Annotated in this window: 47 protein-coding genes and 1 riboswitch; of the genes, 23 read left to right on the top strand and 24 right to left on the bottom strand. The window is 67.5% G+C overall.

The window, feature by feature from the left end; genetic code table 11:
- Positions 1–50: 50 nt before the first annotated feature.
- Positions 51–1,934 carry a phosphomethylpyrimidine synthase ThiC gene (thiC, locus tag FFS09_RS21515; protein WP_137920958.1) on the bottom strand — a complete coding sequence of 628 codons (1,884 nt, stop codon included), beginning with the start codon at positions 1,932–1,934 and terminating at the stop codon, positions 51–53.
- Positions 1,935–2,062: 128 nt separating this feature from the next.
- A riboswitch (TPP riboswitch) is annotated at positions 2,063–2,177 on the bottom strand.
- A 126-nt stretch (positions 2,178–2,303) separates the two neighbouring features.
- Here thiC and FFS09_RS21520 point away from each other — a divergent pair.
- Positions 2,304–2,855, top strand: coding sequence for a glycine zipper 2TM domain-containing protein (locus FFS09_RS21520; protein ID WP_137920959.1), 552 nt, complete (start codon positions 2,304–2,306; stop codon positions 2,853–2,855).
- Positions 2,856–2,906: 51 nt separating this feature from the next.
- Here FFS09_RS21520 and FFS09_RS21525 read toward each other — a convergent pair whose 3' ends face one another.
- Both FFS09_RS21525 and FFS09_RS21530 read right to left on the bottom strand, forming a co-directional pair.
- On the bottom strand, positions 2,907–4,934 hold the full coding sequence (locus tag FFS09_RS21525; protein WP_137920960.1) for a spermidine synthase: 2,028 nt from the start codon (positions 4,932–4,934) through the stop codon (positions 2,907–2,909).
- Between the two features lie 127 nt (positions 4,935–5,061).
- Positions 5,062–5,361 (bottom strand): hypothetical protein, encoded by a 300-nt coding sequence (locus FFS09_RS21530; RefSeq protein WP_137920961.1) that lies wholly within the window; start codon positions 5,359–5,361, stop codon positions 5,062–5,064.
- Positions 5,362–5,472: 111 nt separating this feature from the next.
- On the opposite strand from FFS09_RS21530, the gene FFS09_RS21535 reads away from it, so the two are divergent.
- The gene (locus tag FFS09_RS21535; protein ID WP_137920962.1) at positions 5,473–6,594 is read left to right on the top strand and encodes an MBL fold metallo-hydrolase; all 1,122 of its coding nucleotides are present in this window, start codon (positions 5,473–5,475) and stop codon (positions 6,592–6,594) included.
- A 6-nt stretch (positions 6,595–6,600) separates the two neighbouring features.
- On the opposite strand, the gene FFS09_RS21540 is transcribed toward FFS09_RS21535, so the two are convergent.
- Entirely contained in the window at positions 6,601–7,176 is a 576-nt protein-coding gene (locus tag FFS09_RS21540; protein ID WP_137920963.1) for a mechanosensitive ion channel family protein, read from the bottom strand.
- A gap of 210 nt (positions 7,177–7,386) precedes the next feature.
- On the opposite strand from FFS09_RS21540, the gene FFS09_RS31600 reads away from it, so the two are divergent.
- Together FFS09_RS31600 and FFS09_RS21555 are read left to right on the top strand one after the other, a co-directional pair.
- A complete protein-coding gene (locus FFS09_RS31600) occupies positions 7,387–9,615 on the top strand; it encodes an amino acid permease (protein ID WP_354595887.1) in 2,229 nt (742 codons plus the stop codon).
- A 39-nt stretch (positions 9,616–9,654) separates the two neighbouring features.
- Positions 9,655–10,470: a DUF72 domain-containing protein gene (locus FFS09_RS21555; protein ID WP_137920965.1), complete on the top strand. Its 816-nt coding sequence runs from the start codon at positions 9,655–9,657 to the stop codon at positions 10,468–10,470.
- Here FFS09_RS21555 and FFS09_RS21560 read toward each other — a convergent pair.
- The 8 genes from FFS09_RS21560 to xdhA all read right to left on the bottom strand — a co-directional run bounded on the left by FFS09_RS21560 (position 10,467) and on the right by xdhA (position 21,389).
- Positions 10,467–11,606 (bottom strand): Gfo/Idh/MocA family protein, encoded by a 1,140-nt coding sequence (locus FFS09_RS21560; protein WP_137920966.1) that lies wholly within the window; start codon positions 11,604–11,606, stop codon positions 10,467–10,469. The two genes, FFS09_RS21555 and FFS09_RS21560, sit on opposite strands and share 4 nt — an antisense overlap.
- Positions 11,603–12,670, bottom strand: a complete 1,068-nt coding sequence (locus tag FFS09_RS21565; protein WP_137920967.1) for a sugar phosphate isomerase/epimerase family protein — start codon at positions 12,668–12,670, stop codon at positions 11,603–11,605. Before FFS09_RS21565 ends, FFS09_RS21560 begins: the two co-directional genes overlap by 4 nt.
- Positions 12,671–12,692: 22 nt before the next feature.
- Entirely contained in the window at positions 12,693–13,655 is a 963-nt protein-coding gene (locus FFS09_RS21570; protein ID WP_137920968.1) for a substrate-binding domain-containing protein, read from the bottom strand.
- Between the two features lie 56 nt (positions 13,656–13,711).
- Positions 13,712–14,722 (bottom strand): ABC transporter permease, encoded by a 1,011-nt coding sequence (locus tag FFS09_RS21575; RefSeq protein WP_137920969.1) that lies wholly within the window; start codon positions 14,720–14,722, stop codon positions 13,712–13,714.
- Entirely contained in the window at positions 14,703–16,199 is a 1,497-nt protein-coding gene (locus FFS09_RS21580) for a sugar ABC transporter ATP-binding protein (RefSeq protein ID WP_137920970.1), read from the bottom strand. Before FFS09_RS21580 ends, FFS09_RS21575 begins: the two co-directional genes overlap by 20 nt.
- A complete protein-coding gene (locus FFS09_RS21585) occupies positions 16,199–17,329 on the bottom strand; it encodes an ROK family protein (protein WP_252374469.1) in 1,131 nt (376 codons plus the stop codon). The genes FFS09_RS21580 and FFS09_RS21585 overlap by 1 nt, the downstream gene beginning before the upstream one ends.
- A gap of 167 nt (positions 17,330–17,496) precedes the next feature.
- On the bottom strand, positions 17,497–19,884 hold the full coding sequence (gene xdhB / locus FFS09_RS21590) for a xanthine dehydrogenase molybdopterin binding subunit (protein ID WP_137920972.1): 2,388 nt from the start codon (positions 19,882–19,884) through the stop codon (positions 17,497–17,499).
- On the bottom strand, positions 19,881–21,389 hold the full coding sequence (xdhA, locus tag FFS09_RS21595) for a xanthine dehydrogenase small subunit (RefSeq protein WP_137920973.1): 1,509 nt from the start codon (positions 21,387–21,389) through the stop codon (positions 19,881–19,883). Before xdhA ends, xdhB begins: the two co-directional genes overlap by 4 nt.
- A 94-nt stretch (positions 21,390–21,483) precedes the next feature.
- Between xdhA and FFS09_RS21600 the strand changes: the two genes are divergently transcribed.
- The 10 genes from FFS09_RS21600 to FFS09_RS21645 all read left to right on the top strand — a co-directional run bounded on the left by FFS09_RS21600 (position 21,484) and on the right by FFS09_RS21645 (position 33,434).
- A complete protein-coding gene (locus tag FFS09_RS21600) occupies positions 21,484–22,428 on the top strand; it encodes a LysR family transcriptional regulator (protein ID WP_137920974.1) in 945 nt (314 codons plus the stop codon).
- 23 nt (positions 22,429–22,451) lie between these two features.
- The gene (locus tag FFS09_RS21605) at positions 22,452–23,993 is read left to right on the top strand and encodes an ABC transporter ATP-binding protein (RefSeq protein ID WP_137920975.1); all 1,542 of its coding nucleotides are present in this window, start codon (positions 22,452–22,454) and stop codon (positions 23,991–23,993) included.
- The gene (locus FFS09_RS21610) at positions 23,980–25,161 is read left to right on the top strand and encodes an ABC transporter permease (RefSeq protein ID WP_137920976.1); all 1,182 of its coding nucleotides are present in this window, start codon (positions 23,980–23,982) and stop codon (positions 25,159–25,161) included. The genes FFS09_RS21605 and FFS09_RS21610 overlap by 14 nt, the downstream gene beginning before the upstream one ends.
- Complete coding sequence (locus tag FFS09_RS21615) at positions 25,161–26,081, top strand: ABC transporter permease (RefSeq protein ID WP_137920977.1); 921 nt, start codon at positions 25,161–25,163, stop codon at positions 26,079–26,081. The genes FFS09_RS21610 and FFS09_RS21615 overlap by 1 nt, the downstream gene beginning before the upstream one ends.
- 52 nt (positions 26,082–26,133) lie before the next feature.
- Entirely contained in the window at positions 26,134–27,282 is a 1,149-nt protein-coding gene (locus FFS09_RS21620) for a BMP family ABC transporter substrate-binding protein (protein WP_137920978.1), read from the top strand.
- Between the two features lie 201 nt (positions 27,283–27,483).
- Complete coding sequence (locus FFS09_RS21625; RefSeq protein ID WP_137920979.1) at positions 27,484–28,509, top strand: Rieske 2Fe-2S domain-containing protein; 1,026 nt, start codon at positions 27,484–27,486, stop codon at positions 28,507–28,509.
- Between the two features lie 83 nt (positions 28,510–28,592).
- A complete protein-coding gene (locus FFS09_RS21630) occupies positions 28,593–29,600 on the top strand; it encodes an adenosine deaminase (protein WP_137921003.1) in 1,008 nt (335 codons plus the stop codon).
- Between the two features lie 502 nt (positions 29,601–30,102).
- A complete protein-coding gene (locus FFS09_RS21635) occupies positions 30,103–31,194 on the top strand; it encodes a BMP family ABC transporter substrate-binding protein (protein ID WP_137920980.1) in 1,092 nt (363 codons plus the stop codon).
- 76 nt (positions 31,195–31,270) lie between these two features.
- Entirely contained in the window at positions 31,271–32,551 is a 1,281-nt protein-coding gene (gene guaD / locus FFS09_RS21640) for a guanine deaminase (RefSeq protein WP_137920981.1), read from the top strand.
- 151 nt (positions 32,552–32,702) lie between these two features.
- Positions 32,703–33,434: a GNAT family N-acetyltransferase gene (locus FFS09_RS21645; protein ID WP_137920982.1), complete on the top strand. Its 732-nt coding sequence runs from the start codon at positions 32,703–32,705 to the stop codon at positions 33,432–33,434.
- Here FFS09_RS21645 and FFS09_RS21650 read toward each other — a convergent pair.
- The 3 genes from FFS09_RS21650 to FFS09_RS21660 are packed head-to-tail and all read right to left on the bottom strand — an operon-like array spanning position 33,374 to position 36,392.
- Positions 33,374–34,375: a cytochrome d ubiquinol oxidase subunit II gene (locus tag FFS09_RS21650; RefSeq protein ID WP_137920983.1), complete on the bottom strand. Its 1,002-nt coding sequence runs from the start codon at positions 34,373–34,375 to the stop codon at positions 33,374–33,376. The two genes, FFS09_RS21645 and FFS09_RS21650, sit on opposite strands and share 61 nt — an antisense overlap.
- Before the next feature lie 22 nt (positions 34,376–34,397).
- Entirely contained in the window at positions 34,398–35,765 is a 1,368-nt protein-coding gene (locus FFS09_RS21655; RefSeq protein WP_137920984.1) for a cytochrome ubiquinol oxidase subunit I, read from the bottom strand.
- Positions 35,766–35,798: 33 nt separating this feature from the next.
- Positions 35,799–36,392 carry a GbsR/MarR family transcriptional regulator gene (locus FFS09_RS21660; protein WP_137920985.1) on the bottom strand — a complete coding sequence of 198 codons (594 nt, stop codon included), beginning with the start codon at positions 36,390–36,392 and terminating at the stop codon, positions 35,799–35,801.
- Between the two features lie 115 nt (positions 36,393–36,507).
- On the opposite strand from FFS09_RS21660, the gene dcd reads away from it, so the two are divergent.
- Both dcd and ypfJ read left to right on the top strand, forming a co-directional pair.
- Positions 36,508–37,074: a dCTP deaminase gene (gene dcd / locus FFS09_RS21665; RefSeq protein WP_137920986.1), complete on the top strand. Its 567-nt coding sequence runs from the start codon at positions 36,508–36,510 to the stop codon at positions 37,072–37,074.
- Positions 37,075–37,126: 52 nt separating this feature from the next.
- Entirely contained in the window at positions 37,127–38,035 is a 909-nt protein-coding gene (gene ypfJ, locus FFS09_RS21670; RefSeq protein ID WP_137920987.1) for a KPN_02809 family neutral zinc metallopeptidase, read from the top strand.
- A gap of 33 nt (positions 38,036–38,068) precedes the next feature.
- On the opposite strand, the gene FFS09_RS21675 is transcribed toward ypfJ, so the two are convergent.
- The 5 genes from FFS09_RS21675 to FFS09_RS21695 all read right to left on the bottom strand — a co-directional run bounded on the left by FFS09_RS21675 (position 38,069) and on the right by FFS09_RS21695 (position 42,951).
- Complete coding sequence (locus tag FFS09_RS21675; protein WP_137920988.1) at positions 38,069–38,845, bottom strand: cyclase family protein; 777 nt, start codon at positions 38,843–38,845, stop codon at positions 38,069–38,071.
- 22 nt (positions 38,846–38,867) lie between these two features.
- Positions 38,868–40,190, bottom strand: coding sequence for a fumarylacetoacetase (gene fahA, locus FFS09_RS21680; protein ID WP_137920989.1), 1,323 nt, complete (start codon positions 40,188–40,190; stop codon positions 38,868–38,870).
- A 17-nt stretch (positions 40,191–40,207) separates the two neighbouring features.
- Positions 40,208–41,221, bottom strand: a complete 1,014-nt coding sequence (locus tag FFS09_RS21685) for a Bug family tripartite tricarboxylate transporter substrate binding protein (protein ID WP_137920990.1) — start codon at positions 41,219–41,221, stop codon at positions 40,208–40,210.
- A 36-nt stretch (positions 41,222–41,257) separates the two neighbouring features.
- The gene (locus tag FFS09_RS21690) at positions 41,258–42,160 is read right to left on the bottom strand and encodes an alpha/beta fold hydrolase (RefSeq protein WP_252374466.1); all 903 of its coding nucleotides are present in this window, start codon (positions 42,158–42,160) and stop codon (positions 41,258–41,260) included.
- 65 nt (positions 42,161–42,225) lie between these two features.
- On the bottom strand, positions 42,226–42,951 hold the full coding sequence (locus FFS09_RS21695; protein WP_137920992.1) for a GntR family transcriptional regulator: 726 nt from the start codon (positions 42,949–42,951) through the stop codon (positions 42,226–42,228).
- Between the two features lie 282 nt (positions 42,952–43,233).
- Between FFS09_RS21695 and FFS09_RS21700 the strand changes: the two genes are divergently transcribed.
- Complete coding sequence (locus FFS09_RS21700) at positions 43,234–44,736, top strand: DEAD/DEAH box helicase (RefSeq protein WP_137920993.1); 1,503 nt, start codon at positions 43,234–43,236, stop codon at positions 44,734–44,736.
- Between the two features lie 55 nt (positions 44,737–44,791).
- On the opposite strand, the gene FFS09_RS21705 is transcribed toward FFS09_RS21700, so the two are convergent.
- Positions 44,792–45,628, bottom strand: a complete 837-nt coding sequence (locus FFS09_RS21705; RefSeq protein ID WP_137920994.1) for a symmetrical bis(5'-nucleosyl)-tetraphosphatase — start codon at positions 45,626–45,628, stop codon at positions 44,792–44,794.
- Between the two features lie 9 nt (positions 45,629–45,637).
- Here FFS09_RS21705 and FFS09_RS21710 point away from each other — a divergent pair, with 9 nt between their 5' ends.
- A complete protein-coding gene (locus FFS09_RS21710; protein WP_137920995.1) occupies positions 45,638–46,960 on the top strand; it encodes a hemolysin family protein in 1,323 nt (440 codons plus the stop codon).
- A 6-nt stretch (positions 46,961–46,966) separates the two neighbouring features.
- On the opposite strand, the gene FFS09_RS21715 is transcribed toward FFS09_RS21710, so the two are convergent.
- The gene (locus FFS09_RS21715; protein WP_137920996.1) at positions 46,967–49,246 is read right to left on the bottom strand and encodes an ATP-dependent DNA helicase; all 2,280 of its coding nucleotides are present in this window, start codon (positions 49,244–49,246) and stop codon (positions 46,967–46,969) included.
- Positions 49,247–49,279: 33 nt separating this feature from the next.
- Between FFS09_RS21715 and FFS09_RS21720 the strand changes: the two genes are divergently transcribed.
- From FFS09_RS21720 to FFS09_RS21740, 5 genes are all read left to right on the top strand, one after another.
- Positions 49,280–50,074, top strand: coding sequence for a hypothetical protein (locus tag FFS09_RS21720; protein WP_137920997.1), 795 nt, complete (start codon positions 49,280–49,282; stop codon positions 50,072–50,074).
- An 86-nt stretch (positions 50,075–50,160) separates the two neighbouring features.
- Positions 50,161–50,682: an Mpo1 family 2-hydroxy fatty acid dioxygenase gene (locus tag FFS09_RS21725; protein ID WP_137920998.1), complete on the top strand. Its 522-nt coding sequence runs from the start codon at positions 50,161–50,163 to the stop codon at positions 50,680–50,682.
- Positions 50,679–51,212, top strand: a complete 534-nt coding sequence (locus FFS09_RS21730) for a GNAT family N-acetyltransferase (RefSeq protein ID WP_137920999.1) — start codon at positions 50,679–50,681, stop codon at positions 51,210–51,212. The genes FFS09_RS21725 and FFS09_RS21730 overlap by 4 nt, the downstream gene beginning before the upstream one ends.
- A 50-nt stretch (positions 51,213–51,262) precedes the next feature.
- Entirely contained in the window at positions 51,263–51,745 is a 483-nt protein-coding gene (locus tag FFS09_RS21735) for an Rrf2 family transcriptional regulator (RefSeq protein WP_137921000.1), read from the top strand.
- Positions 51,714–52,619 (top strand): NAD(P)/FAD-dependent oxidoreductase, encoded by a 906-nt coding sequence (locus tag FFS09_RS21740; RefSeq protein WP_137921001.1) that lies wholly within the window; start codon positions 51,714–51,716, stop codon positions 52,617–52,619. Before FFS09_RS21735 ends, FFS09_RS21740 begins: the two co-directional genes overlap by 32 nt.
- A 56-nt stretch (positions 52,620–52,675) precedes the next feature.
- Here the strand turns inward: FFS09_RS21740 and FFS09_RS21745 are convergent, their stop codons facing one another.
- Positions 52,676–53,467, bottom strand: coding sequence for a metallophosphoesterase family protein (locus tag FFS09_RS21745; protein ID WP_137921004.1), 792 nt, complete (start codon positions 53,465–53,467; stop codon positions 52,676–52,678).
- Positions 53,468–53,529: 62 nt separating this feature from the next.
- Positions 53,530–54,509 (bottom strand): diacylglycerol/lipid kinase family protein (locus tag FFS09_RS21750; RefSeq protein WP_354595888.1); only part of this gene is annotated, 980 nt, incomplete at its 5' end.

The raw sequence follows: 54,509 nt of genomic DNA on the forward strand, positions 1-54,509 counted from the left end.
GGGCGGGGTGCAGCGGGGGCAGGTCGTCGTCGTCGGTCATGCCCGGGAGTTTAGGCGCCGGCCTTGATCGGGATGGCGGGTCGCGGCACGTAGAACTCGCCACCCGCGGCCTTGAACTCGGCCGACTTCTCGGCCATGCCGCGCTCGGCGTAGTCGCGCACGTCCTGCGTGATCTTCATCGAGCAGAACTTCGGCCCGCACATGCTGCAGAAATGCGCTTCCTTGCTGCTGTCCTTGGGCAGGGTTTCGTCGTGGAAATCGCGCGCGGTGTCCGGGTCCAGGCCGAGGTTGAACTGGTCGTGCCAGCGGAACTCGAAACGCGCCTGGCTCATGGCGTCGTCGCGCGCGCGGGCACCGGGGTGGCCCTTGGCGATGTCGGCCGCGTGCGCGGCGATCTTGTAGGCGATCAGGCCTTGCTTCACGTCGTCGCGGTCGGGCAGACCCAGGTGTTCCTTGGGCGTCACGTAGCAGAGCATGGCCGTGCCCATCCAGCCGATCATGGCCGCGCCGATGGCCGAGGCGATGTGGTCGTAGCCCGGGGCGATGTCGATGGTGAGCGGGCCGAGTGTGTAGAACGGCGCTTCGTGGCAGTGCTTCAGCTGCTCGTCCATGTTGGCCTGGATCAGGTGCATGGGCACGTGGCCGGGGCCTTCGATCATGGTCTGCACGTCGTGCTTCCACGCGGTCTGCGTGAGCTCGCCCAGCGTCTTCAACTCGGCGAACTGGGCCTCGTCGTTCGCGTCGGCCGCGCTGCCGGGGCGCAGTCCGTCACCGAGCGAGAAGCTCACGTCGTACGCCTTCATGATCTCGCAGATCTCGTCGAAGTGCGTGTACAGAAAACTCTCCTGGTGGTGCGTGATGCACCACTTCGCCATGATCGAGCCGCCGCGCGAGACGATGCCCGTGCGCCGGTTCGCCGTGAGGTGGATGAAGGGCAGGCGCACGCCAGCGTGGATGGTGAAGTAGTCCACGCCCTGTTCGGCCTGCTCGATCAGCGTGTCGCGGTAGATCGCCCAGGTAAGGTCTTCGGCCACGCCGCCCACCTTCTCCAGCGCCTGGTAGATCGGCACCGTGCCGATGGGCACCGGCGAGTTGCGCACGATCCAGTCGCGCGTGGTGTGGATGTTGCGGCCGGTGGAGAGGTCCATCACGTTGTCCGCGCCCCAGCGGATCGCCCACACCAGCTTGTCCACTTCCTCCTCGATGCTCGAGGTGACGGCCGAGTTGCCGATGTTGGCGTTGACCTTGACGAGGAAGTTGCGCCCGATCGCCATGGGCTCGACCTCGGGGTGGTTGATGTTGGCCGGGATGATGGCGCGGCCGCGTGCCACCTCGTCGCGCACGAACTCGGGCGTGATCAGCTCGGGAATGCGCGCGCCCATGGGGTTGCCGCGCAGGCGTTGTTCGCGGTTCGCATCGCCCAGGTAAGCGGCCATCCACTCGCGCTTGCCGTTCTCGCGCACGGCCACGTATTCCATCTCGGGTGTGACGATGCCGCGGCGTGCGTAGTGCATCTGCGTCACGTTCATGCCACTGCGCGCGCGGCGCGGCGTGCGTTGCAAGCCAGCGGCCTGGGCTCGCAGTGCTTCGATGCGTTCGATGGTGGTGTCGTTCTGGCGAGCCTCGTTCTTCACGCCGTCGTCCAGCGCCTGGCGGGCGCGTCCTTCGTAGGCTTCGGTGTCGCCGCGCGCTGTGATCCACGCGCCGCGCACGTCGGGCAGGCCGCGTGTCACGTCGATGGCGGCCGATGGTTCGGAGTAGGGGCCCGAGGTGTCGTACACCACGACGCGTTCGCCGTTGGTGAGTGCGATCTCGCGCATGGGCACGTTCACGCCGGGCAACTGGCCGGGCACGTGGATCTTGCGGGAAGCGGGGAAGGGTTCGCGGCTGAGCGCGAGGGATGGGGCGGCGGGAAGTTTCTCGGGGGCATTCATGGTGGCGGTCTCCGGTTCCGGTGGATGGACATCGATCAAACAATGCTCCGGAGGACCGCCCCAATGACTGCGATGGCGGACGCAAACCTTCAACCGTCAGACGGATTCAGGGCCACGCCCGCATGCCGCCGTGGGGCATGCGCTCTTCTTTCGCCGGTACTAACCGGATCAAGTTCACGGGTTCGGCGGTAAAGCCGTCTCAGCGCCGGACCTGGGAAGGTCCGTGCACCCCGGAGCAGAGGAGAGTGTATGCGCTGTGCCGCTTTCAATGCCTTTCGGGTTGTCACGTCTTGTCACACCGAGACACGGGAGCGCAGTGATCAAGGGGTAGATTGGCCCGCGAATGCCCAAACTGGAAAGGAACAACACATGGACAAGTCAATGGTGAAAGGACTGGTCGTCGGCGGACTCGCCACGGTCGTCATCGGCGCGAGTGGCGTGACGGGATACCAGACGCTGATGAAGCCCAAGGAGGCCGACGTGATCGCCGTCAAGGACGTCATGGAAACCGTGGTGACCCCGCGCGAGCGCTGCGAAGACGTTGCTGTGCAGCGGCAGGCACCGGTGAAGGACCAGCATCGCATCGCCGGCTCCGTGATCGGTGGCGTGGCCGGCGGCCTGCTGGGCAGCACCATCGGCGGCGGCAATGGCAAGACGCTGGCGACCGTGGCCGGCGCAGCGGCCGGCGGCTACGCCGGCAACCAGGTACAGAAAAACATGCAGCAGAAGGACGTCGTGAACACCACCGAGCGACGCTGCAAGACGGTGAACGAAAAATCGCAGAAGCACAGTGGCTACAACGTGACCTACCGCCTCGATGGCAAGGACGACACGGTGCGCATGTCCTTCAAACCGGGCGCCACGCTGCCGGTGAAGGACGGGAAGGTGGTGACGGCGCCGCCGCCCGGAGCGCAGCTGTGAAGGCGGCGTCGACAGATTGAAAGAAAGTGCAACGTCTGAGCGCCGCTGGGCTCACTTCAGGATATCGAACAGGTTCGAGAACGTGTCCGTCCAGGGCCGAAAGCCGGGTCGGGGCTGCAGCACCTGAGCACCCTGCAGTGCCGGTGGCAGCGCGGCAGCCTGCGCCGCGTTGACGAACACCACCCACGACGAGCGCCGGCAGAACGGGTCGCCGTGGCCCGAGGGCAACTCCAGCAGCAGCGCGGTCTTGCCGATGTGTTGCGCGGCCGACGCCATGACCGGGCGCAGATCGAGGTAGGTGTTGGTGATGTGCACGGCCAGCAGGCCATCCGGTCGCATGTGGCGCTGGTAGGCGTCGAAGGCCTCGAGCGTGAGCAGGTGTGTCGGGATCGAGTCGCCAGAAAACGCGTCGATGGCCAGCAGATCGAAAGCCTGTGGGGGCTCGCGCTCCAGGACCAGGCGGCCATCGCCCAGCAGAGACACGATGCGGGCGGCGCTGTCCGAGAGGAAGGTGAAGTGGCGGCGCGCGAGATCGAGCACCTGGTCGTTGATCTCGACCATGCGCATCTCATCGCCCGCGCGACCGTACACCGCGAGCGTTCCCGCGCCCAGACCCACCACGCCGATCTGGCGAGGCCGGTCGGTGGGCAAGCTTTGCAACGCACGGCCGATGCCGGTGCGCTCGCAGTAGTACGCCGTGGCACGCTTCGGGTGGTTCAGGACCTGTTCGCCGTGGGTGATGCTGCCGTGCACCATGCTGCGCACGGGGCCCAGGCCGTCCGGGTCCATGCTTTCTTCAATGCGGGTCTGGCTGTAGAAGTTGCGCACGACCTCGGTGTAGCCCAGCACGTAGTCCCGTGAAATGCTGGCCAGGCGCGCGCCATACAGCAGCAGCGCCAGCAGCAGCGCGCCACGCAGCCAGCGGCGCCATGTGCCGCGCACCTCGGGCCAGAGCACCAGCACCACCAGCAGCGCGCACAGGAACAGGCCCAGTGGCAGTTCGAAGTACGCGTTGAAGGCCACCGGCGCCACCAGCCCGACGAACAGGCCGCCGAGCGCGCCGCCCACCGAGAGCATGAGGTAGAACAGTGTGAGGTGGCGCAACGGTGGCCGCCGCCGCACCAGTTCGCCGTGGCAGACCATGCAGAACACGAACACCGCTGCGCACAGCAAGGCCACCAGCACCGGCACCTCCAGTCCCTCGTTCATCGCGAAGTCCAGCGCGACGAAGGCCAGCGGCAGCAGGCCCAGGAAGAGCGGGCGCACGTAGTAGCGTGGCGCGTCGAAGCACAGGATGAAGCTGAGCAGGTAGAGCGCGAGCGGCAGCACCCACAGAAAGGGCACCGGCGCCACGTCCTGCGTCAGGTGGCGCGTGATCGCCAGCAACAGCATGGAGGCGGTGGCGGCCAGGCCGACCCACATCAGGCACGCGCGCCAGCCGGGGTGGGGCGCGTCGTCCAATGGCGTCGCGTGCGCGGCCAGACTGCCGTTCTGCCGCCGCAGGGTGTAGGCGGCGGTGGCCACGCAGGCCAGCACGAACAGCCCATACCCCACCGACCACACCCATGCTTGCGGCTTCACCGCCAGAACCGGCTCGACCAGCACCGGGTAGGTCAACAGCGCGAGCATGGACGCCAGGTTGGAGAGCGCATACAGGCGGTAGGGCTGCACGCCCTGGGCCACGAAGGCGCGCGCGTACCAGGCCTGCATCAGCGGGCCGGTGGTGGACAGCAGCAGGTAGGGCACGCCCACGGTGGTGGCCAGCACGCCGAGCACGCTCCAGGTCGGGTGGGCCTGCGCGTCGAGCTTCCAGGACGGATCGGCCACCACCGGCAGGGTGGCCAGGCTGAGCAGCAGCAGCGCGCCGTGCACCCAGGGCTGGCGCCGTGCGCCGAGCTTTTCGTGCACGAGGTGCACGTAGGCATAGCCCAGCAGCAGCTCAACCTGGAAGAACACCATGCACAGCGTCCACACCGAGGACGAGCCGCCGAACCACGGCAGGATCATCTTGGCCACGATGGGCTGGATCTGGAACAGCAGGAATGCCGAGAGGAAGACGGTGACGGCAAAAAGGGGCATGGTGGCTTGCGCTCCGGACCTGGGGTGCCGAAGTATGTGGGCGCAAGCCGGCATTCGGGCGCCTGGCTCCGTGCTTGCCAGGCCGTGTTGACACTATTTTTTCAACCCGTTCCCTTCGGGCTGCGGATCAGAGCGGGTCGGCCAGCAGCTTGGAGATGGCGGCGATGTTGGCCGCGCTGGGCACCTGCGGCTTCATTTCGTCTTCTTCGGCGGTGGCGTTCTCGTGCGCCTGGATGGCGGCGACCATGGCGTACTGGTTCTCCCAGGACAGGGTTTTCCCTTCCGGGCACAGGTCGCGCAGGGTGCCGTACCAGTAGTACCCGTCCTTGCCGCCAAAGAGTTGGTCGATGCCGCCGGCATCGCCGGTCTTGAGGCCCTGAGCGGCCAGGATGAGCTTGAGCTTGTGGTGCGAGAGGGAATACTGCATGGGGTTTGATAAGACCGTGGGTCGGCGATTGTACTGACGGTGCGCACGGCGGCGGCGCACTGGTAGAGTGTTTTCGTCACACCGTCGTCGGTCACCATCGGGAGCCCTTCCATGAACAGTTTCGGCAAACGCGCACAGGGTGAACGGCTGGAGCGCATGCAAGCGTCTCCGCGGTGGGATGGCATGGGCTTTCGCAACATGCACCCGGTGCTGCAGGGGCTGCGCGACACCACCGTGGCCAGACCGACGCTCAAGGACTTCTTCAGCTCGGGCGGCCGCCGCACACCCGGCGGGCCCTTGCCGGTGGTGGACCCGCGCGAAGCCTGGAGCCGGCCGATCCACAGCGGCCTGCGCGCGACCTGGCTGGGGCATTCCACGGTGTTGATCGAAATCGACGGCCACCGCGTGTTGACCGACCCGGTGTGGGGCGCGCGCGCTTCGCCGTTCCGGCTGGTGGGTCCCAAACGTTTTCATCCCGTGCCGCTGCGCTTGCGGCAGATGCCCGAGGTGGACGTGGTGGTGATCTCGCACGACCACTACGACCACCTGGACTACCCGACGATCCGCGCCCTGGCGCGGCACAGCGCGGTGCCGTTCGTGACCTCGCTCGGCGTCGGCGCGCACCTGGAAGCCTGGGGTGTGGCGCCCGAGCGCATCACCGAACTCGACTGGTGGGAAAGCCACCGTGTGCCGGGCACGGGGCTGACCATCACGGCCGCGCCGTCGCAGCATTTTTCCGGGCGCGGTCTGAAGGACCGCAACGGCACGCTGTGGTCGTCGATGGTGGTGAGCACCGACCGCCACCGCGTGTTCTTCAGCGGCGACACGGGCCTGACCACCGAGTACAGCCTGATCCGCGAGCGGCTGGGGCCGTTTGATCTCGTGATGCTCGAGGTGGGTGCCTTCCATCCTTCGTGGGGCGATATCCACCTGGGCCCCGTCAACGCGCTGCAGGCACACGCGTTGCTGGGCGGCGGCGCGTTCCTGCCGGTGCATTGGGGCACCTTCGGCCTGGCCATGCACGACTGGGACGATCCAGCGGAAACCCTGCTGGAACTCGCGGGCTCGCAGAACACGCCCTTGCTCATGCCGCGTCTGGGCGAGGCGGTGGAGCCCGCGGCGCAGATGCCGGTGACGCCGTGGTGGCGCTCGGTGGGGCAGGGCGCGCAAGCGCCCGAACGCGCCGCGACAGCGCCGGGGGTGGCGCGCGAGCTGCCTTGGCCGCTGGATTGAGCGGCGTCAGTCCAGCAACGACCGCACCGCCGGACCCCGCGTGCGCAGGCGCGTGGTGCGCTGGAAAAACAGGCTGTTGGGCACGCGCAGGTAAGACGGCACGTCGCCATCGGCCGTGTTTTCCTTGAGCGTGGTGTAGATGAGGTTGATGTCCATCACCTCGCCGCCCAGGCCGGGTTTGTCGCCGCTTTCCAGAATCTCGATGCGGTCGTGCAGGCCAAACGGGCGCGAGGTGAAGATCAGCACCGCGCAGAAGATGTTGGAGAGGACGCTCCACGCCGCAAAGAACGCAATGGCGCCTACCGCGACAAAACCGGTGAAGCCGGTCCAGATCACCGCGCCCGAGATGCCCACCCGGTCCAGCACCAGCAACAGCGCCGCGCCAAACAGCAGGAACGTGACCACGCGCCGCCCGCCCACCACGAACTCCAGCGGCAGTTGCTTGTCTTCCCCGATCCGGCCAATGAGGCGGTGCAACACGGAGCGCAACAGCAGCGCCACAAAGACGATCAGCGCGATCTGCAGGGCGATCGTGATGACGTCGATGAAGGGGTGGGCGGCGTCGGGGAGATAGTCTTTCATGTCGAGAACAGGCTGGCTTTGCAAAAGGCCTTAGCTTAGCCCGCATGGCATGGCCGCGAGGGCGGCGTGCGATACGATCCGCCGTCGGTCCGGGCCGACGCGATCCGAGACCGATGCCGGGAACTCTGCGCGGCGAGCAGGTTCCATGAGCAATAGAAAAAAACGACCGGAGACATGACGTGAAGAACGCAGGCAAGAACAAGGCGCCGCATGGCCGATCACGATCGGCCTGAACCGCAAGCCCATCTGTCGGTGTGGGATGCCGTGGCCATCGTGGTGGGCCTGGTCATCGGCATCGGCATCTTCCGCGCGCCGTCCTTCGTGGCCGCTGGTGTGAGCTCCGAGTGGATGTTCATGCTGGTCTGGGTCGTGGGCGGCCTCATCACCTGGGTGGGGGCCCTGTGTTACGCCGAACTGGCCGCCGCGCACCCCCACGCCGGCGGGGAATACCACTTTCTCTCGCGCGCCTACGGCACCTCGGTGGCGATGCTGTTTGGCTGGGCGCGGTGCACCGTGATCCAGACCGGCTCCATCGCGGCCGTGGCCTTCCTGCTGGGCGACTACGCCGCGCGCGTGCTGCCCCTCGGCCCGCATGGCCAGGCCTTGTTCGCGGCGCTGTCGGTGATCGTGTTGACCGCGGTGAACGTGGTGGGCACGGCGCAGGGCAAGAACCTGCAGATCGTCGTCACCCTGCTGCAGATCGGGGCCATGCTGGCCATCATCGTCTTCGGACTGTTCGGTTCCGCGCCGCCGCGCGAACTCACGGAGCCCGCCGTGCCGCCACAGACCGCCGCGTTGGGCATGGCCATGATCTTCGTGCTGCTCACCTATGGCGGCTGGAACGAAGCGGCCTACCTCACGGGTGAACTCAAGGACGCGCCGCGCAACATCGCCAAGGTGCTGACATTGGGCACCGCCATTCTTGTGGTGCTGTACGTGCTGGCCAACTTCGCCTTGCTGTCCGTGCTCGGGCTGGAAGGCCTGCGCGCCTCCGGCGCCGTGGCGGCCGACATGATGCACCTGGCGGCGGGCCCGGTGGGCGAGACCATCGTGACGCTGGCCATCGTGGTCGCGGCCATCTCCACGCTCAACGCAACCATCTTCACGGGGGCGCGTGCCTTCTACGCCATGGGGCGTGACATGACCGTGATGCGCTGGGTCGGCGAGTGGGACCACCGCCGCCGCACGCCCGTCAATGGCCAATTGCTGCAGGCCGCGATGGCCCTCGCGCTGATCGGCCTGGGCACGGTCACGCACGACGGCTTCAAGGCCATGGCGCGACTACACCGCGCCGGTGTTCTGGTTGTTCCTTCTGCTGGTCGGCATCGCGCTGTTCGTGCTGCGCTGGCGGCAGCCATTGCGCGCGTTGCCCTACAAGGTGCCGCTGTACCCGCTCACGCCCATCGTGTTCTGCCTCACCAGCCTGTACATGCTCTACGCCAGCGTGGTCTATACCGGTGCGGCGGCGCTGGTGGGTGTGGGCGTGTTGCTCGCCGGGGCGCCGGTCCTGCTGTTCAAATCCAGCCGCCCCCTCGAACACGTTCACCCGGAACCCGAGGCCTCGCTCGTGCTGCTCAAGCGCCCCCATTCATCTGGAGATCTGCCATGAAGACCCTTCGACACGCCTTGTGCGCTGCCGCCTGTGCATCGTTGCTCGCCGCCTTGGGTGGGCCTGCGTGGTCGCAGCCGGCCCCGGCGGCCACCGAGTACAAGCCCGCCGAAGGCCAGGCCGGCAAGGACGTGATGTGGGTGCCGACCTCGCAGGTGCTGGTGGACCGCATGCTGGCCATGGCCCAGCTCACGCCACGGGACCACCTGGTCGATCTCGGCTCGGGCGATGGCCGCCTGGTGATCACCGCGGCCCAGCGCGGCGCCACCGGGCACGGCATCGAATACAACCCGCAGCTCGTGGAGCTGTCCCAACGCGAGGCGGCCAAGGCCGGCGTGAGCGCGCGCGCCACGTTCGAGAAGGCCGACATCTTCGTGTCCGATTTTTCGAAGGCCACGGTGGTCACGATGTTCCTGCTGCCCGAGCTCAACGCGCGCCTGCGGCCGATCCTGCTCAACATGAAGCCGGGCACGCGCATCGTTTCCAACTCGTTCGACATGGGCGACTGGAAACCCGACCAGACCCAGCGGGCCGTGGAGGGCTGCCGCACCTACTGCGAGGCCTACCAATGGACCGTGCCCGCGCGCGTCGAGGGCATCTGGCGCCTGGGCGCGGGCAAGGAACTGGTGCTGGCGCAGAACTATCAGATGCTCGAAGGAACACTGCGCGAAGCCGGCAAAGCCACCGAGATCAACGGCGCGAAAATGGTGGGCACGCGCATCCACTTTTCGGTCGATCACCTGAGGTACAGCGGTGAGTTCGATGGCAGCGAGATGAAGGGCACGACCGACAAGGGCGAACCGTGGCGTGCCTCGCGCGTCACGCGCTGACTTGTTAGAGTGGTCGGCAATTTCTCGAAGGAGACGGACATGGCGACCAGGAAGGCAGCATCAACGGGCGCGATCCGCTCGGGCGTGGGCGGTTGGACCTACGAGCCCTGGCGCGACAACTTCTACCCCAAGGGCCTCGCGCACAGCAAGGAGCTGGCCTACGCGAGTTCGCAGCTGAGCGCGATCGAGGTCAACGGCACCTACTACAGCACCTTTAAGCCACCCACTTTCGCCAAGTGGCGCGACGAGACGCCGGAAGACTTCGTGTTCTCGCTCAAGGCGAACCGCTTCACCACCAACCGCCGCGTGTTGGCCGAGGCGGGCGACTCCATCGAACGTTTCATCGGCAGCGGCCTGAGCGAACTCGGCCCCAAACTCGGGCCGCTGGTGTGGCAGTTCGCGCCCACCAAGCTGTTCGACCCGGTGGACTTCGAGGCCTTTCTGAAGCTGCTGCCGAACAAGGTGGACGGCGTGCCGTTGCGCCACGCGCTCGACGTGCGGCACAACAGCTTCATGGACCCGGCGTACCTTGCGCTCGCGCGCCAGTACCAGTGCGCGACGGTGTTCACCGATTCGGACGACTACCCCTCGTTCGCGGACCTGACCGGTGACTTCGTCTATGCGCGCCTGATGCGCACCGAGTCGTCGGTGAAGACGGGCTATGCGCCCCAGGCGCTGGACCGGTGGGCCGAGGCAGCGAAGACCTGGGCCGCGGGTGGGGAGCCGGACGACGTGCCACGCCTGGAGGAACCCGGCAAGAAGGGCAAGGCGCGGGACGTGTTCATGTACTTCATCAGCGGTGCGAAGGAGCGCGCCCCTGCTGCGGCGATGGCGCTGATCGAACGCCTGGGTTAGTTCTCCACCCGCACCCAGCGCGCATCCTGTCGGTGGCTGTTGAGCACGGCCTCGATGAAGGCCATGCCGTCCAGCCCGTCCTGCAGCCCCGGCATGCCCGCGCTATCGCCACCGCGCCAGGCGCGCGCGAAATCGCGGTACAGCGCGGCGAAGGCTTCCAGATAGCCCTCGGGGTGGCCGGCGGGGATGCGGCTGGCCGCTGCCAGCGCCGGTGTCTGCGGTGACATGCCCCGGCGCAGCAGGCGCACCGGTTCGCCTTGCGGCGCGAAGCCGAGGAATTCGGGTTGCTCCTGATCGAAGTGCAGCGAGGCCTTGGTGCCGTACACGCGCAGGCGCAGCGCGTTGCACGCACCGCTGGCCACCTGGCTGGCCCACAGCATGCCGCGCGCGCCACCCTCGAAACGCAGCATGGCCTGCACGTGGTCGTCGAGCGCACGGCCCGGCACGAAGGTGCTGAGCTCGGCCGAGAGTTCCTGCACCGCGAGGCCGCTCACGTAGCGCGCCAAGTGGTAGGCGTGCGTGCCGATGTCGCCCAGCGCGCCGGCCGGTCCCGCGCGCTTGGGGTCGTTGCGCCACTCGGCCTGCTTGTTGCCCTGTTGCTCCACCGGCGTGCTCAACCAGTCCTGTGCGTATTCCACTTGCACGATGCGCAGCTCGCCGAGTTCGCCCGCGGCCACCAGCTCGCGCGCCTGGCGCACCATGGGGTAGCCGGCGTAGGTGTGCGTCAGCAGGAACAGCACCCCGCGTTCCTGCACGGCTTGTGCCAGCGCCTGCGCTTCGGCCAGCGAGGTGGCCAGTGGCTTGTCGCAGATCACGTGGATGCCGTGCTCGACGAAGGCGCGCGCCACCGGCACGTGCAAATGGTTGGGTGTGACGATGACGACGGCGTCGATACCGTCGGCGCGCTGCGCTTCGGCGCGCGCCATCTCGGCGTAGTCGGCATAGCTGCGCTCGGGCGCGATGTGCAACTTCGCCGCGCTGGCGTGCGCGCGTTCGGGCGTGGACGACAGCGCGCCGGCCACCAGCTCGTACTGGTCGTCCAGGCGCGCGGCGATGCGGTGGGCGCTGCCGATGAAGCTGCCCTCGCCGCCACCCACCATGCCCAGGCGGATGCGGCGCGTGGCGCGGTCGCTCATGGTGTTCTCCGATCCAGGCCCAGCAGCGTGGACAGCGTTTTCGCATCGCCCGCGCTCGCGGCGAAGTCGTCGAACGCACGGTCGGCCACGCGGATGATGTGGTCGCGAATGAAACCCGCGCCTTCGCGCGCACCGTCCTCGGGGTGCTTCAGACAGCACTCCCATTCCAGCACCGCCCAGCCGGCGTAGTCGTATTGGGCCATCTTCGAGAAGATGCTCTTGAAATCGATCTGACCATCGCCTAACGAACGAAAGCGTCCTGCGCGGTCGATCCAGTTGCTGAAGCCGCCGTACACGCCTTGTTTGCCGTTGGGACGGAACTCGGCGTCCTTCACGTGGAAGGCGCGGATGCGCTCGTGGTAGTGGTCGATGAAGGCGAGGTAGTCGAGCTGTTGCAGCACGAAGTGGCTGGGGTCGTAGAGGATGTTGGCGCGCGGGTGCTGGCCGACCGCGTCCAGGAAGCGCTCGAAGGTGATGCCATCGTGCAGGTCTTCGCCGGGGTGCAGTTCGTAGCACACGTCGACGCCCGCGTCGTCGAAGGCGTCGAGCACGGGCCGCCAGCGTTTGGCGAGTTCGGCGAACGCGGCTTCCACCAGACCCGGCGGGCGCTGCGGCCACGGATACAGATAGGGCCAGGCCAGTGCGCCGGAGAACGATGCGTGGGCTTTGAGGCCGAGGCGCTTCGAGGCTTTCGCGGCCATCAACAATTGTTCGTGCGCCCACGCGGTGCGGGCGGCCGGGTTGCCGCGCACGTGCGCTGCGGCGAAGGCGTCGAACTGCAGGTCGTACGCCGGGTGCACGCAGAGCAACTGGCCCTGCAGGTGGGTGGAGAGTTCGGTGATGGCCAGGCCGTGCGCCGCGAGTTTCCCTTTGATTTCATCGCAGTACGCATCGCTGCTCGCGGCGCGTTCGAGGTCGAAAATCGCCGGGTCCGACGTGGGAATCTGCACCCCCTTGTAGCCCAGCGCCGCGGCCCAGCCCGCCAACCCGTCGAGCGAGTTGAAGGGTGCGGCCGCGCCGATGAACTGGGCCAGGAAGATCCCGGGGCCTTGAATCGTTTTCATGGGGTCCTCCTGGCGCGCGGGATCAGAACGGCGAGTTCGGGAAGTAGAAATCTTTCGCGTTCTGCTTCGTGATGAGCACCGACGGCACGATGGTCGAAGCCGGCAGCTTCTCACCCTTCTTGCGCGCCAGCGCGGTCATCTTGATCGCCTCGTACAGGAACTTGGGCGAGTACGACACGTTGGCCTGGATCAGCGGGTTGCTGCCGTCCATGAGCGTCTTCACCATGGCCTTGGCGCCCGCGCCGCCGAACACGATCTTGATGTCCTTGCGCTTGGCCTGTTCGATGGCCTTCAGCACGCCGAAGGCCATGTCGTCGTCGGCTGCCCACACGGCGTCGATCTCCTTGAAGCGCGTGAGGTAGTCCTGCATCACCTTGAAGGCGTCGTCGCGGTTCCAGTTGCCGTGCTTGGCGTCCAGCACCTTGATGCCGGGGTGGTTCTTCATCACCGCGTTGAACGCGTCCATGCGCTCGTTGTCGATGGTGGTGGGGATGCCGCGCAGCGCAACGATGTTGCCCTTGCCGTTGAGGGCCTTGGCCAGGTACTCCGCCGGCACCTTGCCGAAGGCGGTGTTGTCGCCGGACACGTAGGCGTCCTGCGCGCTGGTGTCGGTCAGGCCGCGGTCGACCACGGTCACGTACACGCCCTTGGCCTTGGCCTGTGCCACCGGTTTGGTGAGCGCGGCGGACTCGAACGGCAGGATCACCAGCGAATCGATCTTGGTCGCGGTGAGCAAGTCCTGCAGCTGGTTGGCCTGTTCGGGCGCGCCGCTGGCGGTCTTGATCGTGACCTTGATGTTGGGGTCCTTCTCCAGTTCCTTCTTGGCCTCGCCCGCCCAGTACACCAGGCCGGCGGCGAAGCTGTGGGTGGCGGCCGGGATGGCCACGCCCAGGTTCACCTTGTTCTGGGCTTGCGCCAGCAGCGGGCTGGCCAGGCCAACGGCGGCCACGGCGGCCAGCGCGTGCAGACGGATGCGGTTATTCATGCTTGTCTCCTTTGGATGGTGTTGCTGACAGAAAAACAGAAGGCCCGGGTGTGCCTTCAAGGACGCCGCCGCTGCATGAATGCGACGGCGATGATCACGAAGCCCTGCACGGCAGCGTTCAGGTACACGCTGATGATGCTGGTGAGGTTGAGGATGTTGCTGATGACCGAGAGCAGGATGGCGCCGACCACGGTGCCGCCGATGCTGCCCGCGCCGCCGCGCAACGCGGTGCCACCCACGATCACGGCCGCGATCGCTTCCAGTTCCCACAGCAGGCCGGTGGTGGGCGATGCCGAGCCCAGGCGCGGCACGTAGAGCAGGGTGGCGATGCCCACGCACACGCCGAGCAGCGTGTAGGTGAGCACCTTGGTGCGGTCCACGTCCACGGCGGCGTAGCGCGCCACCTGCTCGTTGGAACCGATGGCCTGCACGTAACGGCCGAAGGCGGTTCGGTTGAGCAGCATGGCGCCCGCGATGGCCACCAGCACGAACACCCAGACCGGAATGGGAATGCCCAGCAGGCCGCCGTAGTAGACCGGGCCATAGACGTCGGCCAGTTCGTTGTCGAGCGCGAGCGCGCCGCCGTCGGCGAAATAGGTGAGGTAGGCGCGGAAGATGCCCAGCGTGCCGAGCGTGACGATGAAGGGCTCGATGCGCCCGCGCGTGATGAGCAGGCCGTGTGCCAGGCCGAACAGCGCGCCCAATAACACGGCGGCGCTCATGCCCACCATCACCACCGCCACGGGGGGCCAGCCGAGTGGCGCGATCTTGTTCATGAGCAGGATGGTCACGCCTGCGATGAGCGCGGCCATCGAACCCACCGAAAGATCGATGCCGCCCGAGATGATCACGAAGCACATGCCCACCGCGATGATGCCGATGAAGGCCGTGCGCGTGAGCACGTTCAGGGCGTTGTCCACGGTGGCGAACTCGCCATTGAGCAGCGTCCCCACGATGCACAGCAGCACCAGGCCGAGCAGCGGGCCCACGGCGGGCAGGCGCAGGGCGCGGCGTGGAGTGGCCGGCGCGCCGGGGGCGTTGGGAGTTTCAGTGCGTTCCGGTGGCATGGGCGATCAGCTCCTGTTCGTTGAGGTGCTCGGCCGACAGCGTGGCCTGCAGGTGGCCCGCGCGCATCACCGCGACGCGGTGGCACAGGCCGATGAGTTCCATGAGCTCGGACGAGATCACCACGACCGCGCGGCCCTCGTCGGCCAGGCCGCGGATGAGCGCGTAGATCTCGCGCTTGGCGCCGATGTCCACCCCGCGCGTGGGCTCGTCGAGCACCACCACGCGCGGTCCCGGGTGCAGCACCTTGGCCAGCGCGAGCTTCTGCTGGTTGCCGCCGGAGAGCGAGCCGGCCGGCACGTCGAGCGAACCGGTGCGGATGCCGAATTCGCGCACCGCTTCGGTCAGCGCGGCGGCCTCGCTGGCCCGGTTGAGCCAGGGGTTGGCGTGGCGCTGCAAGGCCATGAGCGTGAGGTTCTGGCGCAAGCCGAAATGCACGTGCAGGCCGCGGCCCTTGCGGTCTTCGCTCAGGTAGGTCAGGCCCGCGTTGGCGGCTTCGCGCGGCGAACGTGGCAGCACCGCGCTGCCCGCGATGTTCACTGCCTGCGCCGTGCGTTCGCGCAAGCCCAACAGACCTTCGAACAACTCGGTGCGCCCCGAGCCCACCAGGCCGGCGAAGCCGAACACCTCGCCCGCGCGCACCTCGAAGCTCACGCCCTGCGCCCAGCCGGGCACGTGCAGGTCTTTCACCGAGAACAACACCGGCGCGTCGGCCGGCACCGCGTGGCGCGGCGGGTACAGGTCGGCGAGCTCGCGGCCCACCATCAGGTTGGCCATCTGCGCGCGCGTGAGCGAGGGCGTGGGCTGGTGCGCCACCAACCGGCCATCGCGCATCACCACCACCTCGTCGGTGATGCGCTCGACCTCGTCGAGTTTGTGCGAGATGAAGACGATGGTCACGCCATCGGCCTTCAGGCGCGCCACCAGTTCGAACAGGCGACCGGTCTCGCTGGGCGTGAGCGTGGCGGTGGGCTCGTCCATGATCAGCACGCGCGCGTGGCGAGAGAGAGCCTTGGCGATCTCTACGAGCTGGCGTTCGGCCACGATGAGTTCGCGCACGCGCGTATCGGGGTTCACCTTGTGCAGGCCCACGTCGTCGAGCACGCCGCGCGCGACGGCGCGCATGGCCACGTCGTCGAGCCACCAGCCGCGCCGCTTCTCGTGGCCGAGGAAGATGTTCTGCGCCACCGTGAGGTCTTCGGCGAGGTTGAATTCCTGGTGGATCAGCACGATGCCTTCGGCCTCGGCGGCGCGCGGGCCGTCGAAATGCACGCTGCGGCCGTTCACCTGCAAGCCGCCTTCGCTCGGCTGTTCGTAGCCGGCGAGGATCTTCATCAGCGTCGATTTGCCCGCGCCGTTCTCGCCCAGCAGCCCGACCACGCGGCCGGGTTCCACGTCCAGGTCGACCCCATGCAGCACCTGCACCGGGCCGAAGCGCTTGACGATGCCGCGCAGCGCGACGTGGACGGCCGGACCCATCACGCCACCTCCATCTGCAGCAGGCTTTCCTGCATGGCGAGCACGCCCGCGCCGATCAGGCCGGCGCGTTCGCCCAACGGCGTGTATTGAATGTCCAGGTGCCGCGTGGAGAGCGCGAGCGAGCGGTGGTACACGCTCTGGCGCACGGCCGCGAGGAACAGCGGCCCCACGCGCGTGACGCCGCCGCCGATGAACACGTGCGAGGGGTTGAAGAAGTTCACCACCGAGGCCAGCATCTGCCCCACGAGCGCGCCCGAGCGCTGGATCACCTGGTTGGCCGCCATGTCGCCCGCGCGGCTGGCCTCGGCCACGTCCTGCAGACGCAGGCTGCCGCGCTCGGCCAGCAGGCGCGCGAGCAGCGGGCTCTGGCCGGCTTCAGCGGCTTCGGTCGCCATGCGCGCGATCGCCGGGCCGGCGGCCATGGTTTCCACGCAGCCCAGGTTGCCGCAGTGGCAGCGCGGGCCGTCGGGCACCACGCAGATGTGGCCCACGTCGCCCGCCGAACCGTTGGCGCCGCGGTAGACCTGACCGTGGCAGACGATGCCGCAGCCCACGCCGGTGCCCACCTTCACCACCAGGAAGTTCTGCAGGCTGCGCTGCATGCGCCAGAGCTCGCCCAGCGCCATCACGTTCACGTCGTTGTCCACGAACACGGGGGCGGTGAAGTCGGCGGCGAGGTCGTCGCGGATCGAATAACCGTCCCACAGCGGCATGAGCGGCGGGCTCACCAACTGGCCGCTGTCGAAATCCACCGGGCCGGGCAGGCCAATACCGATGCCGATCACCTGGCGCGGCGGCACGTCGCAGCGCGCGAGCAGTTCGTGCATGAGGGTGCGGATGCGCGAGAGCACCGGGCCGGGGCCGTCGCGCACGTCGGCCGGTTCGCTGTGGTGGGCCAGCACGGCCAGGTCGGGGCTCAGGATGCCCACCTCCAGCCCGGTCGCGCCAACGGCCACGCCGATCAGCACACCCAGGCTGCGGCTCAGGCGCAGCGTTTCGGCGCGGCGCCCGCCGGTGGGCACTTGCTCACCGGTCTGCTCCAGCAGGCCTTGTTCGAGCAGCTCCGCGACGGCCGCGTTGGCGCGGGTCTTGGAGAAGGATGAGGCGGCGGCGAGCGCGTCGCGCGACATGCCGCTGGCCCAGAACACGTGGTCCAGCACCCTGCGCTCACCGGTTTTCAGGCCTTTCCAGTTCACTCGCATGTCTCCGTTCGCGTGCCATCGTGGTGTGGCACTGGAGACGCATGCTATGCGGTCGAATTAGACCCGGCAAGTTCTAACTTTGACCCAAATCGGGTTTATATCGCCTTCAGCACCTCTTCCGCCGTCGCCGGTGCGTTCATCGCCAGCGGCTTCCCACCCGCATGGCCCACCGCATCGCGCAGCGCTTCGAACACGCTGATCGCCAGCATGAACGGTGGCTCGCCCACGGCCTTGCTGCCGTGCACGTTGTCTTCGCGGTTGGCCTCGGGCCAGAGTTCGACCTTGAAGTGTTCGGGGATGTCGCCGGTGGCGGGGATCTTGTAGGTGCTGGGTGCGTGGGTCTGCAGATAGCCCTTGTCGTTCCACACCAGCTGTTCGGTGGTGAGCCAGCCCATGCCCTGGATGAAACCGCCTTCGATCTGGCCGATGTCGATCGCCGGGTTGATGCTGCGGCCCACGTCGTGGAGGATGTCCACCTTCAGCACACGGCTCTCGCCGGTGAGCGTGTCGATGGCGACTTCGGTCACCGCCGCGCCGTACGCGAAGTAGTAGAACGGGCGGCCGGTGAGGGTGGTCTTGTCGTAGTGGATCTTGGGCGTGCGGTAGAAGCCGTCGCTCCAGAGCTGGATGCGGTTGGCGTAGGCGGCGTGCACCACCTCTTCGAAACTGCGCACGGTCTTGGGCGTGATGACCTGGCCGCCTTCGAAGCGCACCGCGCCCGCGCCGCAGCCATCGAGCCCGGCGACGAAGGCGGCGAGGTTGTCGCGCACGTGGCGCGCGGCGAATTGCGCGGCACGGCCGTTGAGGTCGGTGCCGCTGGAGGCCGCCGTGGCGCTGGCGTTGGGCACCTTGCTGGTGTCGGACGCGGTGCTGAGCACGCGCTCGAACGGCACACCCAATTCATCCGCCACGATCGCCGCCACCTTGGTGTTCAGGCCCTGGCCCATCTCGGTGCCGCCGTGGTTCACCTGCACGCTGCCGTCGGTGTAGACGTGCACCAGCGCGCCGGCCTGGTTGAACAGCGTGGCGGTGAAGCTGATGCCGAACTTCACCGGCGTGAGCGCGATGCCCTTCTTGATCACCGGGCTGTTGGCGTTCCAGGTCGCGATGCGCTCCCGGCGTTCGCGGTAGTGGCTGGTCTGCGCCAGCGTGGTCATGAGCGGTTCGAGGATGTTGTCCTCGACCTTCATCTGGTAGTGGGTGACGTTGCGGCTTTCGATGCCATAGAGATTGCGCAGCCGCACATCCAGCGGGTCCATGCCGAGCGCCTGCGCGATGTCGCTCAGGATGCGCTCGATCACGATCACGCCCTGCGGGCCGCCGAAGCCGCGAAACGCGGTGTGGCTCTGGGTGTTGGTCTTGCAGCGGTAGCTGGAGATCGAAACGTCTTCCAGGAAGTAGGCGTTGTCGGTGTGGAAGATCGCGCGGTCGGCCACCGGGCCGGAGAGGTCGGCGGAGAAGCCGCAGTTGGCGAGCATCTGCAGGTCGAGTCCGCAGAGCAGGCCGCTGTCGTCGAAGCCCACGCGGTAGTGGTATGCGAAGGGGTGGCGCTTGCCGGTGATCATGAAGTCGTCGTCGCGGTCCAGCCGCAGCTTGACCGGGCGCTGCAGCTTGCGCGCTGCCACGGCGGCCCACACCGCGAGGTGACCGGCCTGCGTTTCCTTGCCGCCAAAGCCGCCGCCCATGCGCCGGCATTCCACCGTGACCGCGTGGTTCTGGATGCCCAGCGCGTGTGAAACCCAGTGCTGCACCTCGCCCGGGTGCTGCGTGCTGGAGTAGACCCACCACTGGTTCTGTTCCAGCGGCAGCACGTAGGCGATCTGGCCTTCCAGGTAGAAGTGTTCCTGGCCGCCGACTTCGAACCGGCCTTCGAGCCTGTGCGACGCGCGCTTGAGGGCCGCCGCCGCGTCGCCCCGCTTCACATGCACTGGCGGCAGCACGTAGCTGGCCTTGGCGTGGGCTTCGTGCACGGTGAGCACGGCGGGCAGGGGGGTGATGTCGAGCTTGACCAGGCGCGCGGCGCGGCGCGCGGTCATCACGTCGTCGGCCACGACGATGGCGATCACCTGGCCGGTGAACTGCACGGTCTCGCTGGCGAACACGGGTTCGTCGTGCGCGAAGGCGGCCAGGGTCTCGTCGCCAGGAATGTCGCTCGCGCCGAAGATGCCGCGCACGCCGGGCACGGCCAGCGCGGCGGACGCGTCGATACCGCGCAGCGTGCCGTGCGGCACGTGGGAGCACACCGGGGCGGCGTGCAGCGTGCCGCGCACCTCGGGGATGTCGTCGATGTAGGTGGCGGCGCCGGCCACCTGGGCGCGGGCGCTTTCGTGGAAGCGCGAGACGCCGGCGGCGCGCGTGTCTGTGGGCGTGGTGACGGGTTCCGGCCGGGCCAGGGCCACGTCCTCGGGTTCCGCGACCGCGTCCGCCCGGGACGAGATCACCATGGGCGTTTCGGTGAGGTTGTTTTTGTCGCGTGCGGTCATGCCAGTGCCTCCAGCGTTGCCGCGTTGAGGTTGTCCAGGTTGATGTGTTGCAGGCCCTGGCTTTCCAGCCAGAAGCGCTGCAGCAGGTTGCCCAGCACGGTGTGCCGGTAGTGGGCGCTGGCGCGCATGTCGGAGATCGGCTGGAACTCGGCGCGCAACGCTTCGGTGGCCTTCTTCACGGTGTCGGTGGTCCAGGTTTGACCCCACAGCGCGGCTTCGGTTCGGCGGGCGCGCACGGGCGTGGCGGCCACGCCGCCGGCGCCGATGGAGATGTGTTGCACCACGCCCTCCTTGAGCGTCATCTGGATGGCGAGGCAGACGGCGGAGATGTCGTCGTCGAAGCGTTTGCTGATCTTGTAGACGCGCATGAATTCGGAGGAGGTTTGGGGCAAAGGCACCTTGACCCAGCACAACAGCTCATCGGCCTTCATCACATTCGTCCGGTACCCGGTGTACAGATCTTCCAGCGGCAACTCCCGGTGCGCGATCTGCCCCTTTCGGGCATCCCAGCGCATCAGCACCACGCTCGCCCCCAGCGCGATCAGCAGCGGCATCGAATCCCCGATCGGCGAGCCATTCGCCACATTGCCGCCCAGCGTGCCCGAGTTGCGCACCGGCAAGCCGGCAAAGCGCTGCGCGAAGGTCTTGAGCTGGGGCCGGTCCTGCACCAGCGCGTCGTACGCCTCGGTCAGATTCACCGCCGCGCCAATGGCGATGTGGTTCGGGTAGCGCTCCACGCGACGCAGCTCGCGCGCCGTGGTCACGTCCAGCACGGTGGCAAATCGCTTGTGCATCTTGGTCACCCACAGGCCGACGTCGGTGCAGCCCGCCACCACCTGGGCCTTGGGGTGCGCGGCGCGCTGTTGCAGCAATTCGGCCAGCGTGGTCGGGCGCAGGTACACCGCGCCATCCGCTTTTTTCTTGTTGAGCACCTGCAGCGCCGCCACCGTCTGTGCCTCGTTCACGCCGCAACCCGCGGGCAGCGGCAAATCGACCATCTGCTGCGCCGCGTCCAGAATGGGCCGGTAGCCGGTGCAGCGGCACAAATTGCCCGAGAGGTCGGCCTGGGCCTGGGCGCGGTCGATGCCCTTTCCGCCGTCCGTGTTCTGGTACATACCGAACAGGCTCATGACAAACCCGGGGGTGCAGAAGCCGCACTGGCTGCCGTGGCACTGCACCATGGCTTCCTGGGCCGGGTGCAGTTCACCAGCCGGCGCGTCGGCGCTGATATCTTCCACCGTCCACACCGCCAGGCCTTCCACCGAATGCGCCAGCCGGATGCAGCTGTTGATGGCCTTGTATTCCAGTTTCCCGTCCACCGCCTCGCCCAGCACCACGGTACAGGCGCCGCAGTCGCCTTCGCCGCAGCCTTCCTTGGTGCCGGTGCAGTGCAGGTCTTCGCGCAGCACCTCCAGCAAGGTGCGGTCGGGTGCCACGTTGTTCAGCGTCACGGGCTGGCCGCGGCGCAGGAAGGTCAGGGTTTGTGCGGATGTTTCAGTGCTCATGCGTGCCAGCATAGCGCTGGCCCCATGGCACAACATATGCTCGGTCATATGTCCAGAATGCCCAAATCACCATTCAGCCGCATACCGCCAGGGTATGAAATACATGTCCATGTTTGACAAGATCGACCTGCACCTGATCCGCGTGCTCCACACCGTGCTCACCGAGCGCAGTGTGTCGCGCGCGGCGCTGCGGCTTGGCATGTACCAGCCGGCGGTGAGTGCCGCGCTCAAACGCTTGCGCGAACTGGCCGGCGACCCCCTTCTGGTGCGCTCGGGCTCGGGCATGGTGCCCACCGTGGCCGGCCTGCGCATGATCGAGCCGGCGGCGGACATCCTGCGCAGCGCCGAGGTGCTGTTCTCCGACGCGCGCAGCTTCGAGCCCGCCACCGCCCGCCACAGCTTCAGCCTGGCCGCCAGCGACTACATGGACCCGCTGTTCCTGCCGCAGCTGGTGAGCCAGATCAAGAGCCAGGCGCCGAACTGCCCGATCGACATCCACCCGCTCTCGGCCGACTCCGACTACCGCAACCACCTCGCCCAGGGCGACGTGGACGTGGTGATCGGCAACTGGTCGCAGCCGCCCGACGACCTGCACCTGGGCCGCCTGTTCGGCGACGAGGTGGTGTGCCTGGTGTCGAACCAGCACCCGGCCGCGCGCCGCGGCTGGGACGTGGAAGCCTGGCTCGGCGCCGAGCACATCGCGCCCACGCCCACCCACCCCGGCGCGCGCGGCTTCATCGACGAGCACCTGGCCACGCTGGGCATGGTGCGCAACATCACCGCGCGCTGCCCGCATTTCGGCCTGATCCCGGCCATGGTGGCAGGCAGTCTGCTGGTGCTCACCACCGGCCGCCAGTACTGCGACCGCTTCACCGGTGTGCTGCCGGTGCAGGTGCTGCCCTGCCCGGTGGAATTTCCGCGAATGATGTATTACCAGCTCTGGCACGAACGCACCCACGCCTCCAAGGCCGGGCGCTGGTTGCGGGAGCAGATCAAGAGCGTTGCCGCTTCGCTCAAGCGGCCAGACGCCGACAACTGACCGCCCCATACAAAAGGAGACACATGACCACGACAAGACTGCAACTCAGCGGCATCACCAAACGCTATCCGGGCGTGGTGGCCAACAGCGGCGTTTCGCTCACCGTGTTGCCCGGCGAGGTGCACGCCGTGCTGGGCGAGAACGGCGCGGGCAAGTCCACGCTGATGAAGATCATCTACGGCTCGGTGAAACCCGACGAAGGCTCGGTGATGTTCAACGGCAAGCCGGTGCACATCCGCAACCCGCAGGAAGCGCGGGCGCTGGGCATCAGCATGGTGTTCCAGCACTTCAGCCTGTTCGACACGCTCACCGTGGCCGAGAACGTCTGGCTGGGGCTGGACAAGTCGCTCACGCTGCCGCAGGTGAGCGCGAGCATCACCGCCAAGGCGACAGAGTATGGGCTGGACGTCGACCCCTCCCGGCCGGTGCACACGCTCTCGGTGGGCGAGATGCAGCGGGTGGAAATCATCCGCGCCTTGCTCACGAACCCGCAACTGCTCATCCTCGACGAACCCACCTCGGTGCTCACGCCACAGGCGGTGGAAAAACTGTTCGTGGTGCTGCGCAAGCTCGCGTCCGAGGGCTGCAGCATCCTCTACATCAGCCACAAGCTGCACGAGATCCGCGAACTGTGCACCGCCTGCACCGTGCTGCGCGGCGGGCAGGTCACGGGCGTGTGCAACCCGCGCGAAGAGAGCAACGCTTCGCTCTCGCGCCTGATGATCGGCGCCGAGCCGCCCGCGCTGGAAGTGCGCGCGCTGCATGCCGGTGCCACGGTGCTGGAGGTGAGCGGCCTCACCCTGCAGAGCGACGACCCCTTCGGCACCCACCTGAGCGACATCGCGCTCAGCGTGCGCGCGGGCGAGGTGGTGGGCATCGCGGGCGTGTCGGGCAACGGCCAGAGCGAGTTGCTGTATAGCCTGTCGGGCGAAGACACGCGCGCACCGGCCGGCAGCGTCCGCATGGGTGGGCAGGATGTTTCGCGCCAGAGCCCCACGAAGCGGCGCGCGTTGGGCTTGCATTTCGTGCCCGAGGAGCGCCTGGGCCGCGGTGCGGTGCCCACGCTGTCGTTGGCGCACAACCTCCTGCTCTCGCGCGACGATGCGCTGGGCGCGGGCGGCTGGATCCGCGTGAACGCGCTCAAGACGCAGGCGGCCGACATCATCAGCCGCTACAAGGTCAAGGCCAATGGGCCGGACGCTGCGGCCAAGTCGCTCTCGGGCGGCAACCTGCAAAAGTTCATCGTCGGTCGCGAGATCGAGGCCAAGCCCAAACTGCTCATCGTGAGCCAGCCCACCTGGGGCGTGGACGTGGGCGCGGCCGCCCAGATCCGCGGCGAAATTCTGAAGCTGCGCGACGCGGGCTGCGCGGTGCTGGTGGTGAGCGAAGAACTCGACGAACTGTTCGAGATCAGCGACCGCCTGCACGTGATTGCCAAAGGCCGCCTCTCGCCCAGCCTGGACCGGGCCGACGCGACCATCGAGCGCATCGGCATGTGGATGTCCGGCCTCTGGGACACCACACCCCACCACAAAGAAAAGGAGACTGCCCATGTTGCGGCTTGAAGTCCGTCCCCAGCCCTCGGCGCGCTGGGGCTATGCCTCGCCGTTGCTGGCGTTGCTGATCACCGTGGTGATCGGCGTCATTCTGTTTGCCGTGCTCGGCAAAGACCCGGTGCGTGGCCTGCAGGTGTTCTTCTGGGAGCCGATCAAGAGCACCTACGCGCTGTCGGAGCTGATGGTGAAGGCCACGCCGCTGCTCATCATCGCGCTCGGCCTGGCGGTGTGTTTCCGCTCCAACGTGTGGAACATCGGCGCCGAGGGGCAGTACATCATCGGCGCGATCTTCGCCGCCGGCGTGGCGCTGATGGCCGACAAGACCACCGGCCCCTGGATCGTGCCCGTGGTGCTCGCGGCGGGGGTGTTGGGTGGCATGCTGTGGGCGGGCATTACCGCGCTGCTGCGCGACCGCTTCAATGCCAACGAAATCCTCGTGAGCCTGATGCTGGTGTACGTGGCGATCCAGGTGCTGAACTTCCTGGTCTATGGCCCGTGGAAGGACCCGGCCGGCTACAACTTCCCGCAGACCAAGACCTTCGAGGCGGTCACGCAGATCCCGCGCCTCATGCAAGGCTCGCGCGTGAACATCGGCTTGCTGCTGGCCCTGGGCGGTGTGGCGGCGGTGTGGATCTTTCTGTTCCGCACCTACGCGGGCTACGCACAGCTCGTGGGTGGCCTGGCGCCGGCAGCGGCGCGCTACGCGGGCTTCTCATCGCGCAAGGCGCTGTGGACCGCGCTGCTCGTCTCGGGCGGGGCGGCGGGTCTGGCCGGCGGGCTGGAAGTGGCCGGGCCGATTGGCCAGCTCACGCCGTACGTGCCGGCAGGCTACGGCTTCGCCGCCATCATCGTGGCCTTCGTCGGGCGGCTGCATCCGGTGGGCATCGTGTTCTCCGCGATCCTCATGAGCATGTTCTACATCGGCGGTGAGCTGGCGCAGTCGCGCCTGGGGCTGCCCAAGTCGATCACGGGTGTGTTCCAGGGCTTGTTGCTGTTCGCGTTGCTGGCGTGTGACACGCTCATCGCCTATCGCGTCAGGTTCACCCACACCGGGCTGCGCGTCACGCCCACGAAAGGACAGCATCCGCCGCCCGGTCTGAGTTCCTCGAAGGTCGGTTCCGCGGTGCCCCTTGACGGCGCCGCCACGGCCCAACGCACCTCCAACGGAGATCACTGATGGAATCCATCGCACTTCTGATCGCGGCCTCGCTCAACGCAGGCACGGTGTTGGCCATTGCATCGCTCGGCCTGCTCATCAACGAAAAAGCCGGCATCGTCAACCTCGGCGCCGAGGGCATGATGCTGTGCGCCGCGCTCGCCGGCTTTGCCACGGTGGTGCACACCGGCAGCACCACGCTCGGCTTCGCGGCGGGCATGGCCGCCGGGGCCTTGCTCGCGGCCATCTTCGGTGGCCTCGTGATCTGGCTCAACACCAACCAGTACGCCACGGGCCTGGCGCTCAGCCTGTTCGGCGCGGGCTTCTCGGCCTTCGCCGGCACCAGCTACGTGCAGGAAAAGCTGCCCGAGCAGACGCGCCACGCGATTCCGCTGCTCGGTGACATCCCGCTGATCGGCCCGGCGCTGTTCCGCCACCACCCCATGGTCTACATCTGCGTGGCACTGGTGATCTTCCTGATCTGGTTCCTCTACCGCACGCGCGCCGGCCTGGTGCTGCGCAGCGTGGGCGAGAGTCCCGAGTCCTCGCACGCGCTTGGGTATCCGGTGCGCCGCATTCGCCTGGTGGCGGTGATGGCCGGAGGCGCGCTGTGTGGCCTGGCGGGTGCGTATGTGTCCACCGTCTACACGCCGTTGTGGGTCGAAGGCATGATCGCCGGCAAGGGCTGGATCGCGCTCGCGTTGACCACCTTCGCCACCTGGCGACCGGCCCGCGTGTTGCTCGGCGCCTACCTGTTCGGCGGTGTGACGATGCTGCAGTTTCACCTGCAAGGTGTCGGCGTCAACGTGCCCAGCCAGTTCCTCACGATGATGCCGTACGTGGCCACCATCGTCGTGCTGGTGTTGATCTCGCGCAACCCGACGTGGATCCGTATCAACATGCCCTCGTCCATCGGAAAACCCTTCTACCCGGGCGCATAATCTTTTCTGCTTTTTGCAACCGTTGTCCCCTTTCCCAACAAAGAGGTTATCCATGACAGATTTGAGCAAACGTTCCCTGATGAAGGTTGCCGCGGTGACCGCGCTGACCAGCGCTGTCCTGATCGGCTGCGGCAAGAAGGAAGAGGCTGCCGCGCCCGCCGCCGCCCCCGCACCTGCTGCTGCGCCGGCACCCAAGGCCGAGCCGCTGAAGATCGCGTTTGCCTACGTCGGCCCGGTGGGCGACGGCGGCTGGACCTTTGCGCACGACAACGGCCGCAAAGCGCTGGAGAAGGAATTCGGCGACAAGATCGTGACCAGCTTCGTCGAGAACGTACCCGAGAGCGCCGACGCCGAGCGCGTGATCCGCGACCTGGCCGGCCAAGGCAACAAGCTGGTCTTCGGTACCACCTTCGGCTACATGGAGCCCATGCTCAAGATCGCGCCCGACTTCAAGGACGTGAAGTTCGAACACGCCACCGGCTACAAGACCTCCGACAACCTGCGCACCTACGACAGCCGCACCTACGAAGGCGCGTACATGGCCGGCGTGATCGCGGGCGGCATGACCAAGACCAACACGCTGGGCGTGGTGGCTTCGATCCCAATCCCTGAAGTGATCCGCAACATCAACAGCTTCACACTGGGCGCGCAATCGGTGAACCCCAAGGTCAAGACCAAGGTGGTCTGGGTCAACGGCTGGTTCGACCCACCGAAGGAAACCGAAGCCGCGACCTCGCTGATCAACGGCGGCGCCGACATCCTGTTCCAGAACACCGACTCGTCGGCCGTGCTGCAGACCGCCGAGAAGATGGGCAAGCGCGCCTTCGGTTGGGATTCGGACATGACCGCCTACGGCCCCAAGGCCCACCTGGGTTCGGCCGTCATCAACTGGGCGCCGTACTACATCAAGGCCACCAAGGACGTGCTGGAAGGCACCTGGTCCACCGGCGGCGTGTGGTGGGGTGTGAAGGAAGGCGCGATCGACATGGTCTCCGTGGCCGCCGACGTGCCCGCCGACGTGAAAGCCAAACTCGACACCGTGCGCGCTGGCTTGAAAGACGGCAGCTTCTCGATCTGGAAGGGCCCGATCATGGGTTCGGACGGCAAGGAAGTGCTGGCCAAGGACGCTGTTGCTGACGACAAGTTCCTGGGTGGCGTCAAGTTCTATGTGAAGGGCGTTGAAGGCAAAGTGCCGAACTAAGCTCACCCCCGCCGCGCTTCGCGCGACCCCCTCGAGGGGGCGGCACCAATGGCCCGGCAAAGCCGGTTCCACGGTGCCTCTGGACAAGAGAGCCGCCTCCGGGGGGCTTTTCTTTTTGGGTGAGGGGAAGTTGCTCCCTCTCCCGCTGGCGGGAGAGGGTTGAGGCGAGGGCAAAGCGCGGTCTATCAGGATGAAAGCCACATGATCGAACAACAACTCTGGCACCCCGTGACCGCCTCCCACCAGGTGCGCCACGAACCCGTGGCCTGTTCCCTGCTGGGCCAACCGCTCGTGCTCTGGCGCGAGCACTCCCACGACGGCTCGCACGTGCACGCCTGGGTCGACCGCTGTCCGCACCGAGGCGCCAGGCTCTCGCTGGGCCGCGTGCTGATCGGCGTGCACGGCGCGCGCCTCGAATGCCCGTACCACGGCTGGCAATTCGCCGCCGGCGAAGGCCGCTGCCAGCACATCCCCGCGGCACCCGATTTCGTGCCACCAGCCGCCCACCGCGCTACCGTGTTCGAAGCGCGCGAGCAGCACGGCCTGGTGTGGGTGCGCCTGCATGCGCCCACGAATCCCCTGTCGCCCGATCTGGCCGACCCGCCCGCCTTCGCGCAAAGCGACGACGCCACCTGGCGCACCGTGCTCTGCGGCCCCTACGAACTCAACACCAGCGCACCCCGCCTGGTGGAAAACTTCCTCGACCTGAGCCACTTCGGCTTCGTGCACGAAGGCTGGCTGGGCGAACGTGGCCACGCGCAGGTGCAGACCGGTGTGGTCGAGGAGGGCACTGGCCTGGCCGGACTCGTGGTGAGCGACGCACGCGCCTGGCAGCCGCGCGCGTATGCAAGTGCCGGAGAAGGCACCTGGATCGCCTACCGCTACGACGTGCCGCACCCGTTCGCCGCCATTCTGCGCAAGGACGCCACGCAAGGCGACCCGGTGAGCAACGCCATCGCGCTCTTCATCCGGCCCGACGGGAACGAGATGTGCACGGCCTGGTTCGTGATGGCCACGCAAGGCGATACATCGAGCGACAAGGAACTCATTGATTTCCAGGACGCGGTGTTCGCGCAGGACCGCCCGGTGGTCGAATCGCAGCGCCCTCGCGCCCTGCCGGTGGGGCGCACCGTGCCCGTCACCGAGGTGCACGGCCCGGCCGACCGCGTGTCCAGCGCATACCGCCGCTACCTGAACCGCCTGGGCGTTGTGCTCGGCACGTGTTGAATGCAACACCTGGGCGGGGCACGCGTGGCATCATTTCTCTCGAGGCGGTCTCGCCCCAACGCTGAGGACAATTCCCCATGAGCATGACCCCCACCCAACTCGCCGCCGCCATCCCCAAGGCCGAACTGCACATCCACATCGAAGGCTCGCTTGAACCCGAGCTGATCTTCGCGCTCGCGCAGCGCAACGGCCTGAGCCTGCCCTACGCCAGCGTGGAGGTTCTGCGCGCGGCCTATGCCTTCACCGACCTGCAGAGCTTTCTGGACATCTACTACGCCGGCGCCAGCGTGCTGTTGCACGAAGCCGACTTCCACGACATGGCCTGGGCCTACTTCCTGCGCGCCAAGGCCGACAACGTGGTGCACACCGAAATCTTCTTTGACCCGCAAACCCACACCGCGCGGGGCGTGCCCATGGCCGCGGTGATCAACGGCCTGTCCAGCGCCTGCGACCGCGCGCGGGCCGAGCTGGGCATCAGCGCGTCGCTGATCCTGTGCTTCCTGCGCCACCTGAGCGAAGAAGACGCCTTCGCCACGCTCGAGGCCGCGCTGCCGCACCGCCCGCGCTTCATCGGCGTGGGGCTGGATTCGAGCGAGGTGGGGCACCCGCCGTCGAAGTTCTCGCGCGTGTTCGCACGCTGCCGCGAGCTGGACCTGCGCCTCGTCGCGCACGCGGGCGAAGAAGGACCGCCGGCCTACATCTGGGAAGCGCTGAACGACCTGAAGACCGAGCGCATCGACCACGGCGTGCGCTCGCTCGAAGACCCGGCGCTGGTGGCCGAGCTGGCGCGCACGCGCATGCCGCTCACAGTGTGCCCGCTGTCCAACCTCAAGCTGTGCGTGGTGCGCGACCTGAAAGACCACCCCATGAAGCGCCTGCTCGACGCCGGCCTGTGCGCCACCGTCAACTCCGACGACCCGGCCTATTTCGGCGGCTACATGAACGCCAACTTCGTGCAGACCGTCGAGGCGCTCAGGCTCTCGCGTGACGATGTCATCACCCTGGCGCGCAACAGCTTCGAGGCCAGTTTCGTGAGCGACGAGCGGCGTGCCGAGTTGATGGCAAAGCTGGACCAAGCCATCGTAAGCTGAAGGTCGATGCGGCCATGACCCCATCACGGTTCCTGGTCGTGGCCATGCCTCCACCCTTGGTGCTGGAGGACCTTAAGAGTGTCTTGGACGCCATCGGCCTGAGGACACAATTGCAAGGCGCGATGTTCGATCCCGCGAACTGGCACCAGTCGCTGACGGTGCCGGTGTACGAACAATCGGAGGTCGAACGGTTATGGCGCGCCTGCGCGCAAGTCCGTGCATCCGCTTGCACCGTCGCGCTGACACGGATCCGTGGTTTGCGCTTCGCACACACCGTATCCGACCCATTCCGTGGACCATCGACAAAATCTTGCTGGTTGAAGGGCATGCCGTCAACGGCCACTTTGTTGACGACGTAATCGACCGCTGGCTACTGCAGCCAGCGGAGCCGTCCCAGCAACGCGATCTTTGACTGATCACGGCAGGCGTAAAATCTGCCCCAGCGAGCCCGGTGCTTCCCCGGCTCGCTTTTTCATTCACGGAAGCCATGTAGAGGACCACCATGTACAAAAACCTCGTGGCCAGGTGCGCGTGCGCACTGGCGGCCGCCAGCTTTTTACTCCCCCTTTCCACCCAGGCACAGACGACCGCACCACCGCTCAAGGCCGCGTTTGTCTATGTGACGCCGCTCACGCCCGCAGGCTGGGTGCGCCAGCACGAACTGGGCCGCCAGGCGGTGCAGGCCGCGTTGGGCAACAAGGTCGAAACGCACTTTGTCGAGAACGTGCCCGAAGGTGCCGACGCCGAGCGCGTGATCCGCGATCTGGCGCAGCAAGGCCACCGCATCATCTTCACGCCCAGCTTCGGCTATATGGAGCCCACGCTCAAGGTGGCGCGCGATTTTCCGGATGTGAAGTTCGAGTCCATCACCGGCTACAAGACCGCGGCCAACGTGGCCACCGCCAACGCACGCTACTACGAGGGCCGTTACCTGGCCGGCGTGGCCGCGGGCCGTGTGGCGACGCAGGCGGGCTACATCGCGGGCTTCCCGATTCCGGAGGTGGTGCAGGGCATCAATGCCTTCACGTTGGGCATGCGCTCGGTCAACCCGCGCGCCACGGTGAAGGTGGTGTGGCTCGGTGAGTGGTTCAACCCGCCGCGCGAGCGCGACGCCGCCATGACGCTGATGAACCAGGGCGCCGAGGTGCTGGCCTTTCACACCGGCTCCACGGCGGTGATGGTGGCGGCGCAGGAGCGCGGCAAACTTGCCGTGGCCTACCACTCCGACATGCGCTCGGTCGCGCCCGATGCGCAGATCGCCGCCGTGACGCACCTCTGGGGCGACTACTACACCCGCCGCGTGCAGGCCGTGCTCGACGGCACATGGCAAAGCGCCAGCGTGTGGGGCGGCGTGAAGGAAGGCATGATCCGCGTCGACGGTTTTGGCCCCAAGGTGCCCGAGAAGGTGCGCAAGGAAGTGCTGGCGCGCCAGGCCGACATGGCCGCCGGCAAGCTCCAGGTGTTCCGCGCCCGTGCCGACCTGCGCGACAACCAGGGGCGTACAGTGCTCAAGGCTGGCCAGTCGCTGACCGATGCCGACATCCTCAACATGAACTGGCTGGCCGAAGGCGTGCAGGGTTCGCTGGAGCGCTGAAGACATACGGCGATGGCATGGCCCCTATCGGCTGTGCCGTATGGCCGGACGCGAGCAACGCGTTAAGCTGCGCGCCATGAAAGCCTACCGTGCCTCGCTGCTGCGTTTTGCCGACGACCAGTCGCCCGTGTTCGATGCCGACGGCCTGCTCGTCGTCGGGCCCGATGCGCAGGGCCGCCGCGTGGTGCGCGCCGCGGGCAGCCATGCGGCGCTGATCGGTAATTTCCCCGGTGTGGCAGTGGAAGACCTGAGCGGCAAGCTGATCGCGCCGGGCTTCATCGACATGCACATCCACTACCCGCAGACCGACGTGATCGGCGCGCCCGCGGCGGGTTTGCTGCCCTGGCTGGAGAACTACACCTTCCCGCACGAATCGCGCTTTCACGATCGCGAGCACGCGCGCGAAGTCGCCACGTTCTTCTTCGACGAACTCGCGCGCAACGGTGTCACCACCGCGCTCACCTTTGCCACTTCGCACCCCGTGTCGGTGGACGCGGCGTTCGAAGAGGCGCGCGCACGCGGCCTGCGTTTCATCACCGGCAAGGTGCTGCAGGACCGCCACAGCCCAGACGGCGTGCGCGACGAGACCGAACAGAGCCTGATCGACACCGAAGCCTTGATCCAGCGCTGGCACGGCGTGGACCGCCTGGGCTACGCGATCACGCCGCGTTTTGCGCCTACCAGCACGCCCGCGCAGTTGCGCGGGGCCGGTGAACTGGCGGCGAAGTACGGCGATGTGTGGATCCAGTCGCACGTGGCGGAAAACCTGGACGAGGTGCGCTGGGCGGCCGAACTGTTCCCGGAGGCGCGCAGCTACCTCGGCGTGTACGGCGACTTCGGCCTGCTGCGCCCGCGCGCGGTGTACGCGCATTGCATTCACCTCGACAAAGCCGACCGCGAGCTCATGGCCCGCACCGGCACCACCGCCGCCGTGAGCCCGACCAGCAACCAGTTTCTCGGCAGCGGCTTCTTCGACTATCTCGCCGCGGATGCCGCCGGCATGGGCTACGGTCTCGCAAGCGACGTGGGCGGCGGCACCAGCTTCTCGCCGTTTCGCACCATGCTCGCCGCCTACTGCGTGGGCCGCGAGGGGCAGACCAAGCCAGGCACCAGCCTCACACCGGGCCAGCTGTGGTGGCAACACACGGCCGGTGCCGCGCGCGCCTTGGGCCTCGAAGGCACCGTGGGCAACCTGCAGCCTGGTCATGAAGCCGACTTCGTGGTGCTCAACCCGAAGGCCACGCCCCTGCTCGAACGCAAGACCTCGCAGGCCAACAACCTGGACGAGTTGCTGTTCGCGCTGATCGTGCTGGGTGACGACCGCGTGATCGAACGGACGGTGGTGGCTGCCGGCTGAGCCGGCGCACCACGGCGGGCCCGGCTTCGCACCTGGCCCGCCCTCTCTCTTGCAGGAGTTACGGGTGACGAATTCGCCCGACGCATGAACCTGCTCATCATTCCTCCGCGCCCGAAAGGCGTTTTGTTTGTTCAAACATTGGAGGAATTTCATGCAGACGATTGCACTGTCGCCTTACATCGGCTCCCACCGCGTTCCACGTGCGCGGCGCACCGTCGGGCTTCAAGACGGCCAGCGCGCGCATCTCGCGCCGCCAGCCGCGCTTTCGGGGTTGAGCGTGCGTGTGCTCGACATGGCCACCGAGCAGGCGCTCATCCAGGGCTTGCGCCAGCATGCCCCGATGGATGCCGAACGGGACCTGGAACCCAGCGCGGGAGAAATGGAGAGTCTGAAAGACCGGCTCGGCATGGTCATGGCCATTCAGCGCGGTGACGAGCTGGTGGCCACGATCCGTTTCATTCCCTGTGGCCACGGCGTCACCCTGGCGGAAAAGCGCTGGGCCGAGGCGACCCGATCGAAAGAGGGGTTCGGCGCGCGGAGTTGGGAGGTGGGCCGTCTGATCGTGGCGCCGGAGCACCGCAGCATGGCGCTGCTGCGGGCATGCATCACGCTCGCTGTGCAGGCGTTGGTCAAGGCCAGCGGCGCGCAGCACCTGCACGCATCCTGCTCACCGTTGCTGGCCAGGCTGTACCGTTGCTTCGGCTTCGTCACCGAAAAAGTCATTCAAAGCGAGAACGGTGTGCAGCATGTCCTGATCCATGCGCGGGTGAGCGATGTGGCGCGGGCGCTCGGCTTCGTGCCCGCGCCCTACGTCAGGCCGCTTCAGTTGTACGTCAACGGGTGCGCCTTGCCCCAGAAAACACGGTACATGAAGACCGTGTAGACGATGATCACCGGCAGCGTGATCGCCACACCGATGAAGAGCACGGTGAGGGAGCCCGTGGAGATGGCGGCCTGCCACACCGTCATGCGGCCGATGATGATGTCCGGGAAGATGCTGTACGCCAGGCCGAAGAAGGCCAGCACGAAGATCAACACGGTGGACGCGAACACCACCCAGCCATAGCCAGCCTTCACCACATTCGGGTGCGTGACCACCCAACGCACCGCGAAGAAGGCGATGGCGCAGCTCAGCGGGATTGGCATCAGGCCAAACACCTGGGGCATGCCGAACCATTTCTCCACCACGCCCGGATGCACCAGCGGCGTGGCCACCGAGATCGCGACCAGCGCGAAGCCCATGGGCCAGAGCACACGCCGTGCCCAGCGCACGGCGTGCGCCTGCAGCTCGCCTTCGGTCTTCATGATGAGCCAGCCCGCGCCGAGCAGGGTGTAGGCCGCTGGCAGCGTGATGGCGATGCCCAGGCTGAACGCCAGACCCAGCCAGCCGCTGTCAAAGGCGGTGATGTAGCTGCCCAGCATCCAGCCCTGCGAGGCGCTGGCCAGCAGCGAGCCGACGAAGAACGCGCGGTTCCAGAACGGCAGGTACTTCGTGGGTGCTTTCACGCGGAAATCGAACGCCACGCCACGCAGGATCAAGCCGATCAGCATCACCGCCACCGGCAGGTACAGCGCCTGCAACACGGGCGCGTAGGCCATCGGAAAGGCCACCAGCAGCACGCCCACGCCCAGCACCAGCCAGGTTTCGTTGGCGTCCCAGAACGGGCCGATGCTGGAGATCATCGTGTCCTTCTGCTCCTTGCTTGAGGCCAGTGGCAGCAGCAGGCCCACGCCGAGGTCGTAGCCGTCGAGGACGACGTAGGCCAGCAGGGCCAGGCCCATCACGGCGAGGAAGATGAGGGGGAGTGCTTCGGCCCATGTCATGGTGTTTCTCCTGTGTGCAGCATCAAACGCCGGCCTTGCCGAGTTCGGCGCCATGCGGCGCTTCGGGGGCATGCTTGAGTGGGTGTTCGGCCATGTACTTGAGCACGCCCGCGTAGGTGATGAGCAGCAGGCCGTAGACGATGAGGTAGGCCGTGAGCGTCACCGCGATCAAGGGCGAGGGCAGGGTGGTGGCCACGTCGGCGGTGCGCAGGTGGCCATAGACCAGGAAGGGCTGGCGGCCGATCTCGGTGACGTACCAGCCCGCGAGCGTGGCCAGCCAGCCGGAGAACGTCATGCCCGCCAGCACACCGAGCAGCAGCCTGGGCAACTGGATCTTCCCGTCCACCGACGACTTGCGCTGGCGCCACAGCCGCCAAGCCGCGGTCCAGGCCACGACCAGCATCAGCGAGCCCACGCCCACCATCACGCGGAAGGCCCAGAAGATCGGCGCCACCGGCGGATGGGCATCGGGAAACTCGTTAAGCCCCTTGATCTCGGCATCCACGTCGTGCGCCAGGATCAGGCTCCCCAATTTGGGAATCTTCACCGCGTAGTGCGTGGTGCCGGCGGCTTCGTCGGGAAAGCCGAACAGCGTGAGCGGCGCGCTCTTCTCGGTGTGCCAGATGCCTTCGAGCGCGGCGATCTTGGCGGGCTGGTGCTCCAGCGTGTTCAGGCCATGCATGTCGCCCACCAGGAACTGCAGCGGCATCGCGACGGAGGCGACGATCACGGCGGTGCGCAGCGCCTTGTGCGTGCCGCCAATGGCGCTGCCCTTGATGAGTTGCCAGGCGCACAGGCCGGCGATGAGGAACGAGGCGGTCAGCGTAGAGGCCAGCAGCTTGTGCGCCAGGCGGTAGGGGAACGAAGGATTGAAAACCACCGCGAACCAGTCGACCGGGATGAACTTGCCATCGATGATTTCGAAACCCGCAGGCGTTTGCATCCACGAATTCAGACTCAGGATCCAGAACGCCGACATGGTGGTGCCGAACGCCACGAGGAAGGTGGCGGTGACGTGCACGCGCTCGCTCACGCGGCCCCGGCCGAACAGCATGATGCCGAGGAAGCTCGCCTCCAGGAAGAAGGCGGTGAGCACCTCGTAGCCCAGCAGCGGACCGGCGATGTTGCCCGCTTTCTCCATGAAGCCCGGCCAGTTGGTGCCGAACTGAAAACTCATCACGATGCCCGAGACCACGCCCAGCGCGAAGCTGAGCGCGAACACCTTGGTCCAGAAGTAGTAGGCCTCTTCCCAGGCGTGGTCGCGCGTTTTCAGGAAGCGCAGGCGAAAGTACAGCAGGAACCAACCCATCGCGATCGTGATGGTCGGGAACAGGATGTGGAAACTGATGTTGGCCGCGAACTGGAGGCGCGAGAGGAGCAGGGCGTCCATGGTGTTGAGGTCCTGTGGGGTTGGGGTGGGTGCTCAGGTGGCCGTGTCGGGGCGCTTGGCGGCGCGGGCGGGCGACTTGCCGGTGAGGCGGTCCTTGAGCTCGAACACGCGTGTGACGGTGGCGCCCATGCCCATGAGTTGCATGGCGGTTTCGGGCGCGAGCTTCTGCACGTCGTCGAACCAGGTCATGAGCCGGTCGATCAGGTCGTGCATCTCGCGCATGCGCGCCTGCGCATGGCGTTCGGCGTCTGTCTTGGGCGTTTCGAGCAGCGCGGTGCGCAGCATGGAGAGTGTGGGCTCCACCTCGCGCCGGCGGCGTTCCTCGGCCAGCACGCGGAAGATCTCCCACACATCGGCCGGTGCTTCGAAGTACTCGCGCCGGTCGCCCGCCTGGTGGCGCAGCCGCACCAGGCGCCAGGCCTGCAATTCCTTCAGACCCATGCTCACATTGGAGCGTGAGAACTCCAGCGTCTCGGCGATTTCGTCGGCGTTGAGCGCGTTGGGCGAAATGAACAGCAGGGCGTAGATCTGCCCCACGGTGCGGTTGATGCCCCAGCGGCTGCCCATTTCCCCGAAGTGGGCAACGAACTCGCGGTTGAGGGGCGGGAGGTGGTCTTGCAGCGGCATGACGCGGACTGTAACGGTTTTGGCTTGAATTTTCAGTAATTACTGAAATTCCGGGAAGTTCGCGGGGACACTCGTGGGCCGGAGGGGTGGGAGACGGCACCTACAATCGCGCCCCATGAGCATCAAAAGCGACAAATGGATCCGCCGCATGGCCGAACAACACGGCCTGATCGAACCGTTCGAGCCTGGCCAGGTGCGGCAGGTGGATGGCAAGAAGGTGATCAGCTACGGCACGTCGAGCTACGGCTACGACATCCGCTGCGCGCCGGAATTCAAGGTGTTCACCAACATCCACAGCACGGTGGTCGACCCGAAGAACTTCGACGAGAACTCCTTCGTGGACATCAACAAGGACGTCTGCGTGATCCCGCCGAACAGCTTCGCGCTGGCGCGGACCATGGAGTACTTCCGCATCCCGCGCAACGTGCTCACGATCTGCCTGGGCAAAAGCACCTACGCGCGCTGCGGCATCATCGTCAACGTGACGCCGTTCGAGCCCGAGTGGGAAGGCTACGTGACGCTGGAGTTCAGCAACACCACGCCGCTGCCGGCCAAGATCTACGCCGGCGAGGGCTGCGCCCAGGTGCTGTTCTTCGAGAGCGACGAAGTCTGCGAGACCTCGTACAAGGACCGTGGCGGCAAGTACCAGGGCCAAGTCGGCGTGACCCTACCCAAAGCCTGAACGCGCCGGATAATGGCGTGAGCAACGGCTTGCGTTGCGCAGGAGGCATGCCATGAAATGGGAAAACAACCGCCAGTCCGACCAGGTCGAAGACCGCCGCGCTGACCCGGGCGGTGGTGGGTTCGGTGGTCTGGGTGGTGGCGGCAGACGCGTCGGTGGCAAAGGCATCGGCCTGGGCACCATCGCCATCGCGCTGGTGGCGGGCTGGATCTTCGGCATCAACCCCATGACCATCCTCGGCGTGCTCGGCGGCGTGGGCGATGGCTCGTCCCCCACGGCGCAGGTGGAAACCACGCAAGGCCCGACGCAGGCGCCCACCGACGACATGGGCAAATTCGTGGCCGCCGTGCTCGGCGGCACCGAGGACGTGTGGGGCCAGGTGTTCCAGCAGGCCGGCGCGCAGTACCAGAAGCCGCGCCTCGTGCTGTTCCGGGGTGCCACGCCCACGGCCTGTGGCACCGGCCAGGCGGCGATGGGGCCGTTCTACTGCCCGGGTGACCAGAAGGTGTATATCGACCTGGCCTTCTACGACACGCTGCGCCGCCAGCTCGGCGCGCCAGGCGATTTCGCCCAGGCCTACGTGATCGCGCACGAGGTCGGCCACCACGTGCAGAACCTGCTGGGTCTGACGGAACAGATGGAGAAGGCGCGTGGCCGCGTGAGCGAGCGCGAGTACAACGCCATGTCGGTGCGGCTGGAGCTGCAGGCCGACTGTTTTGCCGGCATCTGGGCGCACCACAACCACAAGAACAAGGCCATCCTGGAGCCGGGTGACGTGGAAGAGGCACTCAACGCCGCCGCCGCCATCGGCGACGACGCCTTGCAGCGCAAGAGCCAGGGCCAGGTGGTGCCGGACAGCTTCACCCATGGCACCAGCGCGCAGCGCCAGCGCTGGTTCAATGCCGGTTTGCAGAGTGGCGCGATCCAGTCCTGCGACACCTTCAAAGCGGCGACGCTTTGAACGCCAGCCCCCGCGTCTGCGCGGGGTGCTCTCTCACTCCGACATGATCGCGACCGCGCGTGTCCAGCCGGCCGAAGCGCCTTTGATCTTGACCGGGAAGCACGCGATGCGGTAACCCGTGGAGGGCAACTGGTCGAGCTGGCCCAGCTTCTCCAGATGGCAGTAGCCAATGTGACGACCCGCCTTGTGGCCCTCCCAGATCAGGCTGGCATCGCCCGACTGCTTGAACTTCTCGGCCGTGTGGGAGAACGGCGCGTCCCAGCTCCAGGCGTCGGTGCCGGTCAGGCGCACACCGCGTTCCAGCAGGTACATCGTGGCCTCGTAGCCCATGCCGCAGCCCGACTCGACGAAGTCGTCGTGGCCGTAGCGCGCGCCGGCGGCTGTGTTGACGACCACGATGTCGAGCGGCTGCAGTTCGTGGCCGATGCGGGCGAGTTCGGTCGCCACGTCCGCGGCCGTGGCCACGTAGCCGTTGGGAAAGTGGCGGAAGTCCAGCTTCACGCCGCGCTGGAAGCACCAGTCCAGGGGAACCTCGTCGATCGTGAGCGCGCGCTCGCCGTGGTTCATCGTGGGATGGAAGTGGTAGGGCGCGTCGAGGTGGGTGCCGTTGTGGGTGTTCAACGCCACGCGCTCGAAGGCCCAGGCCGCGCCGTCGGGCAGATCCTCGGGTTGCGCACCGGGAAAATACTTGAGCATCGATTCCACCGCGGGGCCACGGTGGGTGAAGTAGGTGATCTTGGGCGCCAGCGGCGCGGGGTCGGAAAGCACGTCGTTCTCCAGGGGAATCGACAGATCGATGATGCGCGACATGAGAAGTCCTTTCGTGGGATGTTCAGTAGGGCGCTTCGAGCGCCGGCCGGATGAGGGTGGTGCAGCGGCCCAGACCGATGCGGCGAAACCCCTCGCGCTCGCACCACGCGGTGAGCGTGACCTCATCGCCGTCGAGCAGGAAGGTGCGCGATTCCCCGTGCGGTAGTGCCAACGGTCGGGCCCCGTTCCAGGTCAGTTCGAGCAGGCTGCCCTCGGTGCCCGGCTCGGGGCCGGAGATGGTGCCGCTGCCCAGCAGATCGCCGGGGCGCAGGTTGCAGCCACCGAGCGTGTGGTGCGTCAGCATCTGCGCGGGCGTCCAGCACACGTCGTGCGCGAAGCGGGAACGGGTGATCGGCACAGGCGGCTCGCCACGCTGGCGCATGGCTTCGGTGCGCAGCGATGTTTCCAGGCGGATATCGAACGCACCAGCGGCTGCATCGGCCGGGTGCTCCAGATAAGGCTGCAGCGGGGGTGCTGCGCTCTCGCGCGGCGCCGCTGCCGCACGGAAAGGGGCGAGCGCTTCCAGGGTCACCACCCACGGTGCCAGGCTGCTGCAGAAGTTCTTGCTCTGGAACGGGCCAAGCGGTTGCGATTCGAACGCCTGTATGTCGCGTGCCGACCAGTCGTTGAGCACGCACACGCCGGCCAGATGCTGCTCGGCCTCGCTCAGTGGGACCGGTTGGCCCAGCGGATTGCCCTGGCCTACGTAGAAGCCAAGTTCGACTTCGATGTCGAGCTTGCGCGTGGGCACCACCTGAGGTGAGCCGTCAGGATGGATTCGCACCTGACCCCAGGGGCGCCGCAGCGGTGCGCCGGCCGGCACGATGGACGATGCACGGCCGTGGTACGCGATGGGCAGATGAACGAAGTTGGGTAGAAAGGTTTGCCCCGGGCGGAACAGGTTGAAGGTGTTGCGCGCGTGGTTGGGTGAAGCGAAGAAGTCCGTGTAGTCGCCGATATCGCAGGGCAGGTGCAACACGACATCGGACTGCGGTCGCAATGCGTCCGCGGCGCGCTGGCGTTCGGCGAAGCCTGCTTCCAGCAGCCGCCACACGGCGTGCCGCACAGCGCCAATGGCCGGGCGGCCCAGCGCGAACAGTGCGTTCAGGCGCGGTGAGCACAGCGCCTCGCGCACCTCGGGCGGCAGCGCGGGCAGCAGCGGCAGCGCCTGTAGCAGATCGAACACCTGGTCGCCGATGGCGACGCCGATACGCGGTGTATCTTGCTCCCGCCCGCGCAGCGTGAAGACGCCCAGCGGCAGGTTCTGCAATGGGAAATCGGTGTCGGGGTGGTCCGCGCTGGCCACCCAGCTGCGGGCTGCAGGGTCGTGTGTGTGGTCGGTCATCCGCGCTTGCCTGCTCTTCAGTTGATGCGCACGCCGCTGGCCCGTGCGATCGGCGCCCAGCGCTCGGTCTGCGCGCGGTTGATGGCTTCGAACTGTTCCGGCGTGCTGGCTTCGGCCGTCATGCCCAACTTGGCGAAGATGTCCTTCACTTCCTGCTGCTGCAGCACGTCGGCCGAGGCGCGCGCGATGCGGGTGAGCACGTCGCGCGGCGTGCGCGCCGGTGCGTACAGGCCGAAGACATTCACGCCGTCAATGTCAGCCACCCCCAGTTCGGTCAGTGTGGGCACCTGTGGCAGGAATGGGGATCGGCTGCGATCGGCCACGGCCAGTGCGGTCAGCCGGCCCGACTGCACGAAGGGCAGCACCGCGCCGATGTCGGCGGTGAGCACGTCGATCTCACCGGACAACAGCGCGTTGACGGCGGGCGCGCCACCCTTGTAGGGCACCTCCGTCAGCGTGATGCCGGTCTCCTTCTGCAGCACCACGCCCGCAAAATGCGTGAGCGTGCCCGGTGCCGCCAGGCCGACGTTCAGCTTGCCGGGGCTGGCCTTCGCCTGGACCAGCCAGTCCTTGAGATTCTGTGGCCCGCGTCCGCTCTGCACCACGAAGACGTTGGGCGAATTGGCCACGCGCGTGACGGATGCGAAGTCTTTCGCCGGGTCGTAGGGAAGGTTGGCCAGGCTCGGCAGGATGGCCCGCCCGCCGACGCCCGCCATCAACAGCGTGTAGCCGTCGGGCGCGGACTTGGCTACCGTGTCCCAGCCGATGATGGTGGCGGCGCCGCCCTTGTTCTCGACCACCACCGGCTGGCCCAGGATGGGCGCCAGTTTCAGCGCCATCACGCGGGCCAACTGGTCGACGGGGCCTCCCGCGTTGAAGGGCACCACGATGCGCACAGGCTTGGCCGGCCATGGCGTCTGCGCCCAGGCGGCGGGCAGCGCGGCCACCGTCAAGGCAAGGCCAACGGCCAGCACGGTGCGGCGCGGAGCACGTGCAGCGGCGTTGAGACGAATGTCGTTGTCGAAAGGCATGTGGTTCTCCTGTGGTCGTTCAATGTGGGGTGGCACTCAGCGCGGCAGCGCAGCCGCCCAGTCGGCGATGGCGTCCGCCACCGCGAGTGGTTGTTCGGGGATCAAGGCGTGGCTGGCGCCTCGCACGGTGTGGACCGTGACCTTGTCGCCCAGCACATCCTTGAGTTCGTTGCGCGTTCCGGCGGGCCGCCAGGGATCCTGGTCGCCTTGCAGATCGAGGACGGGCGCGTTGGTCACGGGCCACCAGAGGTCTTTGGAGGGCACCGCACCGGCCTTGCGGTAGACATCGCGCAACGCGGGATGCCAGCCGTTCAACCAGGGCTCGGGGTCACTGCCCGGCGCGAAGAAGGCCAGGCGCAGACCCTGCAGGCGGTCTTCGCGCGCCTTCGTGGGGTCGGATGCGACGGCAAGCGCCTCCACCATGCCGGCAGGAAAGGTGCGTGCAGCGGCGCCCGCCACGACCACACCACGCACCAGCGCGGGGTGCTCCATATCCGCGACCCGCGCGACGAAGTGGCCGTAAGCGTGACCCACCAGAACGGCGCGTCCACCACCCAGCCGCCGCACAGTGGCGGCCACATCGCTGGCCAGCACGCTGAGGCTCAGACCTTCCATGGGCCCGCGGCTCGCTCCCATGCCGCGCGGTTGCGGTCGCAGCACGGTAAAGCCGCGCATGGCCAGCAGCGCCGCCAGCCCGTCGAAATCTTCCGAGTCGCGTTGCGAGGACGGCAGCAGCACCAGCGCCGGGCCGCGACCTTCGACGATCACGTCGATCTGCGCGGAACCCTCCTGAAGCAACACGCGGTGGCGGGCCTCGTTCAACGCACCGGCGGCCTGCACAGCGCCACAGAAGGCCATGGCCAGGACCGCGGCCAAGCTGCGCATGAGATGGGGCCGGCGCAGGCGAATGCTTCGCGCAGGGGAATACGGATCGGTCATGCAATGTCTCCGGTCGTTGTGGGAAAAAAGAAGCCGGCAGCGGATGTCCGTCTGCCGGCGGAGCGCTAGGCGGCAGGGCCCGCCGCCGCACCCAGCGCGCGTGCGGTGGCATCGCGCGTGGTGCGCAGATGGGCGTGCAAAGCCGCCACCGCAGCCTCGGGGTCTCGCGAGAGCACCCGGTCCATCAGGTCGCGGTGCACGGCGATGGCGCGCTTCGTCGAGCTGGGCGGGCTGTGCAGCGTCTTGCGGTAGCGGTAGGCCTGGTCGAACAGGTTTCGGTGCAGTGCGGCAACGCGTGGCGACACGACCCCGACGTACAACGAGGTATGGAAGTCGCGGTGTGTGGCGTCGTAGAGGCGGATCGCCTTGTCGTCAAAGTTTGAGAAGTCGCCCATGCGCCGCACTTGCAGCTCGTAGCGGTGGAACGCGGCCACGATGCCGGCTTCCCAGGCGTCGCCCCCGCGCGCGATGGCCTGTCGCACGGCGGCTTCCTCGGTCAGTTCGCGCAGCAGCGTCAGATCCTCGATGTCTTCCAGACTCAGCGCGGGCACCCGAAATCCCCGCTGCCCACTGAAATGCACAAAGCCTTCGCCCACCAGCCTGTGCAATGCCTCCCGGATGGGGCTCATGCCCATCGCATAGCGGGCACACAGGTCTTTCATGCCCAAACGCACCTCAGGTGCCAACGCTCCGCTCACGATGTCGGCGCGCAGGCTGTCGGCGACGGCATCGGAGAAAGTGGCCGATCCGCTGGGTGCCATGTTCGCCATTGGCACGGTCCATTGCGTCATGTGTGTCTCCAGTGTCCTGTTGACGTGTTCAGAATTTTCGAAATTATTTCTTTATTTCGACAATCTGAGTTGCGCCGATCGGCATAGGTGTCTTGCCTGGGCGTGCATGGCGCTGCCACGCACCGTCGGAGCACACTGGGCCGCGCAGGCGTCTCATGCCCGTCATCGGCGCGGTCTGTGGGGTTGTTCTTGCCGTCGCGGCAGGGGGAAATGCAGCAGCAGGGCGCGGTTTTCGGCCAAAAACCGTCAAAGTGAGACAATACCGGGCTAACTTTGACGCCAATGACCCAATCCTTCTCCGAACTTTCCCTTTCGCCTGCCATCGAGCGGGCCGTGGCCGAAATGGGCTACGAGACCATGACGCCGATCCAGGCGCAGGCCATCCCCGTGGTGCTCGAAGGCCGTGATGTGATGGGCGCGGCCCAGACCGGCACCGGCAAAACCGCCGCGTTCACGCTGCCCCTGCTGCAGCGCATGCTCAAGCACGAAAACACCTCCACCTCGCCCGCGCGCCACCCCGTGCGCGCCCTGGTGCTGCTGCCCACGCGCGAGCTGGCCGACCAGGTGGCCGAGCAGGTCAAGCTGTATGCCAAGTACACGAGCCTGCGCAGCACGGTGGTGTTCGGCGGCATCGACATGAAGCCGCAGACCCTGGAGCTGAAAAAGGGCGTCGAAGTCCTGGTGGCCACGCCCGGCCGCCTGCTGGACCACATCGAGGCCAAGAACTGCGTGCTCAACCAGGTCGAATACGTCGTGCTCGACGAGGCCGACCGCATGCTCGACATCGGCTTCCTGCCCGACCTGCAGCGCATCCTCTCCTACCTGCCCAAGCAGCGCACCACGCTCCTGTTCTCGGCCACGTTCTCGCCCGAAATCAAGCGCCTGGCCAACAGCTACCTGCAGGACCCGGTGACGATCGAGGTGGCGCGCTCCAACGCCACTGCCTCCACCGTCGAACAGCATTTCTACCGCGTCGAGGACGACGACAAACGCGGCACGCTCAAGCAGATCCTGCGCGAACGCGGCATCAAGCAGGCCTTCGTGTTCGTCAACAGCAAACTCGGCTGCGCACGCCTGGCGCGTTCGCTGGAGCGCGAGGGCCTCAACACCACCGCGCTGCATGGCGACAAGAGCCAGGACGAACGCCTGAAGGCGCTGGCCGCCTTCAAGGCCGGCGAGGTCGACCTGCTGGTCTGCACCGACGTGGCCGCGCGTGGCCTGGACATCAAGGACGTGCCAGCGGTGTTCAACTTCGACATCCCGTTCAACGCCGAAGACTACGTGCACCGCATTGGCCGCACCGGTCGCGCGGGGGCGTCGGGCCTGGCGGTGTCGTTCGTGAGCGGGCGCGATACGCGCCTGATGGGCGACCTGGAAAAACTGCTGGGCAAGAAGCTCGAACTCGAAGCACTGGAGTTCGAAGCCGATCGCCGTCCGGCGGGCCGCTTCAACGATGGCCAACGCGCCTGGCAACAGCCTGAGGGCGGGCAGGACAGCGAGAGGCGCGAGAGCCGGGCCATTCGCGAAAGCCGCGATAGCCGGCCATCCCGCGAGGCCCGTGGCGACCACCGTCCGGCCCCCCGTGCGCCGCGTCCACCGGCCGATCCCTTGTTCGACAAGCCCTACGAACCCAGCGCCGCCAGCGACACGCCGCCGGCCTGGGAAGCGTCCCAGCGCACCGCGGTGCGCAGCAGCGGTGTCTCGCCCAACATCAAGACACGCCGCAACAAGGTGCCCGCCTTGTTCAAGAGCGCGCCCGCGCCCGAGCCGGTTCAGGAAAGCTGAGGGCGAAGCCCTTGCCTGAGCCTGCCAGGCGGCCTTCGCCGCCACCGCGTTTCTCTCATCCCTTGCCCGGCTCGCGGGCCTGCGCGCAGGGCACCGACAGACGCTCCACCTGGCCGGGCACGCCCGTGATGCGCGCCGCCGTCAGACAACCGCCCCATACACAGCCGGTGTCCAGCGACTGCAGGTCGTTGCGCTGCAGCGCGCCCAGTGTGGACCAATGGCCGAACGCGATCGGCACGCCCGCGGTGCGCCGCCCCGGCACGTCGAACCACGGCATGAAACCGGCGGGCGCGTCGCCCGCGCTGTCCTTGCTCTCGAACTCCATCTCACCCTGCACGTTGCAGAAACGCAGGCGGGTGAACGCGTTCACGAGCACGCGCAGACGGTCCGCGCCGTGCAGCGCATCGCTCCACCGGGCGGGCTCGTTGCCGTACATGTGGTGCAGGAAATCCTTCCAGTCCGCGCCGTGCAAGGCGGCGTGCAGTTCGGCCGCGAGCGCCAGCGTGTCGGCCACATCCCATTGCGGCAGCACGCCAGCGTGCACCATGAGCCAGCCGTGTTCGTGCACCACCATGCGCCGCGTGCGCAGCCAGTCGAGCATGGCTTCGCAGTCGGGTGCCTCAAGAATGTCATGCACTGTGTCGTGGCGGTGCCGCTTGCGCACGCCATTCGCCGCGGCCAGCAGGTGCAGGTCGTGGTTGCCGAGCAGGCTGTGCGCGGCACCATCCAGCGCGATGAGCCGGCGGATCACGGACAGCGAAGACGGCCCTCGGTTGACGAGATCGCCCAGCAGGTACAGCGTGTCGCGGCTTGGTGAGAAATCGATGTGCTCCAGCAGCCGGCCCAAGGGCTCGTCGCAGCCTTGCACATCCCCAATCATGTAAATTGACATCCATCGATTATGGACACCCTCCTCATCGTCTTTCTCACGCTGCTCAATGGCGCGTTCGCCATGTCGGAATTGGCTTTGGCCTCCAGCCGCAAGGCGCGCCTTACAGCCATGGCCGAGGCCGGCGACAAGGGCTCGGTCACGGCGCTCAAGCTGCTGGAGAACCCGACGCAGTTCCTCTCGTCGGTGCAGGTCGGCATCACCTCCATCGGCATGCTCAACGGCATCGTGGGTGAGGCCGCGTTCAGCGGCGATCTCGGTGTCTGGCTGCAAGCCCAGGGGCTGACCGAAGGCACGGCCAACATCCTGGCCACCGGGCTGGTGGTGGCGGTCATCACCTTCATCACCATCGTGTTCGGCGAACTGGTGCCCAAGCGCATCGGCCAGCTCTATCCCGAAGCGGTGTCGCGCTGGGTCTCGCGGCCCATGGCCTTCGTGGCGCAGGCGGCCAAGCCCTTCGTGTGGCTGCTCACGCACACCACGCAGTGGGTGCTCAAGCTGCTGCGCATCGACACCAACGCGGTGCAGCACGTGACCGAGGAAGAGATCAACGCCAGCCTGGAAGAGGGGGTGGACGCCGGCATCATCGAGGAGCACGAGCACCAGATGGTGCGCAACGTGTTCCTGCTCGACAACCGCCAGCTCACCTCCATCATGGTGCCCCACTCGGAAATCGAATGGCTCGACGCCGATGACACCGTCGATGCCGCGGTGCAGAAGGCCTGGACCACCGGCCACTCCTGGTACCCGGTGTGCCGCGGTGGGCTGGAGGACGTGGTGGGCGTGATCCACCTGCCGCGCATGGTCGCGCTGCAGTCCGAAGGCAACAACGAGCCGCTGGCGCGCCATGTGCTGCCCGCCGTGTTCGTGCCCGAAACGCTCAGCGGCATGGAGCTGCTCGAACAGTTTCGCGAGCGCTCCACGCGCATGGTGTTCGTGGTGGACGAATACGGCGTGGTGCAGGGCCTGCTCACGCCGCTGGACATGCTCGAAGCCATTACCGGCGAGTTGTCGCCGCGCGCCGCCGTGGACGCCTGGGCCACGCAGCGCGAAGACGGCGCCTGGCTGGTCGACGGCGCGATGCCGGTGGCCGAACTCAAGTCGCGCCTGTCCATCGACGATCTGCCCGACGAAGACAAGGGCCGCTACAACACGGTGGCCGGTCTCATGCAGACCGTGGCGGGCGATCTGCTTGACCAGGGCGACAGCGTGGACTGCGTGGGTTGGCGCTTCGAGGTGCTGGTGCTCGATGGCCGCCGCATCGATCAGGTGCTGATCTCGCGCCTGCCGGAAGAGGTCGACAGCGACGGCGCTGTGATCGAAACCGACGGTTGATTCGCCTCAGGGCGCTTTCAGGCGCCACCACGCGGGCAGCAGGCGCCGCACCTCGGCACGGCCGAAGCGCTCGTCCATCAACACCAGCACGCCCCGGTCGTCCGGCCCACGGATCACGCGGCCGGCGGCCTGCACCACTTTCTGCAGGCCCGGGAACAGGTAGGCGTAGTCGTAGCCCTGACCAAAGCGCGCCTGCAGCCGCGCGCGCAGCTGGTCGTTCACCGGGTTGATCTGCGGCAGCCCGAGCGTGGCGATGAAGGCGCCGATGAGGCGGCGGCCCGGCAGGTCGATGCCCTCGCCGAACGCGCCGCCGAGCACCGCGAAACCGATGCCCTGGCCGTCGTCGGTGAAGCGCGCCACGAACGCGTCGCGCTCGGCTTCGCCCATGCCGCGCGACTGCGCCCACACCGGCAGCTCGGGGTGGGTGGCCTGCAGGCGTTGCAATGCCTGTTGCAGGTAGTCGAAGCTGCTGAAGAAGGCGAGGTAGTTGCCCGGCCGCTCGGCGTACTGCGTGGCCATCACATCCACCAGGGTGTCGAGCGAGGCGGCGCGGTCGGCGTAGCGGGTGGAGAGCTGCGGTGTCACGCGCACGCTCAGTTGCGCCGGGTCGAAGGGCGAGGGCACGTCGAGTCGCAGCGTGTCGTCGGGCAGGCCGAGCAGGTGGGTCACGTAGTCCATCGGGCTGAGCGTGGCCGAGAACAAGGTGGCGCTGCGCGCGGCCTGCCAGCGTGGTTGCAACAGCGGACCCGGGTCGAGGTTGCGGATGGTGAGCACCGGGTGGCGCGAGCGGCCGACCGGGCGCGCAGGGTGCGTGAGGTCCACCAGCGAATGCGTGTCGAACAACTCGGCCACGCGCAGGAAATGCAGCACCTCGAACAGCCAGGTCTGCAACCCGGCCGCTTCTGGATCGTGGGCGAGGTGGTCGGACAGCGTGGCACTGTGGTGTTGCAGCGCGTCGATGAAGCTGTGCGGCAACTCGGGCAGCACCTCGTGCGCCTGCGTGTGTGCGCGCGCCAGCGTGCCCCACTGGCGGTGCAAGCGGTCCATGGCTTTCTTCAGCGCGCCCGGTGCGGTTTGGCGCGCGGCCTGGAAAGCGGCCGGGTGCAGCTCGGCGCTGTACATGAGCCGCGCGCGTTCGATCAGGTTGTGCGCCTCGTCCACCAGCAGGCCCACGCGCAGGTCGTCGTTGACGGTGAGCGACCAGGCCTGCGCGCTGAGGTCGAAGAAGTGGTTGAAATCGCCCACGACCACGTCGCTCCAGCGCAGCATGTCCTGCCCGAGGTAGTAGGGGCAGACCTCGTGCTGCAACGCGAGGTCGCGCAGCGCGGCCTTGTCGAGCCAGCCGGCCTGCGCGGCGGCTTCACGCGCCTGGGGCAGGCGGTCGTAGAAGCCGCGCGCGAGCGGGCAGGAATCGCCGTGGCAGGCCTTGTCCGGGTGTTCGCAGGCCTTGTCGCGCGCGACGAGTTCGAGCACGCGCAGGGGCTTGGTCTGCATGCGCTGCAAGGCATGCAGCGCGAGCTGGCGGCCGGGGGTCTTGGCGGTGAGGTAGAGCAGCTTGTCGGTGCCCTGCGCGGGTGCGGCGCGCAGCGCGGCGAACAGCGTGGCCATGGTCTTGCCGATGCCGGTGGGTGCCTGCGCGAGCAGGTGGCGCGCCGCGCCATGCGCGCGGTAGACGGCGGCGGCGAGGTCGCGCTGGCCGGGGCGGAAACCGTCGAACGGAAACGCCAGGGTTTGCAAGGCCGCATCGCGCGCGGCACGGTGCGCCTGCTCGGCGCGCGCCCAGCCAGCGTAGCGCGCACACAGCGATTCGAAGAAGGCCTTCAACTCGATGGCGCTGTGCCACACCGGCAGTGCGGTTTCCTGCCCCGTGTCGATGTTGAAGTACACCAGCGCGAGTTCGATGCGCTCCAGCCCGAGTTGCTGGCACAGCATCCAGCCGTACACGCGCGCCTGCGCCCAGTGCAGCGCGCGGTGGTTCTCGGGGATCAGTGCCGCGTCGCCGCGATGGGTCTTGATTTCTTCGAGCCGTGGCACCGCCGGGTCAAACCCATCGGCGCGGCCTTGCACGCGCAGGCCGTCGTGCTGCGCACTGAGCAAGACCTCGCGCTGGTAGCCCGCCGCGCGCCGCGCGGTCACGGTGGCGTGGCCGGCGATGCCGTCCTGCGCGCTCGGCGAGGGCGTGAAGCGCAGGTCCAGGTCGCCGGTTTTGGCGGCGAACGCGCACAGCACGCGCACGGCCACCGTGGCGGTGGCCGTCAGCTCGTCGGACAAGGTGGCGGTGTGCATCAAGTGGCATGGTACTGGATATATATTCAGTGAATGGACCCGAATGCACCCCCTCTGACGCGCCGCCACCACCAGCGCCTGCGCGAGGTGTACCGCCCGGCCGGCTGGCCCTGCCACGACATGATCGAGGTCGAATTGCTCGCCGCCGGTTTGCTGGAGCGCCGGCCTTCGCCCGAGGGATTCGAGAGCCTGCGCGTGACCGATGCCGGCATCCAGCGCCTGGCCGAGGTGTTTGCCCGGAACAAGGCCGTGCGCACACCGCACGAGGCGCTGGTGGAGCGTGTCGCCGTGGCGATGGCGCAGGCCGGGCGGATCACCTGGCGCGGCCTGGCGCTGCGCGTGCCGCTGCCGCGCGCGCTGCTCACCGGCGAGCCCGAGCTGGCCGCGCCGATGCAACAGGTCGCCGCTTTCGAGAGCGAGGCGCCAGCGCTGGCGCCCGAACATGGTTGGTGCATGGCCTGCCCCGACGTGTTTTCGGTGCGCCACACCTCGGTGGAGGCCTATCTGCAACCCGTGGTGCACGAGGTCAAGGTCAACCGCGCCGACGTGCTGGGCGACCTCAAGCGGCCGGCCAAACGCGCGGCCTACCTGGCCATGGCCAGCGCCTGCTGGTACGTGCTGGGGCAGGACGCCAAGGGCCGACCGATCGCCTCGCCCGACGAGATTCCCCCCGAGTGCGGCGTGATGCAAGTCGAAGGCGAGCGGCTCGTGGTGGCGCGCGAGGCGCCGCGCCGCGCTTTGGACCGGCTGCCGTTCCACGTGTGGATGGCGCTGGCGCGCAGCGGGCCGGCCGTGCGCCTGGAGGACGAGGCGCAGTCGCTGTTGTGACGGCCTGCGAGAAACCCCACTGGCGCGGCGCGCGCGCTGTGGCGATGATGTATGTCTGTGCCGCGTTTCACCCAAGGAGAACCGCCATGAAAACCCTCAACGACCACCTGAGCCAGTACGCGGCCTACCACCGCGACCGCCGCAACATCCTCACCCACTTCGTCGGCATTCCCATGATCGTGCTCGCGGTCGTGGTGCTGCTCGCGCGCCCCGCCTTTGACGTGGCGGACCTGTCCGTGTCGGCGGCCACGTTGGCGGTGATCGCCGCCACGCTCTACTACCTGCGGCTCGATCTGCGCTTTGGTGTGGTGATGGGCGTGCTGCTGGCGTTGTGCCTCGCGGTGGCCCACGCCACCGCGACGCTGTCCACCGCGGCCTGGGCCACGTTCGGCGTCGGGCTGTTCGTGGTGGGCTGGGTGATCCAGTTCGTGGGCCACATCTTCGAAGGCCGCAAGCCCGCGTTTGTCGACGACGTGATGGGCCTCATCATCGGCCCGCTGTTCGTGGTGGCCGAGCTGGCGTTCCTGATGGGGCTGCGCCGCGAGGTGGAGGCGGTGGTCGAGTCGCGCGCGGGGCCGGTGCATTCGGGCCGCACGCTGGCGAAATGATCCGCCCCGAATCGCCGGGCGACGTCGAGGCCATCCACGCGCTGACGGCGGCCGCGTTCCTGAACGGGCCACACACCAGCCACACCGAACACCTCATCGTCGACGCGCTGCGCGCCGCGGAACAGCTCACCTTGTCGCTGGTCCATGAGCGCGATGGCGCGCTCATCGGGCACGTGGCGGTGTCGCCCGTGACGATCCGCGACGGCAGCCGCGGCTGGTTCGGCCTGGGGCCGATCTCGGTGCTGCCCGAGCACCAAGGCCAGGGCGTGGGCAGCGAGCTCGTGCGCGCGGCGCTGGAGCGCTTGCGCGAAGAGGGCGCGCAGGGCTGCGTGCTGCTGGGCGAACCGGCCTACTACGGCCGCTTCGGTTTTCGCGCCGTGCCCGGGCTGGTGTTGCCCGGTGTGCCACCCGAGTATTTCCAGGCCCTGGCATTCGATGCGCCGTTGCCCCACGGCGAGGTGGCGTACCACGAGGCCTTCGATGTGTTGCCACCCGATCTGGAAGGAAACCCCGGCGACGACCGGGGTTGAAAAACGCACCGAGCGCACGCTGATCTGTTTCATGTAACTATACAAGTTACATGAAAATCGACAGCAAGCTTTCCTCCATTCTTCACCTGCTGCTGCACATGGCGCACAGCGAGCGGCCCATGACGTCCGAGGCGCTGGCCGCCTGCATGCCGGGCAGCAACCCGGTGGTCGTGCGGCGCACACTCGCGGGCCTGCGCGAGGCCGGCTTCGTCAGCTCCGAGCGCGGCCATGGCGGCGGCTGGGTGCTGGCCTGCGACCTGCGCAACGTGACGCTGCGCGATGTGTACGACGCCGTCGGTGCGCCCGCCGTGTTCGCCATGGGCCACCGCACAGACAACCCGCAGTGCCTCGTGGAGCAGGCCGTGAATGCCGCGCTGGATGGCGCACTGCGCGACGCCGAGGCCTTGCTGGTGCAGCGCCTGGGCAGCGTCACGCTGGCCGTGCTGTCGGCCGATTTCAACCGGCGCTTTGCCGAGCGCCCCCATGACAGGAGCCACCACCATGCACACGGACACCACCCACAGCCTGAATGACGCCATCGTGATCGGCGGCAGCTACGCCGGCTTGTCGGCTGCGATGCAACTGGCACGCGCGCGCCGGCGTGTGCTGGTGATCGACGCGGGCGTGCGCCGCAACCGTTTTGCCCGGGCGTCGCACGGCTTCATTGGCCAGGACGGTCGCGCGCCGGGCGACATTGCCGCCGAGGCCAAGGCTCAAGTGCTGGCCTACCCCAACGTGCGCTGGCTCGATGGCACGGCCGCGCAGGCCGAACGGCACGACGGCGGCTTTCGCGTGACCACCGCCGACGGTGCGACCGAACACGCCCGCAAAGTGGTGATCGCCACCGGCGTGGTGGACGAGTTGCCCGCCATCGACGGCCTGGCGCAGCGCTGGGGCAGCAGCGTGTTCCATTGCCCCTATTGCCACGGCTACGAACTCGACGAGGGCCGCATCGGTGTGCTGGCGTCGAGCGCGCTGTCCATGCACCACGCGCTGATGCTGCCGGACTGGGGGCAGACGACGTTCTTCCTCAACGACGCCTTCGTGCCCGACGGTGCACAACGCGCCGCGCTGGCCGCGCGGGGTGTCACGGTGGAAGCCGAGCCGATCGCGCGGCTGGAGGACGCGGCCACGGTGTTGCTGCGCGATGGCCGGCGTCTGACCATGGACGGCCTGTTCACCGCCACCCGCACACGCCTGGCCAGCCCCGTGGCCGAGCAACTCGGCTGTGCGCTGGAGGAGGGACCCACGGGGGCCTTCGTCCAGGCCGACGCGATGCAGGCCACCAGCGTGCCCGGCGTGTTCGCCTGTGGAGACGCCGCGCGCGCGGCGGGCAACGTGGCCATCTCGGTGGGCGCGGGGGCCATGGCGGGTGCGGCCGCGCACCGCTCGCTGATGTTCGATTGACCCTGGAACCAGAAGCCACTGCGCTACGCGCCCCCGGTCGTGACATGCCGTGGATGTCAATCGCGCGCGGGAGCGAACCGCGTCACGCGCGCCTGCACGAAAACCTGATCGGCCGCCGAGAAATCCCATTGCTCGACGGCGCAGGCGCGCTCGGCGGCATCCCAGCGCAACAGGTTCACCGAATTCGGCGCATCCGGGCGCACCCGGCTCGATACCGCCGTGCCGGCCTGCACGGCCCACATCGGCCGCGCCAGGCCCGGCAGCGGCACCACGTAGGGCAGGTGGATGTGTCCTCCCATCACCACATCGGCGCCTGCCGCGGCCCAAGCGGCCTGCGCGGCGGCGTGGCCCCTCAACCGATCATGCACATCGCGTTCGCGCACGACCTCGATCGGCTGGTGCACCACGACGACGCGCAACTGCGCGGCCGTGGCTTGCGCAAGCCGTTCGGCCACGCGCGCCACCTGCGCCGCCGACACCTCACCGTTCTTGTGCCGGTGCGCGCGCGTGGTGTTCACGCCCAGCACCATCAGCGCGGGTGAGACGAACACGGGCTCGAGTTCGTCACCGAACGCCGCGCGGTACCCCGCGTAGGGCCGCACCAGCCGCCCCCACAGGTTGAACAACGGGATGTCGTGGTTGCCCGGCAGTACCAGCCGCGGCGCATCGAAGCGCTCCATGAACGCGCGCGCGGCGGCGAACTGTGCGGTGCGCGCGCGCTGGGTGATGTCGCCGGAGAGCACCACCAGATCGGGCCGCAGTTGCTGGCCCAGGTGCACGAGTGCTTGCGCCACCTCGGGCACCTCGGTGCCGAAGTGCGGGTCCGAGATCTGCAGGATCGTGCTCACTGGAGTTGCTTCGCCCTGCGGGCTGCGGTGCGAGCTTGCTTGGGAACGGCCCGGCGCTGCGCTCATGCGGGTGGCACGGCGTCATCGGCCGTGGGCTTCAGCAGAAACAGGGGTTCGGACAGCACGCGGAACGTCAGCGGCGGCTTCATGCGCGTGACCTCGCCGTCGAAGGCCACCTTCATGGACCTCAAGCGCATGAGCTTCGGCGGCTTGACCACCATGTCCTGGAACTCGAAGCGCTCGATACCGTCGTCGTCCCCGAGCGAGCCCATGGCGCCACGCGCCATCAGCCGCAGCATGGCGAGTGTGCCAATCGGCTTGAGCATGACCGCGGTGACGTAACCGTTGTCGGCTTCCTGGTGGTGGTTCACCAGCACGCCCAACTGCTGGAGTTGCAGCCGGTTGTTGCCGACGAACAGGGTCAGCGTGCGCACGTCGTGCACGTCGCCCTCCAGGCCGATCTCCAACCTCAGACGGCGCTGCGCCCGCAGCAGCGTGGCGGCGGCTGCCCACAGCGCCACGAGCTGGCTGCGGCCAAAGCGCGCCTTCCAGCTTTCGCGGTCTTCCAGCAGATCGGGGTACAGGCCCACGCTGGCGTTCACCAGAAACAGCTGCTGGTTGACGGCGGCCACCTGCACCGGTTCGGGATGCGCGCGCAGCAGTTGTGCCGTGGCATGGGCCGTGTCGGTGGCGATGCCGTGCGTGCGCGCGAAATAGTTGAAGGTGCCGCGCGGGACCACGCCCATGGCACAGCCGGCGGCATGGGCGGCCTGGGCCACGGTGTTGATGGTGCCGTCGCCGCCCACGGCCACGACGGCCGAGCGCTCGTCCAACGCCTGCGCGGCCCGCTCGCGCGCCGTGCGGGCCAGGTCGGCGGGGTCGCAGAAATGCAGCTCGCCCTGCCGGCCCGCGGAGGCCAGGGTGGTCTCGATGGCTTGGCGCGTGGCCTCCGCGTCCTGGCTGCCGGCGCTGCCGTTGATGACGAAGTGCAACGCGGCGGCCGGGTCGATGTCGGGCGTGGCGGGCATGGGCGCTGGGTCTG

Source organism: Hydrogenophaga sp. 2FB (assembly GCF_005503365.1).
Taxonomy (GTDB): Bacteria; Pseudomonadota; Gammaproteobacteria; order Burkholderiales; family Burkholderiaceae_C; genus Hydrogenophaga.

Coding starts and splice junctions, on each gene's coding strand:
- thiC (WP_137920958.1), bottom strand. CDS start 1,934: ATGAATGCCCCCGAGAAACTTCCCGCCGCCCCATCCCTCGCGCTCAGC.
- FFS09_RS21520 (WP_137920959.1), top strand. CDS start 2,304: ATGGACAAGTCAATGGTGAAAGGACTGGTCGTCGGCGGACTCGCCACG.
- FFS09_RS21525 (WP_137920960.1), bottom strand. CDS start 4,934: ATGCCCCTTTTTGCCGTCACCGTCTTCCTCTCGGCATTCCTGCTGTTC.
- FFS09_RS21530 (WP_137920961.1), bottom strand. CDS start 5,361: ATGCAGTATTCCCTCTCGCACCACAAGCTCAAGCTCATCCTGGCCGCT.
- FFS09_RS21535 (WP_137920962.1), top strand. CDS start 5,473: ATGAACAGTTTCGGCAAACGCGCACAGGGTGAACGGCTGGAGCGCATG.
- FFS09_RS21540 (WP_137920963.1), bottom strand. CDS start 7,176: ATGAAAGACTATCTCCCCGACGCCGCCCACCCCTTCATCGACGTCATC.
- FFS09_RS31600 (WP_354595887.1), top strand. CDS start 7,387: ATGGCCGATCACGATCGGCCTGAACCGCAAGCCCATCTGTCGGTGTGG.
- FFS09_RS21555 (WP_137920965.1), top strand. CDS start 9,655: ATGGCGACCAGGAAGGCAGCATCAACGGGCGCGATCCGCTCGGGCGTG.
- FFS09_RS21560 (WP_137920966.1), bottom strand. CDS start 11,606: ATGAGCGACCGCGCCACGCGCCGCATCCGCCTGGGCATGGTGGGTGGC.
- FFS09_RS21565 (WP_137920967.1), bottom strand. CDS start 12,670: ATGAAAACGATTCAAGGCCCCGGGATCTTCCTGGCCCAGTTCATCGGC.
- FFS09_RS21570 (WP_137920968.1), bottom strand. CDS start 13,655: ATGAATAACCGCATCCGTCTGCACGCGCTGGCCGCCGTGGCCGCCGTT.
- FFS09_RS21575 (WP_137920969.1), bottom strand. CDS start 14,722: ATGCCACCGGAACGCACTGAAACTCCCAACGCCCCCGGCGCGCCGGCC.
- FFS09_RS21580 (WP_137920970.1), bottom strand. CDS start 16,199: ATGGGTCCGGCCGTCCACGTCGCGCTGCGCGGCATCGTCAAGCGCTTC.
- FFS09_RS21585 (WP_252374469.1), bottom strand. CDS start 17,329: ATGTCGCGCGACGCGCTCGCCGCCGCCTCATCCTTCTCCAAGACCCGC.
- xdhB (WP_137920972.1), bottom strand. CDS start 19,884: ATGACCGCACGCGACAAAAACAACCTCACCGAAACGCCCATGGTGATC.
- xdhA (WP_137920973.1), bottom strand. CDS start 21,389: ATGAGCACTGAAACATCCGCACAAACCCTGACCTTCCTGCGCCGCGGC.
- FFS09_RS21600 (WP_137920974.1), top strand. CDS start 21,484: ATGAAATACATGTCCATGTTTGACAAGATCGACCTGCACCTGATCCGC.
- FFS09_RS21605 (WP_137920975.1), top strand. CDS start 22,452: ATGACCACGACAAGACTGCAACTCAGCGGCATCACCAAACGCTATCCG.
- FFS09_RS21610 (WP_137920976.1), top strand. CDS start 23,980: ATGTTGCGGCTTGAAGTCCGTCCCCAGCCCTCGGCGCGCTGGGGCTAT.
- FFS09_RS21615 (WP_137920977.1), top strand. CDS start 25,161: ATGGAATCCATCGCACTTCTGATCGCGGCCTCGCTCAACGCAGGCACG.
- FFS09_RS21620 (WP_137920978.1), top strand. CDS start 26,134: ATGACAGATTTGAGCAAACGTTCCCTGATGAAGGTTGCCGCGGTGACC.
- FFS09_RS21625 (WP_137920979.1), top strand. CDS start 27,484: ATGATCGAACAACAACTCTGGCACCCCGTGACCGCCTCCCACCAGGTG.
- FFS09_RS21630 (WP_137921003.1), top strand. CDS start 28,593: ATGACCCCCACCCAACTCGCCGCCGCCATCCCCAAGGCCGAACTGCAC.
- FFS09_RS21635 (WP_137920980.1), top strand. CDS start 30,103: ATGTACAAAAACCTCGTGGCCAGGTGCGCGTGCGCACTGGCGGCCGCC.
- guaD (WP_137920981.1), top strand. CDS start 31,271: ATGAAAGCCTACCGTGCCTCGCTGCTGCGTTTTGCCGACGACCAGTCG.
- FFS09_RS21645 (WP_137920982.1), top strand. CDS start 32,703: ATGCAGACGATTGCACTGTCGCCTTACATCGGCTCCCACCGCGTTCCA.
- FFS09_RS21650 (WP_137920983.1), bottom strand. CDS start 34,375: ATGACATGGGCCGAAGCACTCCCCCTCATCTTCCTCGCCGTGATGGGC.
- FFS09_RS21655 (WP_137920984.1), bottom strand. CDS start 35,765: ATGGACGCCCTGCTCCTCTCGCGCCTCCAGTTCGCGGCCAACATCAGT.
- FFS09_RS21660 (WP_137920985.1), bottom strand. CDS start 36,392: ATGCCGCTGCAAGACCACCTCCCGCCCCTCAACCGCGAGTTCGTTGCC.
- dcd (WP_137920986.1), top strand. CDS start 36,508: ATGAGCATCAAAAGCGACAAATGGATCCGCCGCATGGCCGAACAACAC.
- ypfJ (WP_137920987.1), top strand. CDS start 37,127: ATGAAATGGGAAAACAACCGCCAGTCCGACCAGGTCGAAGACCGCCGC.
- FFS09_RS21675 (WP_137920988.1), bottom strand. CDS start 38,845: ATGTCGCGCATCATCGATCTGTCGATTCCCCTGGAGAACGACGTGCTT.
- fahA (WP_137920989.1), bottom strand. CDS start 40,190: ATGACCGACCACACACACGACCCTGCAGCCCGCAGCTGGGTGGCCAGC.
- FFS09_RS21685 (WP_137920990.1), bottom strand. CDS start 41,221: ATGCCTTTCGACAACGACATTCGTCTCAACGCCGCTGCACGTGCTCCG.
- FFS09_RS21690 (WP_252374466.1), bottom strand. CDS start 42,160: ATGACCGATCCGTATTCCCCTGCGCGAAGCATTCGCCTGCGCCGGCCC.
- FFS09_RS21695 (WP_137920992.1), bottom strand. CDS start 42,951: ATGACGCAATGGACCGTGCCAATGGCGAACATGGCACCCAGCGGATCG.
- FFS09_RS21700 (WP_137920993.1), top strand. CDS start 43,234: ATGACCCAATCCTTCTCCGAACTTTCCCTTTCGCCTGCCATCGAGCGG.
- FFS09_RS21705 (WP_137920994.1), bottom strand. CDS start 45,628: ATGTCAATTTACATGATTGGGGATGTGCAAGGCTGCGACGAGCCCTTG.
- FFS09_RS21710 (WP_137920995.1), top strand. CDS start 45,638: ATGGACACCCTCCTCATCGTCTTTCTCACGCTGCTCAATGGCGCGTTC.
- FFS09_RS21715 (WP_137920996.1), bottom strand. CDS start 49,246: ATGCACACCGCCACCTTGTCCGACGAGCTGACGGCCACCGCCACGGTG.
- FFS09_RS21720 (WP_137920997.1), top strand. CDS start 49,280: ATGGACCCGAATGCACCCCCTCTGACGCGCCGCCACCACCAGCGCCTG.
- FFS09_RS21725 (WP_137920998.1), top strand. CDS start 50,161: ATGAAAACCCTCAACGACCACCTGAGCCAGTACGCGGCCTACCACCGC.
- FFS09_RS21730 (WP_137920999.1), top strand. CDS start 50,679: ATGATCCGCCCCGAATCGCCGGGCGACGTCGAGGCCATCCACGCGCTG.
- FFS09_RS21735 (WP_137921000.1), top strand. CDS start 51,263: ATGAAAATCGACAGCAAGCTTTCCTCCATTCTTCACCTGCTGCTGCAC.
- FFS09_RS21740 (WP_137921001.1), top strand. CDS start 51,714: ATGCACACGGACACCACCCACAGCCTGAATGACGCCATCGTGATCGGC.